The sequence below is a fragment of the Aquimarina sp. RZ0 genome (assembly GCF_008370685.1).
Lineage (GTDB): Bacteria > Bacteroidota > Bacteroidia > Flavobacteriales > Flavobacteriaceae > Aquimarina.
Map to the genome: position 1 here is coordinate 1 of NZ_VTZU01000055.1, position 46,919 is coordinate 46,919.

General features: G+C 33.6%; 37 protein-coding genes and 5 tRNA genes. 11 read left to right on the forward strand and 31 right to left on the reverse strand.

Annotation, left to right across the window (positions count from 1 at the left end; translation table 11 throughout):
* Positions 1-4,097: SdrD B-like domain-containing protein (locus F0000_RS19150; protein WP_304505295.1), on the reverse strand; the 4,097-nt coding region annotated here is incomplete at its 3' end.
* Positions 4,098-4,421: 324 nt separating this feature from the next.
* Here F0000_RS19150 and F0000_RS19155 point away from each other — a divergent pair.
* The gene (locus tag F0000_RS19155; protein WP_149626340.1) at positions 4,422-6,008 is read left to right on the forward strand and encodes a peptide chain release factor 3; all 1,587 of its coding nucleotides are present in this window, start codon (positions 4,422-4,424) and stop codon (positions 6,006-6,008) included.
* A gap of 445 nt (positions 6,009-6,453) precedes the next feature.
* Here F0000_RS19155 and F0000_RS19160 read toward each other — a convergent pair whose 3' ends face one another.
* The 21 genes from F0000_RS19160 to F0000_RS19255 all read right to left on the reverse strand — a co-directional run bounded on the left by F0000_RS19160 (position 6,454) and on the right by F0000_RS19255 (position 24,286).
* Positions 6,454-6,774 (reverse strand): DUF962 domain-containing protein, encoded by a 321-nt coding sequence (locus F0000_RS19160; protein ID WP_149626341.1) that lies wholly within the window; start codon positions 6,772-6,774, stop codon positions 6,454-6,456.
* Positions 6,775-6,839: 65 nt separating this feature from the next.
* Entirely contained in the window at positions 6,840-6,980 is a 141-nt protein-coding gene (locus tag F0000_RS27850) for a hypothetical protein (protein WP_188112187.1), read from the reverse strand.
* Positions 6,981-7,244: 264 nt separating this feature from the next.
* Positions 7,245-7,559 carry a DUF3467 domain-containing protein gene (locus F0000_RS19165; RefSeq protein ID WP_149626342.1) on the reverse strand — a complete coding sequence of 105 codons (315 nt, stop codon included), beginning with the start codon at positions 7,557-7,559 and terminating at the stop codon, positions 7,245-7,247.
* Positions 7,560-7,628: 69 nt separating this feature from the next.
* Entirely contained in the window at positions 7,629-11,927 is a 4,299-nt protein-coding gene (gene rpoC / locus F0000_RS19170; RefSeq protein ID WP_149626343.1) for a DNA-directed RNA polymerase subunit beta', read from the reverse strand.
* A gap of 113 nt (positions 11,928-12,040) precedes the next feature.
* Complete coding sequence (gene rpoB, locus F0000_RS19175; protein WP_149626344.1) at positions 12,041-15,850, reverse strand: DNA-directed RNA polymerase subunit beta; 3,810 nt, start codon at positions 15,848-15,850, stop codon at positions 12,041-12,043.
* A 129-nt stretch (positions 15,851-15,979) separates the two neighbouring features.
* Positions 15,980-16,357 carry a 50S ribosomal protein L7/L12 gene (rplL, locus tag F0000_RS19180; RefSeq protein WP_149626345.1) on the reverse strand — a complete coding sequence of 126 codons (378 nt, stop codon included), beginning with the start codon at positions 16,355-16,357 and terminating at the stop codon, positions 15,980-15,982.
* Positions 16,358-16,423: 66 nt separating this feature from the next.
* Entirely contained in the window at positions 16,424-16,945 is a 522-nt protein-coding gene (gene rplJ / locus F0000_RS19185) for a 50S ribosomal protein L10 (RefSeq protein ID WP_149626346.1), read from the reverse strand.
* 15 nt (positions 16,946-16,960) lie between these two features.
* Complete coding sequence (gene rplA, locus F0000_RS19190; RefSeq protein WP_149626347.1) at positions 16,961-17,656, reverse strand: 50S ribosomal protein L1; 696 nt, start codon at positions 17,654-17,656, stop codon at positions 16,961-16,963.
* Between the two features lie 18 nt (positions 17,657-17,674).
* Positions 17,675-18,112, reverse strand: coding sequence for a 50S ribosomal protein L11 (gene rplK, locus F0000_RS19195; RefSeq protein WP_149626348.1), 438 nt, complete (start codon positions 18,110-18,112; stop codon positions 17,675-17,677).
* A gap of 77 nt (positions 18,113-18,189) precedes the next feature.
* Positions 18,190-18,744, reverse strand: coding sequence for a transcription termination/antitermination protein NusG (nusG, locus tag F0000_RS19200; protein ID WP_149626349.1), 555 nt, complete (start codon positions 18,742-18,744; stop codon positions 18,190-18,192).
* Between the two features lie 4 nt (positions 18,745-18,748).
* Complete coding sequence (gene secE, locus F0000_RS19205) at positions 18,749-18,946, reverse strand: preprotein translocase subunit SecE (protein ID WP_149626350.1); 198 nt, start codon at positions 18,944-18,946, stop codon at positions 18,749-18,751.
* A gap of 98 nt (positions 18,947-19,044) precedes the next feature.
* A tRNA-Trp gene (locus F0000_RS19210) sits at positions 19,045-19,117 on the reverse strand.
* Between the two features lie 56 nt (positions 19,118-19,173).
* Positions 19,174-20,361, reverse strand: coding sequence for an elongation factor Tu (tuf, locus tag F0000_RS19215; protein ID WP_149626351.1), 1,188 nt, complete (start codon positions 20,359-20,361; stop codon positions 19,174-19,176).
* 58 nt (positions 20,362-20,419) lie between these two features.
* A tRNA-Thr gene (locus F0000_RS19220) sits at positions 20,420-20,491 on the reverse strand.
* A gap of 128 nt (positions 20,492-20,619) precedes the next feature.
* Positions 20,620-20,692, reverse strand: a tRNA-Gly gene (locus tag F0000_RS19225).
* A 47-nt stretch (positions 20,693-20,739) separates the two neighbouring features.
* Positions 20,740-20,821: transfer RNA gene (locus F0000_RS19230), tRNA-Tyr, on the reverse strand.
* Positions 20,822-21,064: 243 nt separating this feature from the next.
* Positions 21,065-21,138: transfer RNA gene (locus tag F0000_RS19235), tRNA-Thr, on the reverse strand.
* A gap of 101 nt (positions 21,139-21,239) precedes the next feature.
* A complete protein-coding gene (raiA, locus tag F0000_RS19240) occupies positions 21,240-21,542 on the reverse strand; it encodes a ribosome-associated translation inhibitor RaiA (protein WP_149626352.1) in 303 nt (100 codons plus the stop codon).
* A 62-nt stretch (positions 21,543-21,604) separates the two neighbouring features.
* A complete protein-coding gene (locus tag F0000_RS19245; RefSeq protein ID WP_149626353.1) occupies positions 21,605-22,498 on the reverse strand; it encodes a tyrosine-type recombinase/integrase in 894 nt (297 codons plus the stop codon).
* A 125-nt stretch (positions 22,499-22,623) separates the two neighbouring features.
* A complete protein-coding gene (gene rpsU, locus F0000_RS19250) occupies positions 22,624-22,818 on the reverse strand; it encodes a 30S ribosomal protein S21 (RefSeq protein WP_149626354.1) in 195 nt (64 codons plus the stop codon).
* Between the two features lie 85 nt (positions 22,819-22,903).
* A complete protein-coding gene (locus tag F0000_RS19255; protein WP_149626355.1) occupies positions 22,904-24,286 on the reverse strand; it encodes an alpha-amylase in 1,383 nt (460 codons plus the stop codon).
* A gap of 584 nt (positions 24,287-24,870) precedes the next feature.
* On the opposite strand from F0000_RS19255, the gene F0000_RS19260 reads away from it, so the two are divergent.
* Entirely contained in the window at positions 24,871-25,554 is a 684-nt protein-coding gene (locus F0000_RS19260; RefSeq protein ID WP_149626356.1) for a hypothetical protein, read from the forward strand.
* A gap of 911 nt (positions 25,555-26,465) precedes the next feature.
* On the opposite strand, the gene F0000_RS19265 is transcribed toward F0000_RS19260, so the two are convergent.
* The 9 genes from F0000_RS19265 to F0000_RS19305 form a co-directional block, all read right to left on the reverse strand.
* Positions 26,466-27,623, reverse strand: a complete 1,158-nt coding sequence (locus tag F0000_RS19265) for an acyl-CoA dehydrogenase family protein (RefSeq protein WP_149626357.1) — start codon at positions 27,621-27,623, stop codon at positions 26,466-26,468.
* A 123-nt stretch (positions 27,624-27,746) separates the two neighbouring features.
* On the reverse strand, positions 27,747-28,622 hold the full coding sequence (locus F0000_RS19270) for a helix-hairpin-helix domain-containing protein (RefSeq protein WP_149626358.1): 876 nt from the start codon (positions 28,620-28,622) through the stop codon (positions 27,747-27,749).
* 15 nt (positions 28,623-28,637) lie between these two features.
* Positions 28,638-30,239, reverse strand: a complete 1,602-nt coding sequence (locus F0000_RS19275) for a sodium:alanine symporter family protein (protein WP_149626359.1) — start codon at positions 30,237-30,239, stop codon at positions 28,638-28,640.
* Positions 30,240-30,339: 100 nt separating this feature from the next.
* The gene (locus tag F0000_RS19280; protein ID WP_368668119.1) at positions 30,340-31,407 is read right to left on the reverse strand and encodes a TrkA family potassium uptake protein; all 1,068 of its coding nucleotides are present in this window, start codon (positions 31,405-31,407) and stop codon (positions 30,340-30,342) included.
* Complete coding sequence (locus tag F0000_RS28345; RefSeq protein ID WP_149626361.1) at positions 31,350-31,571, reverse strand: PspC domain-containing protein; 222 nt, start codon at positions 31,569-31,571, stop codon at positions 31,350-31,352. The genes F0000_RS19280 and F0000_RS28345 overlap by 58 nt, the downstream gene beginning before the upstream one ends.
* A 32-nt stretch (positions 31,572-31,603) precedes the next feature.
* Positions 31,604-32,884 (reverse strand): DUF2851 family protein, encoded by a 1,281-nt coding sequence (locus F0000_RS19290; protein WP_149626362.1) that lies wholly within the window; start codon positions 32,882-32,884, stop codon positions 31,604-31,606.
* A gap of 643 nt (positions 32,885-33,527) precedes the next feature.
* Positions 33,528-34,508 carry an AraC family transcriptional regulator gene (locus F0000_RS19295; protein ID WP_188112188.1) on the reverse strand — a complete coding sequence of 327 codons (981 nt, stop codon included), beginning with the start codon at positions 34,506-34,508 and terminating at the stop codon, positions 33,528-33,530.
* Between the two features lie 161 nt (positions 34,509-34,669).
* Complete coding sequence (locus F0000_RS19300) at positions 34,670-36,031, reverse strand: pyridoxal-phosphate dependent enzyme (RefSeq protein ID WP_149626364.1); 1,362 nt, start codon at positions 36,029-36,031, stop codon at positions 34,670-34,672.
* An 88-nt stretch (positions 36,032-36,119) separates the two neighbouring features.
* Positions 36,120-37,361, reverse strand: coding sequence for an ABC transporter permease (locus F0000_RS19305; protein ID WP_149626365.1), 1,242 nt, complete (start codon positions 37,359-37,361; stop codon positions 36,120-36,122).
* An 8-nt stretch (positions 37,362-37,369) separates the two neighbouring features.
* On the opposite strand from F0000_RS19305, the gene F0000_RS19310 reads away from it, so the two are divergent.
* From F0000_RS19310 to F0000_RS19345, 9 genes are all read left to right on the forward strand, one after another.
* Complete coding sequence (locus tag F0000_RS19310) at positions 37,370-38,701, forward strand: exo-beta-N-acetylmuramidase NamZ domain-containing protein (protein ID WP_149626366.1); 1,332 nt, start codon at positions 37,370-37,372, stop codon at positions 38,699-38,701.
* Between the two features lie 50 nt (positions 38,702-38,751).
* Positions 38,752-40,716 carry a histidine kinase gene (locus F0000_RS19315; RefSeq protein ID WP_149626367.1) on the forward strand — a complete coding sequence of 655 codons (1,965 nt, stop codon included), beginning with the start codon at positions 38,752-38,754 and terminating at the stop codon, positions 40,714-40,716.
* Positions 40,717-41,028: 312 nt separating this feature from the next.
* Positions 41,029-43,179 carry a tetratricopeptide repeat-containing sensor histidine kinase gene (locus tag F0000_RS19320; RefSeq protein ID WP_149626368.1) on the forward strand — a complete coding sequence of 717 codons (2,151 nt, stop codon included), beginning with the start codon at positions 41,029-41,031 and terminating at the stop codon, positions 43,177-43,179.
* Positions 43,169-43,813, forward strand: coding sequence for a response regulator transcription factor (locus tag F0000_RS19325; protein WP_149626369.1), 645 nt, complete (start codon positions 43,169-43,171; stop codon positions 43,811-43,813). The genes F0000_RS19320 and F0000_RS19325 overlap by 11 nt, the downstream gene beginning before the upstream one ends.
* A 595-nt stretch (positions 43,814-44,408) precedes the next feature.
* Positions 44,409-44,564 carry a hypothetical protein gene (locus F0000_RS27855; protein ID WP_188112189.1) on the forward strand — a complete coding sequence of 52 codons (156 nt, stop codon included), beginning with the start codon at positions 44,409-44,411 and terminating at the stop codon, positions 44,562-44,564.
* Between the two features lie 178 nt (positions 44,565-44,742).
* A complete protein-coding gene (locus F0000_RS19330; protein WP_149626370.1) occupies positions 44,743-45,096 on the forward strand; it encodes a zinc-ribbon domain-containing protein in 354 nt (117 codons plus the stop codon).
* Between the two features lie 22 nt (positions 45,097-45,118).
* Positions 45,119-45,805, forward strand: a complete 687-nt coding sequence (locus F0000_RS19335) for a LipL32 family surface lipoprotein (RefSeq protein ID WP_149626371.1) — start codon at positions 45,119-45,121, stop codon at positions 45,803-45,805.
* 166 nt (positions 45,806-45,971) lie between these two features.
* Positions 45,972-46,187 (forward strand): hypothetical protein, encoded by a 216-nt coding sequence (locus F0000_RS19340; RefSeq protein WP_149626372.1) that lies wholly within the window; start codon positions 45,972-45,974, stop codon positions 46,185-46,187.
* Between the two features lie 89 nt (positions 46,188-46,276).
* Complete coding sequence (locus F0000_RS19345; protein WP_149626373.1) at positions 46,277-46,684, forward strand: hypothetical protein; 408 nt, start codon at positions 46,277-46,279, stop codon at positions 46,682-46,684.
* Positions 46,685-46,919: the final 235 nt, after the last annotated feature.

The window sequence follows — 46,919 nt, forward strand, 5'->3', positions numbered from 1 at the left end:
GCTGTAACGGTAGCACTTGCGCCTGGTAGTAAACTTACGATTGGACTCCCTGAAATACTACCGGCATCGGCATTGTCATCCGTAATTTCGATAGCACTCAAGGTAACATTACCCGTATTGGTTACTACAATATCATATTCGATAACATCATTTAATACACTGCCTGAAACTCGAACGGTTTTAATAACACTTAGTGAGGGATCTGGAAACTCTGTACAGAAATCAAAACCACCTATAGCAGAACCATGTCTATTGCCAATAGTACAAGTATCACAATCCTGCCACAAAATAGTTATACTTGTAATACCATCAATATCTTCAAAATTAACTCCAATCCGGTCATTATCTCCATCTGTCGAAAGCGCTGTAGCATTAATTATACCTGTAGTATTATCTGAAGCGTATGATGGAGTTCCTGAATTCGTAAAAGTGGGAAATATTGTATTTCCTAGACCATCCGTTGCTGTCACTGTGAATTTATCTCCATTTGCTCCAGCTCCGTTTACGTGTATTAAATCAAAACCAATAGAGAATAGAGAATTACTAAAAGATATCGTTTGGGTAATACCTGTTGCGGTATAGCCTGCAGTAAAAAATTGCAAAGCGTTTTCAAAACCAAAATCGGCATTAGGTCCCACACCAGGCGTCGGTCCATCTCCGGTAGAGCCAAAGCCCGACCACATATCAAAAGTACCTGTATCTCCTGTAAAAACATAATTTATATCAACCCCAGAACCATCTATATCCGTAAATGTATTGGTTAGTGCTCCATCGGGAGTCCAATCAAATTCATTAATCCCATTTGGAGAAGACGTATCCCAATTAAAATTATACGTTGTGCCTGCACAACTTGGAGCTTCATGTAAATCAGGCATAGCCGGAAAGAAGAACCCATCATTTTCTGTAAAAGTATTTATATTAGTAACGGCAGTATGTACAGATGGATCTGTACCTTCTGTTTGAGTAAAGCCCACAGGCAAGTCTGCATCATTGATATCAACAGTAAGACTCCCTACAGGTAAAGAATTAGCAAACCATAATCCATCAGAAAATGTTGTAACCGTTTGGCTAAAACCTCCAGTATTAGTAATCACTACACTTACACCTCCAAGTCCTTCTTCTCCATTATCCTGAATTCCATTATTATTAGTATCTATGTATAACCTTCCTGTCATTGAAGTACAGGTACTAATACTAGCATCAATAACATTACTAGTTGTTCCTTGTGGACTTCCTGTAACAGTAGGAATACCGACTGCATCTACCCCACCGGTAAGTCGACCAAATCCATCTATATCTGCAGCACCAAAAGTTCCAGCTCCTTCACGTGCATCTTCACATCCATCACCATCACTATCAGTATCCAAATTATCTGAATCACCATCGCCATCGGTATCCGGACAAGCAACAATTTCTAATAAATCTATAAAATTACCAATAAACTGACCTCCGTTAGAAGTACTTACACTTTCAAAACCAATTCTTGTTGAAGTCTGCCCTACGGGAACTGTATAAAAACCTTTATAATTAACCCATAGTGTATTATTAGTTCTTAATATTCGCTGTTCTACCAAAACTCCAGTTGAAGGTCCTAACAAGACTCTAGCTTCATCTACTCCACTTCTACCTCTGTGCCATATCGACCATTGGATAATGTCTCCTGGAGTTGTCGCAAAATCCTGAAATAATTGGGCATTCTGGGTCGCATTAATTTCAGCGTGAGCACTTCCATCAATGGAAGTCACTCCTCCGTGACCTGTTTCCCATATTTCAACCAGATTATTTGATGCTGTAGTATCCCATCCACTCACATCAGATTCATTAAAATAAAATGCCCTCGAGGGAGCTGTCCCAAAAGTAGTTTGAGCTGTGGTAGGATCAAAAGTTTCAAAACTATTATTCACCAAAACTATATTTTCACACCCCTCATCCACATCCGTAATACCATCATTATCAGAATCCTGATCACAACCATCAGGTACAGAATCTGAGTCCGTGTCCAGATTATCATCAAAATTAGGGCAGATATCACTACTATCTTCTATACCATCTCCATCAGAATCATTAAGATCATCACAAGCATCCGAAATCCCATCTCCGTCAGCATCAGGTCCTGCCAGGGTAACATCTGATGAATTAGCCTGAGGACTTCCCGTAATCGTCGGAACTCCATCAACACCAACACCTCCCATTAGCTCACCATCAGTATCAATATCTAAAGAAGTAAATATTCCATTACCTTCTATGGCATCAGCACACCCATCGCCATCACTATCATTGTCCAAATGGTCAGGCTCATTATCTCCATCACTATCTATATATCGACAATACAAAAGATTCGAAAACAAAAAAGTTACATCACCATTATTTACAACATCTCCATCTTGTCTTTGCTTATTTGTGATTATATCAAAAGAAGTGACAAGTCCGCTAATAATTATATCTGAATAATTAAGAGTAGCATCTACAGAACCATTTGTATATGAAGTAATTACAGGCAACAAGCTGTTGTTATTTGTTATCACATGGGAGTTCCCGCCAGAAGTGTTTACATAGTCGTTACTGGGAAATGCAGTAGGACTTGTTAATGCGCTCATATTTATAGCTTGTATATCTGGTCCAGAAGCACTAACTGAAACTCTATCTCCCTGATCTATACCTGACCATCTAAATCTAAGATCCGTTACCGGTTCACTAAAAGTAAACGTATAAACAACTGTTTCTCCTATACCATTATCAATTTGCTGACCTTGCACTCTCAAAGATGTTGCATCTTCAACTAACAATTGTGATAATGCTCCACCATCAATTGTATTAGCAACAGCAGTCACATCCACATTAACAACACTAAAGTCATAAATATCATTAATAACGCCAGCTACATTCTGGTTTCCAGGAGGCGCTGTTCCAATATTAATAAAACTTGATGGGCAATCTAAACCTTCATTACTATCTAAAATACCGTCATTATCATCATCCTGATCCGCATCATCTGATACCAGATCACCATCCGTATCTATAGTTATAAAAATACCTAACAAACCTCTTTCAGAACTTACACCAAGAGCATCCGAAACCGAAAACAAAATATCTGCGCCACCAGAATAACCAGAAACTGGAACAAATGTAAGGTTTCCGATAGCATCTACCGTATATGTTCCTACTCCTGCAATAACAAGCGGAGTCCCAACATTCCCTTGATTTGTAACATCATTAGGGTCTATAAGGGTTGTTGTAGAAAGATCAATATTACCATCTACATCATTAGCGCCTGTTAATACGTTTGTCGAAAAATTAGTGTCTTCAACTATTAGGTTATTCAGATTATCAACTACTGTGGGTGGAGTATTTAAAACTACAGGAGTAGTTACATCAAAAGTAACTTCTCCTAGAAAACTGATTGAGTTTTGTCTATCATTACTATCTACAGAACTACCATTCCTAAAAATAGCTATCCCTATATTTTCATAATTTACCCTGACTACATATTCTGTATTAGCAACATCTATTCCCGGAGCAAAATCTGCATCACTTTGAAACTTTGTAAACGCTCCATTAGTAGATACTACAAGTTCTGTAGGAGGAGCGACACCGCTTTCTATGACATAAGAAGATGGAACAATAACCTCAAAATACTCATTACCATCTACATCAATAGCCTCCATGCTAAAAGTATCAAGAATCCCTCTAACTCCTGCATCAGCAGCATTAATTACAGTCCCATCGTATACAAACTCTATTTGCCACTCGACAAAACCATCAGGTGCTGTCGTATTTGTTGTAGGTTCAAATCGATCATCCACTCCAAGAACGGTATCCACAGAAATAACAGATGCATCTACAATATTATTAATTGTTAAAACAGCATCCAAAATAATATTATCTGATGAAACTGCTATATCCTGATAAATATATCTGGCTCCGATGGTTCCATCTGCATTACTTCCTGGTAATAATGTGGGACCTTGTGATAAATTAAATGTGGGTCTTACCTGTCCAAGCAAAGAAGTAGAACAAACAAGAAACACTACAAAAAAAGAGGTCATAAGAGATAGTAATCTCTTTCGACCCAATGAGACTTGGGTAATTTTTTTCATATGACGATGGTTTACAATAGTCTATTTATCATTGGGTACTGACTTTTATAGACTAGTTATAAATAGTACTTAAATATTTATAATTCAAAAACTTAATCTTGTATTACGGGTAAACCGTAAATTCTTATTACACAAATATGGTAATAGATTTCAATAATTAACACACATTTTCCCATAATTTTTTATATTTTTCGATATAAAGCACTTTTTAACGCTATAAAACATACAAAACACACAATATTCAAAAAAAAATGAGATTTTTGGTATTGCGATTCAATTGTTCATTTTAGTAGTATATTTGCAACTTTTAGCAACAGAACTATAATGAAATTCATTGACGAAATAAAAAGAAGAAGAACATTTGGTATCATTTCTCACCCTGATGCGGGTAAAACCACACTGACCGAAAAATTACTACTTTTTGGAGGAGCTATTCAGGAAGCGGGAGCGGTCAAATCCAATAAAATAAAGAAAGGTGCGACAAGTGATTTTATGGAAATTGAGCGTCAAAGAGGAATTTCTGTAGCTACATCTGTATTAGCTTTTGAATACCAAGGTATTAAAATAAACATCCTTGACACTCCAGGTCATAAGGATTTTGCAGAAGATACATTTAGAACACTGACTGCTGTTGATAGTGTAATTGTAGTTGTTGATGTGGCAAAAGGTGTTGAGGAACAGACGGAGAAGTTGGTTTCTGTATGTAGAATGCGTAATATCCCCATGATTGTTTTTATAAACAAACTGGATCGTGAAGGTAAAGATGCCTTTGAATTACTTGATGAAATTGAGCAAAAACTTGGATTAACGGTAACTCCCTTAAGTTTTCCAATCGGAATGGGGTATGATTTTAAAGGAATTTATAATATTTGGGAAAAAAACATCAATTTATTTAGTGGAGATAGCAGGAAAAACATTGAAGAAACTATTAAAATTTCCGATTTATCTTCTTCAGAACTGAATACATTAGTTGGTGATAATTCTGCTGATACCTTAAGAGAAGAATTAGAGCTTATAGAGGGAATTTACCCTTATTTTGATCAAAAATCGTATCAAGACGGAAACTTGCAGCCAGTATTTTTTGGATCCGCTCTTAATAATTTTGGAGTTAGAGAATTGTTGGATTGCTTCATCTCTATAGCTCCGACGCCTAGAGCTAAGGAAAGTGACACAAGACTTATCGAGCCAGAGGAAGAAGCTTTTACCGGATTCGTTTTTAAGATACACGCAAATATGGATCCTAAGCATCGTGATCGTTTAGCTTTTATTAAAATTGTATCAGGAACGTTTAAGCGAAATGTTCCTTATCTGCACACAAGACTCAATAAAAAGTTAAAATTTTCTAGTCCTAATGCATTTTTTGCCGAGAAAAAAGAAATTGTTGACACCTCCTACCCAGGAGATATTGTAGGTTTACACGATACCGGAAATTTTAAAATTGGAGATACACTTACAACTGGAGAAATACTCAACTATAAGGGAATTCCAAGCTTTTCTCCAGAGCATTTTAGGTATATCAATAATGCTGATCCTATGAAATCCAAACAGTTATCCAAGGGCATTGATCAATTAATGGATGAAGGTGTTGCTCAATTATTTACTTTAGAATTAAACGGAAGAAAAATTATTGGTACCGTTGGTGCACTCCAATATGAAGTGATCCAATATAGATTAGAACACGAATACGGGGCTAAATGTACATATGAAAATCTAAATGTTCACAAAGCATGCTGGATAGACGTTGAAGATATTGATAGCGAAGAATTTAAAGATTTCAAACGTGTTAAAAGTAAATTCTTGGCGAAGGACAAGCAAGATCAATTGGTATTTTTAGCAGACTCTTCATTTAGCTTGCAAATGACACAGCAAAAATATCCTTCTATCACTTTTCACTATACCTCAGAGTTTTAATGTCATTTCTTTTTGTTTGACACTTCGAAGTAAAGAGCATAAATGGCATTACTATCTATGAATTTTCTTTCTCGTCTGAATCAAAAAATAATGCGATTCAGTTTACAATGATTTCAGCTAAAAACTGGTATAAAACTTATTTAATACGATTTGTGATTAAAAAATTCGTATAAATTCATTGAATTATTTTTTCTTTATGCAAGGCAAAAAAATCAAGCATAGCTATAGATACGGTTTATTTTTTAAACGAAGTAGAAAGGAAAAAGAAACGATGAATATGCGAAATTTTTAGTTATAAATCGTATAAAGACCTTTTTAAAGCTTTTTGCACGCACTGATATGATTACCCTTAGCATTTTAATAAAACTGATTATAAAAAGCTTACACAGTCTTTTTGTATTACTGAAAATTATTCTAAAACAAGTATTGATAGAAAATAACTATATCAATCTTTTGCGCTATCAAAAGAACGTTTACCAACCAAAATTTCGAAAAACAGTTTAAAATCTGAAATCAAACTCCACAAAGGATATTTAAATGTTGCTGGTTTATTTTTTTCGAAGAAAGCATGACCCACCCATGCAAAACCATATCCAACAACAGGGATAAAAAACCATTTCCATCCCCAATCATAATACACAGCAACACCAATAATAACAAAAACTAAAAAAGTTCCTATAAAATGTAATGCCCTACTGGTTCTGTTCTGATGTTCTGTCAGATAGAACTTATAAAATTCTGAAAATGTTTTGATCCGATCAGCCATGTAGATATATTTTTATAAAATTAGTATCATATATCAATTTGACAACACCTGCCAACAATAAAACTTTAAACTTCCTGAGTAATACCAGTCAATGATTTAAAAATACTCATTGTAATTTGCACTCTTTGTGCAAGTATTCTTAAAATAGAACTGGTATAAAAACGATTATTATACGATTTGTGATTAAAAAATTCGTATAAATTCATTGAATTATTTTTTCTTTATACAAGACAAAAAAATCAAGCATAGCTATAGCTACGGTTTATTTTTTAAACGAAGTAGAAAGGAAAAAGAAACGATGAATATGCGAAATTTTTAGTTATAAATCGTATTACATACTAAATGAAATTTATTAAACCATACTGAAGATAATCAAAATATAGTTTTTGATCAACTATGCGTAAATAAAAATACCTGTTAAGTTTTACAACTCAACAGGTATTTTTAAATAATATCATTTTATAATCTCTCTACGCCTGACCTGTGGGTCCAAAATTTAGAGGTATTGGTGGTTGTTCGTAATCTTTAATTTCTCCGTGTGCAGCTTCAAATCTGGATACATTGTCATTAAGTGCCTTTAATAACCTTTTCGCGTGTTGCGGTGTTAAAATTATCCTACTTTTCACCTTGCTTTTGGGTCTACCCGGCATAATATTCACAAAATCTACCACAAATTCTGAAACAGAGTGATTAATAATTGCAAGATTGCTATAAATACCATCCGCAATTGATTCATCTAATTCGATATTTAATTGATTCTGTTTTTGGTCTTTATTTTCTGCCATTTTCTTTAATGTATTTCTGAACGTTTTACATTATAAAAAAATAGCCTGCCGTCTGGCAGGCTATTTTGATTAATTATAATTTACTTCTTGTCTTTGTTCCATTCGATCTTCGAACTCTTCTTTAGAACCTACAATAATACTTTCATAATTTCTCATTCCGGTACCTGCTGGTATTCTATGTCCTACGATTACATTCTCTTTTAATCCTTCCAGATCATCTACCTTACCACTTACCGCGGCCTCATTCAATACTTTAGTCGTTTCCTGGAACGAAGCTGCAGAGATGAATGACTTAGTCTGTAGCGATGCTCTCGTTATACCCTGAAGTATTGGAGTTGCCGTAGCAGGAGTCACATCTCTTGCAGAAACCAAATTCTTATCTTCTCTACGCAAAATTGAGTTTTCGTCTCTTAAATCACGTGGTGATATAATCTGACCTGCTTTTAAGTTTTCACTATCACCAGCATCTTCAATAACTTTCATCCCAAATACTGCATCATTTTCCTGAATAAAATCAGCCTTATGTACCAATTGGTTTTCTAAGAAAATTGTATCACCCGGATCCTGAATTCTTACCTTACGCATCATCTGACGTACTACAACCTCAAAGTGCTTATCATTAATTTTTACACCTTGTAATCTATATACTTCCTGTACTTCATTAACAAGATATTGCTGTACGGCAGAAGGGCCTTTGATCTTAAGAATATCTTCTGGAGTTACAGAACCATCTGATAATGGCATTCCTGCACGTACAAAATCATTTTCCTGTACAAGAATCTGGTTAGATAGCTTAACAAGATATTTCTTGATTTCACCTATTCTGGACTCTACAATAATCTCTCGATTACCACGCTTGATCTTACCAAAAGATACAACACCATCAATCTCACTTACTACCGCAGGGTTGGACGGGTTACGTGCTTCAAATAATTCTGTCACACGTGGAAGACCTCCTGTAATATCTCCTGCTTTTGCAGATTTACGAGGAATCTTAACCAATACTTTACCAACCTTAATTTTCTCGTTATCATCCACCATAAGGTGAGCACCAACAGGAAGGTTGTAAGAACGAAGTACTTCATCACCACTTCCTAAAACAAGAAGTGTTGGTATTTTTTTCTTATCACGAGATTCAGAGATCACTTTTTCCTGGAATCCAGTTTGTTCATCAATTTCTACCTGATAAGTTATACCTTGCTCAACATTTTCGTATTTAACTTTTCCTGCAAATTCTGTAATAATAACACCATTATATGGATCCCATTGACAGATACTCTGATCTCTTTCCAGCACATCACCATTCTTAATAAATAATTGAGAACCGTATGGGATTAAGTTTGTACTTAAAACAATTTTAGTCTTAGGGTCTACTACTTTAATTTCAGATGTACGCGAAATCACTACATCAATTTCATTTCCTTCAGCATCCTCTCCTTTAACCGTCTTCAATTCTTCTATTTCTGCTTTACCTGCAAATTTAGATCTCAATTGATTTTCTTCAGAAATGTTACTTGCAATACCTCCTACGTGGAATGTACGTAATGTAAGCTGTGTACCTGGTTCTCCAATCGACTGAGCAGCTACTACACCAACAGCTTCACCTCGCTGAACTGTTTTACCAGTAGCAAGATTACGTCCGTAGCATTTTACGCAAATACCCTTTTTAGCCTCACAAGTAAGTGCAGAACGAACTTCTACAGATTCTACAGGAGAATTTTCTATTGTAGTTGCTGTTGCATCATCAATCTCTATCCCTGCTTCTACCAGCACCTCCTGAGTTAATGGGTTTATTACCTCTACCAAAGAAGTTCTACCAACAATCCTTGCTGCCAAACCTTCAATTATTTCTTCATTTTTCTTTAGTGGTCTAACCTCTACTCCTCTCAATGTTCCGCAATCTTCAACATTCACGATTACATCCTGAGCAACATCCACCAAACGACGTGTTAAATACCCTGCATCTGCTGTTTTCAGGGCTGTATCTGCAAGACCTTTACGAGCACCGTGAGTAGATATAAAGTATTCGAGAATCGAAAGCCCTTCTTTAAAGTTAGAAAGAATCGGGTTTTCAATAATTTCACCTCCAGCAGAATTTGATTTTTTAGGTTTTGCCATCAATCCACGCATTCCGGTAAGCTGACGAATCTGTTCTTTAGATCCCCTGGCTCCAGAATCAAGCATCATATATACCGAGTTAAATCCTTGCTGATCTTCTCTAATACGCTTCATAGACAACTCGGTCAATGCCGCATTAGTAGAAGTCCAGATATCAATTACCTGATTATAACGCTCATTATTCGTGATAAGACCCATATTATAGTTTCCTACAATACCGTCTACTTCTTTATTTGCTTTAGCAATCATCGTGTGCTTCTCAGCAGGGATGATTATATCTCCTAAACTAAAAGATAATCCACCTCTAAATGCAAAATTATATCCTAAGGTTTTAATCGCATCCAAAAACTCAGCTGTTTCTGGTACGCTGGTTACCTTAAGAATCCCACCAATAATATCTCTTAGTGATTTCTTAGTTAGTACTTCATTAATATATCCAGCTTTTTCAGGTACTTTTTCATTAAATAAAACTCTTCCTGTAGTAGTTTCAATTATTTTGGTTACTAACTCGCCATCTTCAACATCTTTAGTCCGTACTTTAATATTAGCATTGATATCAAGCTGCTTCTCATTATACGCAATGATAACTTCTTCCGGAGAATAAAATGTCAGATCTTCTCCTTTGACTATAAGTTCTGGAGTAGATCTACGAGATTTAGTCATATAATAAAGTCCCAAAACCATATCCTGCGATGGTACGGTAACTGGTGAACCATTTGCTGGATTTAAGATATTATGCGATGCCAACATTAATAGCTGTGCTTCTAATATTGCTTCTGGTCCTAATGGCAAGTGCACTGCCATCTGATCTCCATCAAAATCCGCATTAAATGCAGTACATACTAATGGGTGTAATTGTATTGCTTTACCTTCAATAAGTTTTGGTTGAAAAGCCTGAATACCCAGACGGTGAAGCGTAGGGGCACGGTTTAGTAATACGGGATGTCCTTTTAGAACATTCTCTAATATATCCCAAACAACCGGCTCTTTTCTATCTATAATTTTCTTTGCAGATTTTACTGTTTTTACAATACCACGTTCTATCAGCTTTCTGATTACAAATGGCTTGTATAATTCTGCAGCCATATTCTTAGGAAGACCACACTCGAATAATTTCAATTCTGGTCCTACAACAATTACGGAACGAGCAGAATAATCCACACGCTTACCAAGTAAGTTCTGACGGAAACGTCCTTGCTTACCTTTTAAGGAATCTGATAATGATTTTAATGGTCTGTTAGAATCTGTTTTAACTGCAGAAGCCTTACGCGTGTTATCAAACAATGAATCTACTGATTCTTGTAACATACGTTTCTCATTACGCAGTATTACCTCTGGAGCCTTGATCTCCATCAAACGTTTCAAACGGTTATTACGAATAATTACACGACGGTACAAATCATTTAAATCCGAAGTTGCAAAACGACCTCCATCTAATGGCACAAGTGGACGTAATTCTGGTGGAATAACCGGTACAACTTTAAGAATCATCCATTCTGGACGGTTTTCTCTGTTTTTATTAGCATCACGTAACGCCTCTACAACCTGAAGACGTTTTAATGCTTCTGTTTTACGTTGTTTTGACGTTTCGTTATTCGCTTTATGTCTTAATTCATATGATAATGCATCAAGATCTATTCTTCTCAAAATCTCGATAAGACATTCTGCTCCCATTTTAGCAATAAACTTATTGGGATCAGTATCTTCTAAGTATAAGTTTTCCTGAGGAAGACTATCTAAAATATTTAAATATTCTTCTTCTGTAAGGAAATCCATTTTCTGAACTGGTTCTCCTTCTTCATTTTTAGCAATACCCGGCTGAATTACTACGTAACGTTCGTAGTATATGATCATATCTAATTTCTTAGACGGTAAGCCTAATAAATATCCTATTTTATTTGGTAAAGAACGGAAATACCAAATATGAGCTACCGGCACAACTAAGTTAATATGCCCTACACGGTCTCTTCGAACTTTCTTTTCTGTTACTTCTACGCCACATCTATCACATACGATTCCTTTGTAACGAATTCTTTTATATTTACCACAAGCACATTCGAAGTCCTTTACAGGTCCAAAAATACGCTCACAGAACAAACCGTCACGTTCCGGTTTGTGAGTACGATAATTAATAGTTTCAGGTTTTAAAACCTCTCCCTGAGATGCTGCTAAAACTGACTCTGGAGATGCTAAACCTATCGAGATTTTATTAAATCTCTTTACTGTATTCTTATCATTATTTCTTGCCATAATCTATGGTTCCTTAAGAATTATTGTAATTTAATTTTGAATAATACTGAGTAATACTGAGTAATAAACTGCCTCCTTTGACAAGCTCAGGAGGACAGCTTAACTATTCTTTATTATTCTTCTAATCTGATATCCAGACCCAGACCTTTTAATTCATGCATTAATACATTGAATGATTCTGGCAATCCTGGTTCTGGCATAGGCTCTCCTTTTACAATACTCTCGTATGTTTTGGCTCTTCCTATTACATCATCAGATTTAACTGTCAATATTTCACGTAATGTCGCTGAAGCACCATATGCTTCTAGTGCCCATACTTCCATTTCTCCAAAACGCTGACCACCAAATTGTGCTTTACCTCCAAGAGGTTGCTGCGTAATTAATGAATATGGACCTATAGAACGTGCGTGCATTTTATCATCTACCATATGCCCTAATTTAAGCATATAGATCACACCCACAGTTGCTGGTTGATCAAAACGATCTCCTGTTCCTCCATCATACAAATAAGTATGTCCAAATCTTGGAATCCCAGCTTCGTCTGTAAATTCGTTAATCTGATCAAGTGAGGCTCCATCAAAAATTGGAGTAGCATATTTTCTCCCCAGTTTCTGACCTGCCCAGCCTAAAACAGTTTCATAAATCTGACCAATATTCATACGAGAAGGTACTCCTAGCGGATTCAATACAATATCCACTGGTGTTCCATCTTCTAAAAACGGCATGTCTTCTTCTCTAACAATACGGGCAACTATACCCTTGTTACCGTGACGCCCTGCCATTTTATCACCTACTTTAAGCTTACGTTTTTTAGCAATATAAACTTTAGCAAGTTTTATAATTCCAGAAGGTAACTCATCTCCTACAGAAATTGTAAATTTCTCTCTACGCAGATTCCCTTGTAAATCATTTTCTTTAATCTTAAAATTATGGATAAGATCTGCAACCATTTTATTAAGTTGATCATCTGTTGTCCAGGTACCTTTGGTAAGATGTGCATAATCATCAACACTATTCAGCATTTTCTGGGTATACTTCTTCCCTTTTGGTAATACTTCTTCTCCAAGATCATTAACAACACCCTGAGAAGTTTTTCCCCCAACAATCAAAAATAATTTATCTATTAATTCTGATTTTAACAACGCAAATTTGGCGTCGTAAGATCTTTCTAAGATAGATATATCTTCCTTATCCTGCGAACGCTTACGCTTATCCTTAATAGCACGTTCAAATAATTTCTTATCAATAACAACTCCATGCAATGATGGCGAAGCTTTTAAAGAAGCATCTTTTACATCTCCAGCCTTATCTCCAAAAATTGCTCTTAATAATTTTTCTTCTGGTGTTGGATCACTTTCTCCTTTTGGTGTAATCTTACCAATAAGAATATCTCCTGGCTTAATTTCTGCACCAACTCGGATCATTCCATTTTCATCAAGATCTTTGGTTGCTTCTTCAGAAACATTAGGAATATCATTTGTTAATTCTTCATTCCCTAGTTTGGTATCTCTTACTTCTAAAGAATATTCATCAATATGGATGGATGTAAAGATATCTTCACGAACTACTTTTTCAGAAATTACAATCGCATCCTCAAAATTATATCCTTTCCAGGGCATGAAAGCTACTTTCATATTTCTACCTAAGGCCAGTTCGCCATTTTCTGTAGCATATCCCTGACATAAGACCTGACCTTTAGAAACTCTATCTCCAACTCTAACAATTGGTTTAAGGTTTATAGAAGTACCTTGATTAGTTTTACGGAATTTAATTAAGTTATACGTTTTAGAATCACTCTCAAAACTTACCATTCTCTGCTCCTCGGTTCTGTCATATTTGATACTAATCTTTTGAGCATCTACATATTCAACTGTTCCATCACCTTCTGCATTAATCAAAACTCGAGAATCCGAAGCTACCTGACGTTCCAATCCTGTTCCTACAATAGGAGCATCAACTCTTAATAATGGTACTGCCTGACGCATCATATTTGATCCCATCAATGCACGGTTTGCATCATCATGCTCTAAGAACGGAATTAAAGAAGCTGATATGGAAGCTATCTGATTAGGTGCAACATCCGCATAATTCACCTGAGCAGGTTCGATGACCGGGAAGTCACCCTCCATACGTGCAATTACCTTTTCACTCTCTATTGTTCCATCATCTTGTAATGGCAGGTTGGCTTGCATTATTAACTTCTCTTCTTCTTCTTCTGCACTTAAGTACCTAAACTCTGCCAAATCGACCTTCCCATCTTCTACCTTACGATATGGTGTTTCCAGAAACCCCATTGAATTCACTTTTGCAAAAACCGCAAGTGAAGAAATCAATCCGATATTAGGTCCTTCTGGTGTCTCAATAGGACACAAACGACCGTAATGCGTATAGTGTACATCTCGAACCTCGAAACCTGCACGTTCTCTGGATAATCCACCAGGTCCTAAAGCCGACAGTCTTCTTTTGTGGGTAATCTCTGCTAACGGATTGGTTTGATCCATAAACTGAGATAACTGATTGGTTCCAAAAAATGAGTTAATTACAGAAGATAATGTCTTGGCATTGATCAAATCTATAGGTGTAAACACCTCATTATCTCTAACATTCATACGCTCACGAATGGTACGAGCCATACGTGCTAAACCAACACCAAATTGTTGTGATAACTGCTCTCCTACTGTTCTTACACGACGGTTAGAAAGGTGATCGATATCATCAATTTCAGCCTTTGAATTAATTAATTCAATTAAATATTTTATAATGGTAATAATATCATCTTTGGTAAGCACCTGCTTATCCATTTCTATATTAAGACCTAGTTTTTTATTCATTCTATAACGACCAACTTCACCCAAATTATAACGCTGATCAGAGAAAAATAATTTATCAATAATACCTCTTGCAGTTTCTTCATCAGGCGGTTCTGCATTACGTAATTGACGATATATGTGTTCTACCGCTTCTTTTTCTGAATTGGTAGGATCTTTTTGTAGTGTATTATGTATGATTGCATAATCACCTTTATCATTATCTTCTTTATGAAGTAAAATTGTTTTAGCTCCAGAATCTACAATTTCATCCAGATGATCTTTATCCAGAATCGTATCACGATCTAAAACTATTTCGTTACGCTCAATAGATACAACTTCTCCAGTATCTTCATCTACAAAATCCTCATGCCAGGTATTTAAAACACGGGCTGCTAACTTTCTTCCAAGAACTTTCTTTAATCCGGACTTAGACACTTTAACCTCTTCTGCAAGATCAAAAATTTCTAAAATATCTTTATCTCTTTCAAAACCAATCGCACGGAAAAGTGTAGTAACTGGTAATTTCTTCTTTCTATCAATGTATGCGTACATAACGCTATTGATATCGGTTGCAAATTCTATCCAAGAACCTTTAAAAGGAATTACTCTGGCAGAATACAACTTTGTTCCATTTGCATGGAATGATTGTCCAAAGAACACACCAGGCGAACGGTGTAACTGTGATACAACAACACGCTCTGCTCCATTGATACAAAATGTACCACTTGGAGTCATATAAGGAATGGTACCTAAATATACATCCTGTACTATGGTTTCGAAATCTTCGTGTTCAGGATCGGTACAGAATAGTTTTAAACGTGCTTTTAGAGGTACACTGTAGGTAAGACCTCTTTCTATACACTCCTGCAAATCATATCTAGGGGGATCTACGAAGTAATCTATAAATTCTAGTACAAATTGATTACGAGTATCCGTAATCGGGAAATTTTCCATGAAGGTATTGTAAAGACCTTCGTTTCCTCTTTCTTCAGACTTTGTTTCTAATTGAAAGAAGTCCTGAAAGGATTTGATCTGGATATCCAAAAAGTCTGGGTAATCAGGTCTATTCTTTACAGAAGAGAAATTCAATCTTTCAGTTTGCGTTGCTAACATCAATGGACGGAATTAAATTAAAGTTTAACAATCAGCGTATTTTAATACTTAATATTTATATACGCAAAATGGTTTAGACCTTAGAGAAAATTCTCCAGGTCTAAACCTATATATCAATCTATGGTAAGCCTACTTAAGCTCAACCTCAGCTCCAGCCTCTTCTAATTGTGCTTTAAGAGCTTCTGCTTCGTCTTTTGCTACACCTTCTTTTATAGCACTTGGAGCACCATCAACTAATCCTTTAGCATCTTTAAGACCTAGACCAGTTAATTCTTTAACAAGTTTTACAACTGCTAATTTAGCACCTCCCGGAGCTTTAAGAATTACATCAAATTCTGTTTTTTCTTCAGCAGCCTCTCCACCAGCAGCACCTCCACCAGCAGCTACAGCTACAGCAGCAGCAGCAGGCTCGATACCATACTCCTCTTTTAATATATCAGCTAATTCGTTAACTTCTTTTACCGTTAAGTTAACTAATTGTTCTGCGAAATCTTTTAAATCTGCCATTTTCTATCGTTTTAAATAATTTTTTAATTGAAATATAATTTATTAATAAGTGCGTACACGCTTTGATTACCCTTCTTTCTCGGATAATGTTTTAAGAATACCAGCTATTGTTCCTCCTCCAGATTTTAATGCAGAAATAACATTCTTAGCAGGTGACTGTAATAAGCCAATAATATCGCCGATAACTTCTTCTTTAGACTTGATATTTACAAGTGCATCAAGATTCTCGTCACCTAGATAAACTGCTTCAGCAATAAATGCTCCTTTTAATAAAGGTTTTTCTGATTTCTTACGAAATTCTTTAATAACCTTTGCCGGTGCATTACCAGTTTCAGCAAACATTATAGAGGTATTACCTTTTAACGTACTTGGCAATTCTCCAAAATCTTTGTCTGAATTCTCCATTGCCTTGGCAAGGAGTGTATTCTTAATTACTTTTAGTGATACGTTAGCTTTAAAACAAGCTCTACGTAAATTAGAAGTCGCTCCTGCATCTAAGCCTGAAATATCAGCTAAATAAATATTAGCATTTTCAGCTAACTGAGCAGTTAAGTCTTCAATTACTTGTGATTTTTCTTCTCTTGTCATAATCGTTTATCTTAATTACCCAGCAAAGTTCTTAGAGTCAATTAGAACACCTGGACTCATTGTAGAAGATATAAAGATAGACTTGATATATATTCCTTTTGCTCCCTGTGGTTTCAACTTCACTAATGTTGTTAATAATTCTTTAGCATTTCCTGCCAATTTTTCAGCATCAAAAGATGATTTTCCTATTGCCGCGTGAACAATACCAGTTTTATCAACTTTAAAGTCGATTTTACCAGACTTCACATCTGAAACTGCTTTAGACACATCCATTGTTACAGTACCAGTCTTAGGGTTAGGCATTAGACCACGAGGTCCTAATATCCTACCCAAAGGTCCTAATTTACCCATAACACTTGGCATAGTGATAATCACATCTACATCAGTCCATCCTCCTTTGATTTTATCGAGATATTCGTCCAATCCTACAAAATCAGCACCTGCCTCTTTGGCTTCAGCTTCTTTATCCGGTGTTACTAATGCTAAAACTTTAACATCTTTTCCTGTCCCATGCGGTAAGGTTACCACACCACGTACCATTTGATTCGCTTTACGAGGATCTACATTCAATCGAACTGCAAGATCCACAGAAGCATCAAAATTTACATTTGTTATTTCTTTTACGAGCGCAGAAGCTTCGTCCAAAGTATAAGCTTTATTCTTATCAACTTTTGCACGAACTTCTTTTTGCTTTTTTGTTACTTTTGCCATTTTGTAAACGTTTTTGGATTAAAAAGGAGCTTGTCCTTTTACAGTTATACCCATTGAACGAGCAGTACCAGCAATCATTTTCATAGAAGATTCAATAGTAAAAGCATTTAAATCTTGCATTTTATCTTCTGCGATTGCACGAACTTGATCCCAAGTAACACTAGCTACTTTCTTACGGTTAGGCTCACCTGAACCTTTTTTCGTTTTTGCTGCTTCCAGTATCTGAACAGCTGCGGGTGGAGTCTTAATTACAAAGTCAAAAGACTTATCCTTGTACACACTAATAACTACTGGTAATACTTTTCCAGCTTTATCTTGTGTTCTACCATTGAATTGCTTACAGAATTCCATGATATTTACTCCGGCAGCACCTAAAGCAGGTCCAACAGGTGGGGATGGATTTGCCGCTCCTCCACGTACTTGCAGTTTTACAACCTTACTTATTTCTTTAGCCATTTTTCTAATTTTAAATTAGAATTGTTCTACAAAGTGGAAGCAATAAGAACAATTCAGGATATATAATGTAACAATTATTATACTTTTTCTACTTGCATATAACTTAATTCTAATGGTGTTTTTCTTCCGAAAATCTTAACCATTACTTCAAGCTTACGTTTTTCTTCATTCACTTTTTCTACAGTACCATTAAAGCCATTAAAAGGTCCGTCAATCACTTTTACGGTTTCTCCTACTGAGTAAGGGATCGCTATATTATCAGTTTTTACTGCTAATTCATCAACCTTACCTAACATTCTATTGATTTCAGATTTCCTTAAAGGAACAGGATCTCCTCCTTTTACTTCTCCCAGAAAACCGATAACTCCATTAATTGATTTAATAATATGCGGGATTTCACCAGATAGATTAGCTTCTATCATCACATAGCCTGGAAAATATACTCTTTCTTTATTTATTTTTTTTCCATTTCTGATTTGAACCACTTTCTCGGTTGGAACCAAGATTTGTGACACATAGTCCTCCATACCCATATGAGCAATTTCTCTCTCTATATAGTCTTTCACCTTATTTTCCTGACCACTAACAGCACGTACTACATACCATTTTTTTGTATTACTTACTTCAGCCATATATCTACGATTTAACTAAAGTGAAATAATACTCTATTAAATTACTAAATACAGTATCTACTCCCCAAATAGCTAAAGAGAAAATAACAGAAAACACAATTGTAACCAATGTAAGTCTCTGTGCTTCTGACCAAGGAGTCCAGGTTACATGATTTTTTAACTCTCCATATGATTCTGTAATGTAATCTATTAATCCAGCCATCTTAACATTATTCTTTTAACAATAAGAATAATTTCTTATTGTTATACATTTTATTTTATAATCCTTATTAATCTTAACAAAGATATTACTTTTTGAAGCACGGGTTGAGAGACTCGAACTCCCGACACCTGGTTTTGGAGACCAGTGCTCTACCAACTGAGCTAAACCCGTATACATAAGTCAAGGTATTCGATATACGAATACCTTATCTTATATATTAATATTTATTAGTCAAGAATTTCAGTTACCTGACCTGCTCCTACTGTTCTACCACCTTCACGGATAGCAAAACGAAGTCCAACATTCATTGCGATTGGTTGGATAAGATCTACGGTAATTGTCAAGTTATCTCCTGGCATTACCATCTCTACTCCATCAGGAAGTGCAATATTACCTGTTACGTCAGTTGTACGAACGTAGAACTGAGGACGGTAGTTATTATGGAATGGAGTATGACGTCCACCTTCTTCTTTTTTAAGGATATAAACCTCAGCTTTAAATTTAGAGTGTGGAGTTACAGATCCTGGCTTGGTAATCACCATACCTCTGGATATTTGAGTTTTCTCAATACCTCTTAATAGAATACCTGCATTATCTCCTGCTTCTCCTCTATCTAATATCTGACGAAACATTTCGATACCTGTGATAGTAGAAGTTAATTTTTCTGCTCCCATACCAATAATCTCTACAGGATCTCCAGTGTTAGCTATACCAGTTTCAATACGACCAGTTGCCACAGTACCACGTCCAGTAATAGAGAATACATCTTCTATTGGCATTAAGAAATCTTTGTCAATTTCACGCAATGGCTCTTCGATCCAAGCATCTACCTCTTTCATTAATTCTAATACGGTATCTACCCATTTTTGTTCTCCATTAAGTGCTCCTAATGCAGATCCAGAAACAACAGGCCCGTTATCACCATCATATTCATAAAAAGAAAGTAAATCTCTCACTTCCATTTCTACTAATTCTAATAACTCTTCATCGTCAACCATATCCACTTTATTAAGGAATACAACGATTCTTGGAATACCAACCTGGCGTCCTAAAAGAATGTGTTCACGAGTTTGTGGCATAGGTCCATCAGTAGCAGCAACTACTAAGATCGCACCATCCATCTGCGCTGCACCAGTAACCATGTTCTTTACATAATCGGCGTGACCTGGACAATCAACGTGTGCATAGTGACGGTTAGCTGTTTGATACTCTACATGAGATGTATTAATTGTAATACCTCTTTCTTTTTCTTCTGGAGCATTATCAATAGTATCGAAATCTCTAGCCTCAGAAAGACCAGCATCTGCCAATACCTTAGTAATAGCAGCCGTTAAAGTTGTTTTACCGTGATCAACGTGTCCAATAGTACCAATATTTAAGTGCGGTTTGGAACGATCAAAAGTTTCCTTTGCCATAATTAATTTATTTAATCTTAGTTATATATTAGTGTTCATTTTATGCTTCTGAACTTAGAGCCAATGACGAGATTTGAACTCGTGACCTCTTCCTTACCAAGGAAACGCTCTACCCCTGAGCTACACCGGCTTTTTAAAGTACAGAATGATAAACCAGAGTTCTTCATTAAAAGTAGAAAGAAAACCGATCCATCATTATTAAATTCTAAAAAAATCCAATGCCTAAAAATGCATCAAGATTAGCTCTTTTATATTTAGAGCGGGAGACCGGGTTCGAACCGGCGACATTCAGCTTGGAAGGCTGACGCTCTACCAACTGAGCTACTCCCGCATTTCACAATTAAAAGTTGAAAATTTCAACTTTTAATTGAAGATAAGTGGGGAGAGCAGGATTCGAACCTGCGAAGTTAAAAACAGCAGATTTACAGTCTGCCCTCGTTGGCCGCTTGAGTATCTCCCCAATTAAAAAAAATCACTATTTTAGAATGAACTTCTAAATTTTGAAAGCGCAAAATTAAACAAATATTTCACATTTCAAAACTTAATTAAAAAAGCTTGTAATTTAATTTAAATCACTTTCTTTTTTAAAGTCGATATAAGGTCTTTTTTCGACTAATCTCAGGATACACTTTTGCCTTAGTAAATACAATTCGAATTAAAATAAAAATTATTTCTACTTCCTGATTCATTTTCAAAATTTCAGAGCCGATGGAGGGACTCGAACCCACGACCTGCTGATTACAAATCAGCTGCTCTAGCCAGCTGAGCTACATCGGCCTTTACCACTTTTTTAGTCATAAAAAAGTCCGTTATTTCTAACGGACTGCAAATGTATAGAATTTATTCATTACACAAAACTTTTTTTCTAAAAAAAATAGTCAAACATGTGTATTTAATTTTTCCTTACGTTTTCGCAACTGCCTTTCCAGCGAACTAACACACTCATCCACACCTCCCTCAAAGCTTTTATTAATCTTCTTTATAATAAATTCATCTCCTGGCACACTCAATAAAATTTCTGTAATTTTATTCTCCTTACCACTTGTATTCATAACTTTCAAAAAAACATCAGCATGAATTATCCTGCTAAAATGATTTTCTAGCTTATCCAATTTAGCCTGAGTAAAATCTATCAACGACTGATCTACATTAAAATTTACGGATTGCAAGTTCACTTTCATAGGTGTTTAGTTTTATGGTTAAACAAAAAAAATGCTTAAAAGATGCAAGAATGAACAAAACATTATTTTCCTTTGTTCCTCGGGTGAGATTGCTTATAAACCTTAGCCAATTGCGCCATACTCTGATGTGTATATACCTGAGTAGCAGCTAGACTAGAATGACCTAGTAATTCTTTTACAGCATTTAAATCAGCTCCTTCATTAAGCAAATGTGTTGCAAAAGAATGCCTTAATATATGCGGACTCTTTTTTACTTTAGAAGATGCTCTACTAAAATAACCATTTATGATTCGATACACAAGTGTTTCATATATTTTAACTCCTTTTTCTGTTAATAACAAAAACGGAATTTCGGTCACACCAACAACTACCGCCCTTAGTTCAATATACTGACCCAAAGTTTCTACTACAGAGGAAATTAAAGGTATGTACCTCTCTTTATTTCGCTTTCCCAGCACCTTAATTTGAGCGTTAGAAATATCCACATCACTTAATGTAAGATTAACTAACTCTATTCTTCTCATACCAGTAGCATAAAAAAGCTCAACAATCAATCTATCTCTTACACTTTTAAAATCTGAATCTCCATGCAAAAATCGCAGCACATCTTCTACTTCATTAGCAGAAAAAGGAATCTGTAACTTCTTAGAAACTTTAAGCGCTTTATGCTTCGCTAATGGATTTTTATCTATCTCTTCTGTCTTTAAAAGAAATTTATAATATGTTTTAAGAGAAGATATTTTCCTATTAATAGTAGCATTAGAAACACCTGAATCTACCAAACACACAATCCAGGATCGAATTTGAGCATAATTTGACATTGAAATATCCCCTTCCCCATACTCAATTTCATAAAACTCAGAGAAAGACAACACATCTTTTTCATATGCAGTAATCGTATGTGCAGAATATTTCTTTTCTAAAAGCAAATACGCTATAAACTCTTTAAAAAACATAAAAAAACCATTAGACTGTAAAAGTATAAAACTTTTAACAGCTAATGGTTTTAATTTATATATACTGAAAAACGAAGTGTAATTTCAAAAGTATGAAATCATCAAAAGCAACGTTTCAACATTTTCTAAATTTCTTCCTGATCTCTTAAGTGCTGAATATATTGCGCTTTTTGAATCTGAGCTCTACGCTCCACAGAAGGCTTTAGAAACGCCTGACGCTTACGCAACTGACGCATTGTTCCTGTTCTGTCGAATTTACGCTTGAAACGCTTTAACGCTCTATCTATATTTTCTCCGTCTTTAACTGGTATAATTAACATAGCTGTACCTCCTTTCTTTAAAAATTAGAATGCAAATATAAGACAAAACTATTACTTGCAAAGCTTTCTTCAATAATATTTAATTTTATTTTAGAGACCAAACCGTATACCCCTTTGGAGGCGCTTCAATCTTTACCCACTTACCTTCTTGTGTACTAGGTTCCCAGCCCGAATTACCCGTATAATCCTTTATTTTTCTGGCAGACCAATTTGTGTAAACCCATCTTTCTTTCCAGAAATTAGAAATATTTATATACACAATAAGACCTGGCCTCCCTTCTACTCCGTTTCTCCTTGCCACATATTCATCGTTATCTGCCCACAACATACTTGTATTGCCACTTGCCAGATTATTATGAATCCAGATAAGATTGTTCATTTTACTTTTATTCAACCAATCTTCATAGTCCCTATAAAATATAGCAGGATACCCTTCATGGGTAAGGATATATGCGTATGCCAAGAGTTTATTCGTATAAATCTCGTTTGTATCATGATTTGTTACAAAAGTGACTGCTCTTAATGCATTTCTTTTCCATAGCATATCTCCGCTAAGAGCATTGAGATCATCACCCATAAAAGCATCTCTCATACTATAGTAGCAAGCAAAATCAAATGCTGACATTTGCGCTCTATCAGTCCAGACTTTTAAAGCATCTACATTCCTATCCCAATACTCACCTACGCCAAAGACACCAGTAGATTCCCGAAATTCTCTTGCCACCCATGGCTCAAAACCTTTTACATAATCAAATCTATACCCATCAAATTTCATTGTATCGATATAATACTTAGCTACAGAGTTATTTCGTTTCCATAACCAATCCTGTACATACGTTTTTTTATGACTCAGATCAGGAAAACCCCCAAAAACACCTATATCAGCATTATAACGGTCATTAGGGTGGAAATCATATTTAGTCCTGGCAAACATATTAGACAAAGGATCAAATTTTGTGTAGGTCTCTTTTCCAGCAAACTCATTAGGCTCAAGATCTCCACCACTATTATGATTAATCACAATATCTGCAATAACATTTATCCCGTTCTCATGAGCAGTACTTATCAAAGATTCTAATTCTGTTCTAGATCCAAACCTGGTTTCTACACTTCCTTTTTGATCATACTCTCCAAAATCATAATAATCATACAGATCATATCCCATAGAATACCTACCATTCTGAGCTTTACTGACTGGTGGTAGCCATATAGCATCTACACCCGCTTTATTCCAGGAATCAATCTTACTACTAACTACATCCCACCAAGTCCCTCCTGCGGGAACATCCCAATAAAACGCTTGCATTAGCACTCCAGAGCCCATAGGTTTACGGTTCGTTTTAACGACAACGTTTTGCTTAATCTTTGAAAACCCTGACTCAATTTCATTTGAAGTATCATCTTTACTACAGGATAGTACAACCCAAAACAGTATAAATAAAAAATATAGATATTTAGTACATTTCATAATATCAGCTTTATCAAAGCCCAAACAAGATAACAATTTAATCATCATACAAATGATCTAAGAATAACTAAAACACCTTTCTATTGATAAAAACTAAGATATCCGCACTCTTGTTTTAAACTGTAGATCGACAACCGCATTTACCGCATCTACAGTTAAATTAATGACTTTTATTATTTTAGATTTTTAAAAATGTACGATAACTTTCTTTTAAAACATTTGTATTCTGTCAAAAAAAATTAACTATTTTTTTACGCTATCTAACTTATTTTATTCAAACCCTCCAGTTGTCAATACTTTCAAGTAAGCTACTATTAATTGTTTAGTATCAAAATTTCCTGAAAACTCAACAAAAACAGTGTTTAAGTTAATTTAAAGGAATTAAATAGTACGTTTTCCACAAATAATTTGTAAAAAAAATGAAATATTCCTAATACAAATATTGATCAGGTACTTACAATCTATCAAATAAGATTAACATTCCCCCCCCTTTTCATATAGGGTATTCTAAAAGTTAACTGTTTATTATTTATGTAGCTACATTACAATTAAAACAAATTTTAATTCTTAAAACCAATATTAAAATGAAAAATCTTTTTAAAAATTCTTTCTCCGCTTTACTGCTTTTTGCAATGGTCTTAACTTCTTGTGAGAAAGAAGAGGCACTAAAAAATGATAATCAAATTATTTCAAGTATAGAATTTGAACACACAAGCCTTATTTACAAAGGAGAGAAATATACTAAAAATGAGGTTGAAAATAGTAAAAAACTGCAAGATTTAGCCGAAAAATCTGAATTCTTTTTTATTAATGAAACCGCAGATGAAAGCAAAAGTCTATCACAGTCAGATCTTTATATTTATGACACTCACAATGAGTATATTGAACACCAGAAAATATTGGAGAAAAAATTTAAGGCCGAAGACAAAGCGTATGAAGAAAAAATAGCTAATGACACAAAAAGAGGTAGAGGCAGCAGGATAGCAATTGAATTCTATGACCGTGTAAGATTACGTAATAGAATATACAGAAGAGTTGAAACCTTAGGTCGAGGAACATACCAGAGATATTATGGTAAACGTTTAAGATACAGAATAGAATCTGTAGCCTTTCGCTCAGGGGGAGCAACAACCCTTCTGAGACTTGCTATAAAAGGTAATAGACATTGGGACAGTTCTACTTGCTGTAGAATACTCAATTCAACACAGTCTCTGGGTAAGCTTAGGAATCAAAATGGTGATCAGTACAAACTTGTTGTTAGGAGATAGCTAATTAATCAATAATCAATTTACATTTTTTAGGATCATTGCCTAATTGTCCTGTTACTCATGTCATAAAGTGATACTTTGTTTACGCATAGTTTTACTTATACGATTTGTGATTAAAAAATTCGTATAAATTCATTGAATTATTTTTTCTTTATGCAAGGCAAAAAAATCAAGCATAGCTATAGCTACGGTTTATTTTTTAAACGAAGTAGAAAGGAAAAAGAAACGATGAATATGCGAAATTTTTAGTTATAAATCGTATTATTACTTACTCACCTTACGCACAAATATTTTTAAAAACAAACTTCCTCGATAAAAGCAAACGAGGTATTGATCTGAATTCTAACCCCTTTCGATGAAAACCTAAAGTTTTCAAACTTTCCTCTTCGTACGAGGCAAGCCGGGAATTAGACCCTAAGAGATTAAATATCATTGTTGATAAGATTCTATTTAGACGATTAGAAATACATTAACATCAAACCTAATTGAGATCTGTTTGATATTATCTAAACCCAATTTGATACTTGAAACCACGATAATTGTTAATTTTTCAAGAAAAAAAAGGCGTATCAACAGGTTTTTTTGTTAAAACGAGGAAAAAACTTATCCAATTGCCTAAGGTGGGTTACTTAATTAATCATCCCCGACAATTTAATAATAAAATTCGCCATTCTTTGATCTTATCAATGTTTTCGAATATTTAAAGTCTGGAAAACCTTTTTAGTCTCGTGAAAAGGAGACAAACACTAAAGCACCTGTAATCAGCGTAATAAAACTCATTCTTCTCCTTAAAATTGATAGGTTTTGAAAAAAAACGGGGGATAACTAATTACTTATTAATCACTTAGTTTTATGGGTAATTCTGCACTATTGATTCAGTTAGAAGCTCTAAAATTTCGATTAGAAATTTTTTAAGTAGCTGCCTTATATTCTTTTTTATCGATTACCATTTTAGCGATTACTTCTCTAAGGATTTCAGAAGTACCCCCTCCAATTGGACCAAGTCTGCTATCTCTAAAAAGTCTGGCCAACGGATATTCTTCCATATACCCATATCCTCCTAAAAGCTGAAGGCATTTATAGATAGCTTCATCTGCAATCTTTGTAGATAATAGCTTAGACATACTAGCTTCTTTTACTACATATTGACCATCATTTAGCTTTTTTGCAACAGAATAATTGAATTCTTTACACATCTCTAATTCACTTACCATATCTGCTACCGTATGTCTTAATGCCTGAAACTTATCTATCGTCCTGCCAAAAGCTTCTCTTTCACCCATATATTTGATAACGTAGTCAATTGCATACTCCGTTCTTGCATGTGCATTCACACCCATAATTAATCTTTCTAATGCAAAATGCTGCATGATATATGAAAATCCTTTGTTTTCTTCACCCATTAAATTCTCTGATGAAATTCTAACATTGTCAAAAGCTATCTCGCCGGTATCAGAAGCTTTCCAGCCTAACTTATCGAGCTTGGTTGCAGAAACACCTGGCATTTCTCTATCTACCATAAAAATACTGATCCCTTTATTTCCTAATTCGGGAGCTGTTTTTGCGGCAACAATCAGATAATCACTGTATACACCATTAGTAATAAACGTTTTGGAACCATTCAAAACATAGAAATCTCCATCCTTGATGGCTGTCGTTCTCATACCAGCTACATCAGAACCTCCAAACGGCTCTGAGATACATAGACATCCTATCATTTCTCCAGAAATACTTGCTCTCAGATACTTATCTTTTATAGCGTGATCTCCTTCTTTATTTACATGAGTCATCGCAAGGTAGACATGTGCCCACATTGCCGCAGCAAAACCTCCAGAATTAATTTTTTGTAATTCTTCCAGAAAAATAATTGTATAAAAAAGATCCAGATCCATACCTCCATATTCTTCTGGATATGCAATCCCAAAATAGCCCATTTCTCCGAACTTTTTCCAGATAAAACGATCAATAGTTCCTGTTTTTTCCCACTTTTCTATATGTGGAACCACTTCTTTTTGTAAAAAATATTTAAGGCTTTCCCTAAACAATTCGTGTTCTTCTGTAAAATACATACTGTTCTTAATGATAACTTTAAGTTTTTATAGCTAACATATCACTATGAGAAAAAACACATTAAAATCTACTTCTTTTCAGATTTCAATATTATTAAAATTTATAGTGATTTTTTTAATTTTTTATTCTAATCCCAAATATAATGCTATTCTATCTATTTTTTCTAAATAAAAACCTTCTATTTCTCCTAATTCTTCAAAATCAGAAATACTTCCATTTTCTTTAATAAAATCTCGAATTTCTAAGGCAGTTTCAAAATCAAAATAAGGAACCTCCATCAATTCTTTTACGGTGGCGGTATTGATATTAATTTTCTGAACATTTTTATTGGTTTTAACCGTGTAAAGTGATAAAATTTTATTTCGCTGACTTTCATAAAGCCCCAAAACATCTTTGAGCTGAAGATCACTAACAAAGCCTCCCAGACTTTCTTTATATCTTACGATCCTATCGGCAATAAAATCTGGCACTCCTATCTTTTCCTGTAATGTTTCTGTGCTGATGGTGTTAAGATCTTCTTTCTCAGCATACGACTTTATTGTAATTTTATTTTTTTGATACGTTTTTTTTGTTTTAGAGTGCTGTATCCAATCAGGAAATGTAAACAAAGGAGAGATTACTACTAACAAAGAATCCGAAACTCCGGTTACTTTTTTAAAGTCTGAAACAGAATTTATCCATTTATTTTGTTCTCTATATTGATGTAATTTATCCAGTTCGTTCGCAGACATACCTAAAAGATACCCTTTATAATCACTTATAAAATTTGGGTTAAACGGTCTAAGTTTATATGCTTTCTCTTTGGTTAATAAGGATACATTTTTTAAAGAATCTACCTGAATTTGAAATTCTGACAGCTCGTTAAAATTATCAGGATCTTTTCCTGTTACCAGATAGATATAAAACGATATCATCACTATAAAAATTAGTATTGCTAAAATAAGAATCCCATTCCTGAAACGTGTGTGCATCTCGAAATGGGATTTTATAGTATTCATAGCTGACAGTATAATCTAATTCTTAGCTGTTTTTATGGCATCAAAATATCGTATCAATTGTTTCTTAACTACTGGAAACAAGAAAAACAAACCAACCATATTAGGAAATACCATCGCAAAAATCATTGCATCAGAAAATGCCCATATAGACCCCATACTTGCAGCAGCACCAATAACAATAAAGGTTAAAAACAGTAGTTTATAAACCAAATCAGCGGTTTTACCTCTCCCAAACAGATATTTCCAGGATTGCAGACCGTAATAAGACCAGGAGATCATGGTGGACACTGCAAATAACACCACAGCAATCGTTAAGAAAACATTAGAATATGGAATAAACTTACCAAAAGCCTGAGCAGTTATACCAGCACCTTCATACGACACTCCGTCTATTAATACAGCTCCGCTTCCGTCTCCTCCATACGTAAAAGCACCTCCCGAATTAAAAATAATAATCACCAGAGCAGTCATTGTACAAATCACAACAGTATCAATAAATGGTTCTAATAAGGCTACTAACCCCTCACTTGCAGAATATTTAGTTTTTACGGCAGCATGCGCAATAGATGCAGAACCCGCTCCTGCTTCATTAGAGAATGCTGCTCTCTTAAATCCTATTAATAATACTCCAATAACACTCCCTACTCCAAAAGCTGTAGGATTAAAAGCTTCTTTAAAAATAAGACCAATTGCATCATCTATCAAGGAAAAATTACTAAAAATAATATAAAGACAGGCTAAAATATACATAACAGCCATCAAAGGAACTACTTTTTCTGTTACAGAAGCAATACGCTTAATACCACCAATAATAATAATCCCAACAAGAACTGCAAGTACAATACCTATAATCGTTCCTGCTCCGGCACTTTCTAATCCGAACATTTCTTTTAGTACAATGGTAGCCTGATTAGATTGAGCTGCATTTCCTCCTCCAAAAGACCCTCCAATACAAAAAATTGCAAATAAAACCGCAGCTACTTTTCCAAGAACTGTGAAACCTTTCTCCTTGAGACCTTTGCTCAAATAGTACATGGGACCTCCATACACAGTTCCATCTTCTCCCACATCTCTATATTGCACTCCTAATGTACATTCTACAAACTTGGTAGACATTCCCAGCAACCCACAAATAATCATCCAGAAGGTTGCACCTGGTCCTCCCAGTGCAATTGCAAGCGCTACTCCTGCTATATTACCATTTCCTACAGTTCCGGAAACTGCCGTTGCCAGTGCCTGGAAATGAGAAACTTCTCCATCTTTACTTTCATCTCGTATGGTATCTGGAATATCTCCGTCTACAGCAGCAGCAGGATCTCCCAAACTATGATCCTCTACATCATCATACTTACCTCTCACTACATTAATGGCTTTTCCAAAATATCTAATATTAGGAAAACCAAAATATAATGTAAAAAACAAAGCGCTCAATACTAACAATATAATAACGAATGGTGCTCCTTTATATACCTCAAAGAAAATCACTTTGGAAAAAAAATCTGAAACCGGTTTAAAAGCTTCATCAATTTTTTGATCCAGACCTTTTTCTATAGTCTCTTGAGCAAATGTTACAAGCGGAGTTATCAGTACTAAAAGCGAAAGAAGAATTCTCTTCATGATATGTGAGTTAATTAAAATTTAGTTGTTTAAGATTCGGGCAAGATCCTAAAAAAAACCATTGTTTACAATTTTTTAATGGTTAAATGTTTGATAATTGCTAAATATCAAATTCTTTATTTAATAGATTTACTTGCTCTGGTCTTCCTAAAACTACGATCTTAGAACCTGGCATTAAAACCGTATCAGCTTCGGGATTCACAATATACTCTCCATCAGGAGATTTATACCCAATTATAGTACAGCCCGTTCTCGATCTCATATCTATAGTAAGAATTGTTCTTTCCTTCTGATCATCAAACAAATCTTCAAATGATATTTCTTCAATATTGATTGATTTTTTTCCTACAATAGAGAGATTATCTAAAAATTCGATCAAATCAGGAACGACTACTAATGATGCCATATGATCTCCACCAATTCGATCCGGCATAATAACATTATCTGCTCCTGCTAATCGTATTTTTTTATAAGAAGCATCCTGAGAAGCTCTACTTATTATTTTCAGATCATTATTAATTTGTCTCGATGACAATACTATAAACAAATTATCAGCATCTTCTGGGAGTGTGCAAATTAAACAAGAGGCTTTCTTGATACCTGCTCCTATCAGCACATCGTCTTCGGTAGCATTTCCTTCCTGAAACAATAGTTTTTCACTTTGATATCGCTCTATAACACTTTTGTCTTTTTCAACAATTATAAAGGACTTATCATATGCCAATAGTTTATCAGCAGCTTGCTTTCCGTTACGCCCATATCCAACGATTATAATATGATTTTCCAATTTAAATATCATCTTTTGTATTTTTCTGTATTGTACTTTCTGAGGATCACTTTTATTTACAATATATTCTGTGATGATTGATATCGAATACGCAAAGATAACCACGTTTGCGGCTATTAAAAATACGGTAAATAATTTTGCAGAATCATCGAGAGGTTCTACTTCGCCAAAACCTACGGTAGACATGGTAATAACAGTCATATACAATGCATCAATCCAGGAATAATCGGAAAAAAAACGAAAGCCAAATACGCCTACAGTAATAACACCTATTAGTAGTACCAAAGCCAGATATATCTTAGAACTAAACCATTTTAACATACTTACAAATCGAATACTGAGGTTCTTTTGGTATACACTAAATCTTTTAATTTTAGCCAAAAAGCAAAGGTGAGATACATAACAAAGCCTAAACCTGCAGTAGCAAAGGTGATATATATAAAAAACAGGCGCACATTTTTTGCCCGCATACCCAATCTATCTGATAATCTACTGGATACATAAAATCCATTTCGTTCTAAAAAATGTCTTAGATTGTAAAGCATAATGCAAAATAAATATATTATTCCAGACTATACTATCTATCCAATAAATAATTCCCTATAGCACATTTCAAACAAGCTTTTTTATCACAATATTTATTTTTTAATTGTATCATAGCTTGTGAATGCACTGAATCTTCAATGGCAACACCCAAGTCAGAAAAACGTTTAATAATAGTATTTTTTTCTGGTGGTAACTGTGACATTAATGTCAAAACTTCATTTTCAGGATTTTTACCTAGGTTTTTTGTGTACAAAAATTTTATTGGGATCACTGTATTTATTAGCAATAAATGAATAAATGACTTTGTTAAACTCTTGCGTTTATATGGCGATTCTTTCTCAAAGGTATAATGATTTTTCCAAAAATCACTCGTTTCAATAGCAAACAAATCATAAAAATCATCTAATTCGCTTCTATTAATGATCTCATTGAATAGTTGTTTCCTTTTAAAATAAAGGTTTGCCAATTGAGACAACCTAATTGTTGGAAAATTAGGTGGGCGAAGTCTAAAAAACTGAAAAGGGATAACGCCCTGATTATCGAATTTGTATTTATTCTTCAGGAAATCAAATTCATTTTTAAGCTGCAAACTATAAGGGTGGTCAATCGTTTCTTCTTTTAGCAAACCCGCTTGTCCAAAAAATAAAGACTCCAGCTGACCCAGGTTATTACTACATTTTCTGACAATTGAAAAATCAAAAGAATTTACCAGACTGAGAAAAGCTCCTTTGTTCACATTTAATCCAAAGTTTTTTGCCAATAATTTAAAAAGCACTGCTTCCCAATCATTAGAAGAATCTACCAACATTTCTTTTATAATGATAGACTTTTCTTCTAAACGTTCTAAATATAATCTTTCTTGCCAATTGGCAATTACAAAACCTGATACTTGTGGCAATTGATTTTTACATTGAATCCAATTCTTAGTATTTGATTGAACTAGCTCTTTATATTGAGTTATAATTGTGTTATCCACATATTCTTTGAGCTGTAATGCAGGTATTGCTGTATTATCTTTTCTAAATATTTCTATATCATCATCCCACACAACATGCAATATCACGTTATCATATAATGGATCAGTTTCATGATGATGCGCATACCAATCACTTGATTTAATATGGATTTCTACATTTCCTGCCCATTTCTGATCATTTATCATTAACTGAGCATTAAAAAAATCGGGGCCAGCATTGGACTGATTATGGTTGCCAATTTTTTTCAGCACTATTTCTTCTTCATTTGTAGTTTTCAGATCTGAAAAATTAAACTTTTTATATTTCCATAAATAATGGAGAAAATCTTCATTCATAACCGATACAGTATAATTAATATAATAGTAGCAACTATTCTGAACTTGAGAAATAAAAGTTGCTTTTTGATTTAATGAAGTAAAGTAATAAAAATATTGTAATCTCAATAAGTTGGATCTCTTTTAATTAACTCTTTCTTTAGTAAACAAGCTATGTTTTATCGTTTACAAGATCTATTACTAAAAAAATATCGAACTATGACAGTGATTTTTTTACACTTTCTAATCTTAATTCATTAAATAAAACTGCATCTTTCACTTGACCCTTGAGGATAACGCCAACCATAAACTGTGCTGAACTGTTATTTTTAGACTAAGAAAAAACTGTTTCTTATAAACAAACGCAACTCAGTATTGGTATGAGTAGAGATCTAAAACCAAAAACACACCAAAAATGCAGTTTTACGTACAAATTCTAAAAAAAAGTTCAAAAAATAACAAAAATGTACTATTGGTAATATTTTATGTATTAATGGAAATATTTACTCTGCGATCATTTCTTTTCTTTGTATCAACAAAAGGGAAATAATACTCTAAAGATATAAAGATTACAAAACCCTATGCTTAGTTGAGTTTGTGTTAGGTTATAAATGGTTATCATATTGATAACCATTTATATTTTATAGTGTTTCCTAATCAAAAACTAGATATTGATATCCGGATATAAGTCAAATCTATTAAAAAATGCTTTTCTAAATTTTGATGAATTAGAATAATTAAGATTATCCATTACTTCTTTTACAGACAATCCTTCGGTAAAAATCATGTTATAAGAGCTCTCCAGCTTTTTATTATTAAAAAATTCTAATGGAGTCTTATTATGAATTTCTTTAAACATATTGAAGAAATTAGTACGACTCATATGCGCCATAGAGGCTAATCTATCCACCCCGACAAATGGTTCGTGAAGATTACTTTCCAGATAACTGCTTACTTTATATATATTGCCAACTTGAGCACTATTAATATTAAATGGATTACTTGCCGTATCCCACATTAAAACGTCTTTCCAAAATGTCTCTAACAGTCGGATACCTCTGGCAATAAAAAATAAATAATTCTCTACTTTATTAAAATTCGGATTCACAATCTGGTCAAAAAGAATCGATTGTTTGTAGGATAAATAAAATTTATTTATATCCTGATGAGAATACCGGATATAGCTATCTACTTTCTCGGCCATATCACTACTCTTTATAAAATAAGGTTTTGTATATTCACTTTTTAGCACAATCATAATTGATTTTACATCTGCCCCTTTTGTAATATATACCCTTTCTCCTTGTTGAGCATCCATACATCTCATATTTCCTGGTGTATAATTCTCAGAATATGAACTTACAATTTCGTTTTCTTTAATCTGATGATCCAGGGCATATTTTCTAAAATGTAAAATAATGTCTTTTTCAGCAATAGGTTTTCTTATATACTCTATATCCACGTGAGCTCTATAGTTATTAATAAAAAGAAAAACCTCTGGAGATATTTTGTAATAGCAAAGAAACCCCTCTCCTATTTCGGGAGGAAAATAAATACGGTCTGAAGTACCATTAGGATCTAATTGAAATTTAAAATAACTTCTTAGTACATCTATATCAGAAAAGTCAAAAGAATATTTTTTCATACGCATTAGGTTTTATTAGACCTATCCCTTTACAGATTGTTTTTCCACACAAAGGTTGTGTAAAAACATCAATAATCAAGATATAAATATAAAAAGAACCCCTTTATTAGTATCAAAAACCAATAGAGGGGGAATATATATCTGTTATAAATATAAATAATTTATTTTATATGGCTAATAACGTCATATTTAGTGATAATATGATATTGCTCATTGTCCAAAGCAACGAGTACAGCAGAATTTCCTTTTTTTATTAGTTTTGAGATTTCATCTAATGATGTATTTGCCTTTACAACAGGAAAAGCAGCATTCATAATCTCGCGAATTGGTGTATTATCCATATTCTTATCATCAAGAAAAGCTGTAAATAAGGCACTTTCATCAATTGACCCTACAAAACCTTCACTATCCACAACAGGTATTTGTGAAATCTGAAACTTTCGCATCCGCTCAATTGCATGAGAAACCAATTCTTCTGTTTTTACAGTAATTAAAGGTTTTTCGATATGATCTTTTATCAAGTCGACTGCGGTAGATACTTCTTCTTCCAGAAAGCCTCTTTCTCTCATCCAATCATCATTAAACATTTTACCTACATATCTACTCCCGTGATCATGAAACAGCACCACCACTACATCATCTTTAGAAAAGTGCTCTTTTAACTGCAGCAATCCCTTAATAGCTGCTCCCGCACTGTTACCCAGAAACATTCCTTCTTCCTTTGCCAGTTTCTGAGTATAGATAGCAGCATCTTTATCCGTTACCTTTGTAAATCCATCTATAATAGAAAAATCTACATTAGCTGGCAGAATATCCTCTCCAATACCTTCTGTAATGTATGAGTACACTTCATTTTCGTCAAAAACTCCTGTCTCGTGATATTTTTTAAAAACCGATCCATAGGTATCAATTCCCCATATTTTGATTTCAGGATTTTTTTCTTTCAAATATTTCCCTACTCCAGAAATAGTCCCTCCGGTTCCTACACCTACTATAAAATGAGTAACTTTTCCTTGCGTCTGTTCCCATATTTCTGGTCCAGTACTTTCATAATGTGCTTTCGCATTTGAAGGGTTATCATACTGATTTACATACCATGAATTTGGAGTCTCTTCTGATAGTCTTTTAGAAACCGAATAGTACGATCTGGGATCATCCGGCTCTACATTAGTAGGACAAACTAGTACTTTGGCACCTACAGCTCTAAGGATATCCATTTTTTCTTTAGACTGCTTGTCTGCCATTACACAAATCAACTTATACCCTTTTACAATCGCAACTAGAGCAAGCCCCATTCCCGTATTACCTGATGTACCTTCGATGATTGTTCCGCCTGGTTTTAACCTGCCATCTGCCTCAGCATCTTCGATCATTTTTAACGCCATACGATCTTTTACAGAATTTCCCGGGTTAAAAGTCTCGTATTTTGCCAACACTAATGCATCCACTTCTTTTACCAGGGTATTCATTTTGACCATAGGTGTATTTCCTATAGTTTCTAATATATTATTTGCGTAGTTCACAGACTTCTATTTTTAATATAATCTCTTTACGAGTGTTTATCCGAAAGGCGTAAAGATACAAATAGAAAATCCATATCTTCATCTTATATTACTGAAATCGGATAGCTTTTGATGGTGAAATTTTAGCAACAACATACGAAGGTATCAGTAGCATTATGAGACACAATAACATTGTTCCTATATTAAGCGTGAAAATATACCCCACATGGATATAGACCGGTGCAGTACTCACATAATACGTTGCGGGGTTTAGTCCAATAATTCCGTAATACTTTTGTGCAAAAAGAAGTCCTATCCCTATAACATTACCAAAAAAAAGACCAACTAGAATTAAGTATCCCGCATTATACAAAAATACTTTCCTAATACTCCAATCGCTAGTCCCCAAAGATTTAAGAATACCAATCATCTGTGTTCTTTCTAATATCAACACCAATAAGGCCGTGATCATGTTAATCCCTGCTACCAATATAATAATTGCTATAATCCCAATGATATTTAAATCAAAAAGTTTTAACCATTCAAATGTGCTGCCATATTTCAGTGTAATGGTCTGTGCTTCCATAGTAGAGGGAATACTGTTATATATTTCTCTTCCTTTGGTATCGATTTCTTTAAAATCATCTATAAAAACTTCAAACCCTCCAACTTCATCATTTTTCCATTTATTCATCTTCTGGATATGCCTGATATCCGCAAATATAATTTTCTCATCAAATTCCTGAAAACCTGAATCATAAATCCCTACAATCTCAAATGGTCTGATATTAGCCGGAGACTTAATGGTAGCACTCTTTTTAAGAAAAAAAGTAATGGCTTTATCTCCCAGACCTAGTCCTAAACGGTTAGCTGTATATGTCGAAATTAATACTTGCTTATTTTTAGGGTCTGTAAAATCCGGTAATTCTCCTTCTACCAAAAAATCTTTAACATATTTCCAATCATAATCTTCTCCAACTCCCTTTACAATAATACCCTCAAAATCTGTTTGGGTTCTGATCACTCCCCATTTTGTAGCGACTCCCTGGATATGTGTTATTCCATCTACATCTTCAAACTTTGGATAGAAGTGCTGTTCTTTCTTTATGGGTATTAAAGATTCTATACTATTGTTGTTATCATAGCTAGAAATTAGCACATGTCCATTAAAGGCTGCAACTTTTTCTCTTATTTTACGTTGTAATCCTACGCCGGTAGCAACTGTAATCAGCATCATGATAACACCAATGGCGATTGCCAAAATCGCAATTTTTATGATAGCCGATGATATGCTACTTTTATGTTCCTTACCTTTGATAAGGCGTTTGGCAATAAAATATTCGAAATTCAACGTTAATTATGGTTTTTATCAGATCTGCATTCAAAAATACGTTTTTATTCTTTTTTATGATGCTTATTTCTTGTGGAAGCGCAACAAAAATATCATCTCAGACTTCTGCTACTGAACAGAACGTTATAATAACTAAAAAACATGTGCCTCCAGAAAGGCAAAAAACTGATTCTCTCGCAGTACCAAAACCTATTATTGTAGGTGCCAATCAAACAGAAATATACCTCCCTATTTTGCAGAACAAAAAGGTAGCTATTGTCGGAAATCAGACTTCAGTTATTTTTAAATACCCAAATATAGGCCCTCTTCTGGGCGAGGTATCTTCATCAAACCTGGAGCAATATATTCACCTTGTAGATTCATTAATATCCAATGGGATTACAATCCAGAAAGTTTTTGCACCAGAACACGGTTTTAGAGGTAAAGCCGATGCCGGAGAATTGGTATCAAACGGAAAAGATATTAAAACAGGATTACCTATAATCTCTTTATATGGCATTAACAAAAAACCATCTGCAGAAAATCTTTCTGATGTAGACATTGTAGTTTTTGATATACAAGATGTAGGAGCTAGATTTTATACATATATTTCTACCTTACATTATGTAATGCAAGCTTGTGCAGAAAATGATATACCTGTTCTTATACTGGACAGACCTAATCCTAATGCTCATTATATTGATGGCCCTATATTAGAGTCTGCTCATGCAAGTTTTGTTGGAGTACACCCAATCCCTCTAGTTCACGGCATGACAATTGGAGAGTATGCAAAAATGGTGAACGGAGAAGGTTGGTTGGGAAATAGCTTGAAATGTAAAATCCAAATTATACCCGTACAAAACTATACGCATCAGACATTCTATAGCCTTCCGATACGCCCCTCTCCTAATTTGCCTAATGACAAATCAATCAACTTATATCCTAGTCTTGGATTTTTTGAAGGAACTACTATTAATGCAGGTCGTGGAACTGAGATGCAATTTCAAATATTTGGCTCTCCTGATTTCCCTCTTGAGTATTATGATTTTGCTTATACTCCACAACCTAATTTTGGAGCAAAATACCCTAAACATAAGGGAGAAGTATGTTATGGTAAGGATTTAAGGAAAACTAAGCATTTAAATCGCATCAATCTTCAATGGCTGTTAGATGCTTATACTAATTCTAAAAACAAAGAACGCTTTTTTAATACAAAATCATTTACTATTCACGCTGGCACAAAAAAACTTCAACAACAGATACAACAAGGATATACTGCCAGAGAAATCCGAAAAACCTGGTTAAAAGATTTAGACAAATTTAAACTGATAAGAGCTCAATATCTACTTTACCCTGAATAGATAAAACTTCTTACGAAGTATTACTTTGACAAAAAACTCTCTAAATCTATATGAAGACCAACCATATAAGAACATTTATTTATTTCATTGTATGTATCCCTTTTTTTAGTCATGCACAGACAAAAGAGAATACACTATATCCTCATGCAGATTCCCTGGAACTGGAATTACATGAAAAAACTACTGTGGATAAAGCTTATGCTTTAATGAATAATTCAAAAACGGAAGAGAGCTATAAAATAACACATCGCCTAATTACTACATTAAAAACCAGCAGGTCAAAATCCAGTTTATGCCTGCTATTGGCAAATTATCATCTCAGACACGGGTTGATTGATTCTACAGCATATTACACCAATAAAGCCCTGAAATATAATGAGCATATAAACAAGTCATTGACCAGAGAGCAACATTTATCATTAGCATACGGGCTATTAGGAGTCATCAATTATAGTAAAGGGCTATTTGATGAAAGTAAAAGATGGTATCTAAAAGGTATTGAATTATCTCAAAACTTTAAAGACACTCGATATTATTATCAAAACTTAGATGGTCTTGCTCATGTTTATGAAAAAAAAGGGGATTATAAAAATGCCATAAAATTATTCAAAGAATTAATCAAAAACTCCGATAACCGTATTTTAATATCTGATTATTATGCAAGTATCAAAAAAGCATATCATCAATTAAATAACCATGATTCACTTAACACAGCAAGCGGTCTTTTTCCAGATGAAAATGAGGCAACAGAATGCCCCGAAACACAAAAAAGATTAGCCAACGAATATCAAAAACTTGGTCATCACGACAAAGCCATCTCCCTTTATCAAAACGCTATTGAGAATGCTAAGAAAAACAAATCAAATGGTGTATTAATTTCTGCATATTTAGGAATGGGCGCAGCGCTCATTAAATTGGGAAAAACAGAAGAAGCTAAACCTTTTTTTTCTTCGAGCTTACAAGAAGCAAAAGACCAAGGTTCTTTTGGTGTACAAATAGAAATTTATGAAGGGCTTGAAGAAATTGCCATACAAGAAAAAAACTATAAAGAAGCTCACTATCTCGCCCTACAACGATACAAAATCAAAGACTCAGTTGCTTCTTTACAAAAAAGCAAAGAAATCAATGAATTAGAAATAAAATATAATACGCTTGAAAAAGAAAAAGAAATAAATAAACAGCAATCAATTACAAAAATCGTGATTATTTCCTTCATTATAATTTTAATTCCAATAATCGGATTGCTTGTCTTATATTATCAAAAACATAAAACGCATAATGAATTAAATAAAAAACAAGAAGAAATAAACCAGGAAAAAATCTCATCCCTGATGAAAGATCAGGAATTAAAAGTTATTAAGGCATCTATAGATAGTCAGGATAGAGAAAGGAAACGTATTGCTCAGGAATTACACGATAGTATTGGTGCAAATCTAGCTGCCGTAAAACTACAGATCAGTGGTATAATTACGAATACGCAACAAGAAAAAATAAAAATGATGAACCTCTTACTAGATGAAACCTATCAACAAGTAAGAAATTTATCTCATAACCTTATACCCAAAAAATTTAGTAAAAATAGATTTTGCGATGTCTTAGATGAATATTGTAATAATATTGGTGCAGCCAGTAATCTTTCTATAGCTTTTAGACCTTTTCCTAGAAAAAAAATCGATACTTTAGAAGCGAATTTACAAGTTGAAACCTTTAAAATCATACAAGAACTCATCACCAATACTATTAAACATGCAAAGGCTTCTTCTATAGAAATTCAGTTCAACCTAATCAAAAACGAACTGAATATTTTATTTGAAGATAATGGCATCGGTTTTAATACACAGAATATTATCAATGGCATTGGTTTTGAGAACATAAAAAGTAGGTTGCAAAAAATATCCGGATCTTTTTTTATAGATTCAAGAATTAACAGAGGCACGATTATAACTGTAGAAATTCCTCTAGTAACTAACAGTGAACTATTGAATGAAGATTTTTTTGATAAAAAAATCTTTTAGTATTTTACTCTGATACTGAAATGGATTAAACTTTTTTGACTCTGGCGAAAAATAGTAAACTATAAAAACGCCGGAGTTTACACCATTTCTGGTTTTAAAATACTTCAAATAAAAAGCAGTCATTTTTTGTTTATATAAAAAAGAAGACATAGCTATAGCCTTAACTACGGCTTCTTTTCCTTTTGAAACATCAACGAAAAAAGAGTGAATTTTAGTAGGCAATTTTAAATCAGAAATAGCATTATAGTTCTGATAAAAAGATCCCCCTGTTTTCAGGGATATCAGAATATACTGAAATTAATACCTTTGGTTATGCTTAAATCATTACAGCCAATCATTTTACACGTTTTACTATTACTACCTTTTGTACTAGTAGCACAAGCTAATGATAATAACATCCCCGCTTTCACAAAAATAAGTGCTTTACAAGCAAAAGAAAAAGAACTGATTTCCAAGGCTTTTAAAGTTCTTAATAGTAATGATGATAAAAAAGTAGCAAAAATTGCTCATAATTTATTGAAAACTGTAAAAACAGAATATGCAAAGTTTAATGCTAATCTATTATTAGCATATTATTACAAAAACAGAACACTTATAGATTCATCTAATTTTTATGTAAGAAAGTCATTACAACACCAAAGACATGGAAATGACTCTTTAAAAACCAGAGGGAAGATCTTAGCATACAACATCTTAGCAATCAATTACAAAAACAAAGGATTACTTGAAGAAAGTAAAAAATGGCATTTAAAAGGGATCGCCGAAACGGATGAATATAAAGAAACAGATCTTTATTATAAACATACCCATGGTCTCGCCAGAACCTACGCTGATTTGGGTGATTATGCTCAAGCTCTCAAGCTTTTTGAAGAATGCTTGACATATAAAGGCGACCCAGAAATTATTTATGGCAGTTATATCAATATATCAAGTATTCATTCACTCCTAAAAGATTATGGAACATCTAATAAATATTTAAAGAAAGCAAGTCAATTACTTAAAGAAGATAGCTATAAAGCTCAGGCATTGGCCGTAATTACTCTCAATTTAGGAATGAATTATCAGGAAATGGGTGAATATGAAAAAGCTATTACACATTATAAACAAGCAGAAAAAATAGCTGACGATCATGAGTTACAGCAAATAGCATTAATTACTCGAAATAATTTAGGAGACATCCTTACTCTTATGGGAAATTACAAAGATGCAGAATTAATACTCTCTTTAGCCCTATATAATGCCATAGAACTTGGATTATTATCTAACCAAATGACTATTTATGAAAACCTTAAAGATATTGCTATAAAGAGAAAAGATTATAAAACTGCACTTTCTTTTGTTACCAAATATTTCAATGTAAAAGATTCTATTAATCTTCTTCAAAAAGATGAAGAAATCAATGAGTTGGAAATAAAATTCCAAACCTTACAAAAAGAAAAAGAAATAAAACTGTTGCAGGCAATAAACTCCAATCGAAAACTTGAACTAAGAAACCAGGAAGAATCTATAAAGAACCTTGTTTTACAGCAAGAAATCGAAAAAAAAGAAAATGAAAACAACCTCCTGGAGATTAAAAACACAACAGAAAAGATACAAAGTGAAAATATCATTCTAAAAAAGGATGGTGAGATTTTACATGCAGAAACCATGAGACAAAAAAGTATTAAAAATATTATGTTGTATTCTTTTTTGATTCTTCTCATTCCTGTAATTGGTTTACTTATTATTTATTACCAAAAATTACAAACACAAAGCGAGCTAAATAAAAAACAAAAGGAAATCAGTCAAGAAAAAATAACATCAATTATAAAAGACCAGGAACTCAAAGTAATCAAAGCATCTATAAAAGGACAAGACAAAGAAAGAAAACGTATTGCTCAGGAATTACACGATAGTATTGGAGGGAATCTGGCTGCCATAAAAATTCAGTTAAATAATCCAATTAACAAAAACGAAAATTATTTAAAAACGATCAATACTCAGATTGATGACACATATGAACAAGTAAGAAACCTATCTCATAATTTAATCCCTAAAAAGTTTAGTAAAAATAATTTTTGTGATGTATTAGAGGAATATATTAGTAATATAGGGGGTGCAAGTAGTTTGACCACATCTTTTATTGTATATCCCAGAAAAGAAATCGATTTTTTGGAAGAGAATCTGCAAATAGAAATTTTTAAAATCATTCAGGAATTGATTACCAATACGATCAAACATGCAAAAGCTACGTCTATAGAACTTCAAATTAATTTGGTTGATGACATAGTGAGTATCTTGTTTGAAGATAATGGAGTAGGATTTGACGCATCCGAAAATTCAGATGGAATAGGATTTAGAAACATAAAAAGTAGACTCCATACTATTTCCGGAATCCTTTATATTGATTCCAGAATAAAAAGAGGAACTATTATCAATATAGAAATACCTAACCTAGTAATTACAAATACACATGAAGTATAATTTAATCATCGCAGATGATCATAAGATGTTTTTGGATGGATTATTAAGCATTCTTAATTCAGAAAAAGACTATAATATTCTATTGACTGCCAAAAACGGAAAGCATATTACTAAATATTTAGAAATAAATCCTAAGGAGAAAATTGACCTCATCATTACCGATATTACCATGCCAGAAATGGATGGCATTACACTCAATAAAATTGTTAAAAAAAGAAATAGTATTATCAAGACTCTTGTAGTAAGTATGCATAATAATCCAGAGATGATTGACAACCTCATTGAACATGATGTAGACGGATATGTGCCAAAAAATGCAGAAAAAGAAGAGTTGCTTAAAGCAATTCAAACCATATTAAAGGGGAAAAAATATTTTTCAAGGGAGATCAAAGATATTTATATTGAAAACAAATTTTCAAAAAAGAAAGAGGAAGAGGTACGATTAACACAAAGAGAGATCGATGTTATAACGCTTATTGCAGAAGAGTTTACTACTCAAGAAATCGCTGATCAATTATTTTTAAGTAAACATACTATAGAGAGTTACAGAAAAAACCTTATCGCAAAACTTAATGTTAGAAACCTTGCCGGATTAACTAAATATGCTTTGAAAATGAAATACATAAAACATTGAATTTGAGTAAAAAACTCTTTATCAGTATTGTTATATCATCTAATTTTGAAAACAATCTTTGGTAATAAATTTTTGTATCCATTATATCATTTCTGGGGTAAACAAAAAAGATGATTAAGGTATTGTATTAGCTACAGCTTCTTTTATTTTGATGAACAAACGAAAAAGAACACGTTTTAATAGTTAGTTTTAAATCAAAAATGGCATTCATTATATAGTAGTAAAGACATATTGAGTTTTTCTCTACCCTATACAAAAAGGTATGTTACTGTGTTGCTATTAAAACATATATTAAATAAATTTATTTTGTTGATTTATGACAAATATTTTATTGTTTGTATACGTCTGTAAGTATACTAATATCTAAACCCCTCAAAACAGTATTCATATTCATAAAATTAAGTAACAGATAACATTTACCACTAAAACCAGTATTTCATGTAATTCGTACCCCCAGTTTTCAGGGTGCTTATTTTCACCAGAAAAGGTGTTTCTTACAGTATAGGTATCTCTCATCTTTGTACTGTATTTTTTTAGACAAACAAGATATTACGATAGCAAACGAACTGCTAGTTTAATACAAAGTATTTACATCATGAGTTGGGGAATATCATTAATCGTAGTAAGCATTTTAGCAGTACCTGGATTTATGATAGGTTTTGGACTGATCAACAAATTTTTCCTGTCCAAAAATGAATCCACAAAGGAAACAACAAATAAAATAAAGGAAAAACTAGGTTCTTTGGATTGATAATAGGTAGTTGAATGATTACAGCATTATTTTTATTTTTTAAATATACAAGACACCCACTATGTTAGTTAGTTGAGTAATGAAGGGAGAGAAGAAAATGTAATTGCCATAAATATACTTCTCTCCCTTCATTATTAAACTACCTAAAATTGACTATAAATTAATGTACTAATTCGCCATGATCATATTTGGAACAAGTTCTTCTGCTATTCCTCCAGAAAAATTAAATGGAGGGTATTGTCCATATTGTAAGGCAGAAAATAAAATGTGGATACAAGGATATAGAAAGTACTTTCATATATTCTGGATTCCTTTCTTGCCACTATGGAAAAAAGTTTATTCTGTATGTAGCCATTGCAAAGGAGTTTTTGAGAAACAAGAATTCCAATGCCAGAAATTGATAATTAGTTTCGAAAATATAGAGCATAATAAAACTAAAGTTTTATGGTATCATTTTACGGGGATAATTATAGTAACGGTGCTACTAATTCTGATTTTTATTACTCCTTTTTTTACAAAATCAAATATTTAAAATAAAGCAAATCAAACATATTATGAAAACAACGTTTTTAACTCTATTGGTCATCATTACTTTGGGGAATACATCCACTACACAGGCTCAGAAATTAAAAAAGTTTAAAAGTACCATCACAAAAAAGATAGGGCCAAAAAAAATCAACATTCCATATTTACATATGACATCCTATCTGGAATATACTGATGATAACAATATAGGTGAACTAGTGGATGATTTAAGAACCTATTCTACTTACATATGGATACCCGTTGCTACCACCGAGATCGGAGTTAGAATGTTGTCTCCTGTTGGAAAAAATAAAATAAAAAATGCTATTATTTCTGAAATTTATACCAAAAACTCCAAATCTATGGGTAGTCTAGATGTGTTTTTAAGATTTGAAAGATCAGATATAAAGAACCCTGAAGATATCTCAGAACTTACTATAAAAAATGCTAACTGGCAAGAAATATATCCAAGCGGAAGTAGTCTGGATGAGGATAATTATAATATAGGAAATATTGAAGTTGCCAGATATTTAACAGACACACAAAAACCTTTAGAGGCTTTGACCAGAGGACTGTACAAAGTGAGCTTTCGGACATACAACCACGAAGGAACAAAGGGAACATTTTTGGGACAAATAGGGTTTCCTGTAAAAATACCAGGAGTTATAATAGCTAGAACAATTGAAGATCTAAAAAGGGGATTAGAATCTAAGTAACTGGTTATTATATTAAGTGACCCAAAAGTAGTCTGAATCCCATAATATATTTAGAGTGTATCCTTGGCGAAATTGGGTCATTTTTATAATTTATTTATCAATATCTAAAAACCTAATTATTATAAATAAAAAAACAAAAGAATCATTACTGTAATCAATATTAACGATGCCAAATAACCTCCTACTAACCATAGTATGTATTCAACTATCTCATAGTCAACACGCAGATCCTGAAAAAGAAGTACAAAAATTGTTGGCATTAGGAAAAGATTATATCGTCACATTGGCCTTAGAAGAAATAACGCAAGAAGGAGCGCCCAAAATAAAAGCTAGTGATTTTCATTATATAAAGGCCTTCTCACTAATCATCAGAAAATCATAATTAATTTTGGATATAATGTCATCTATCTTCCTCAGAAAAGTAATTTTTATACAGAAATCACTATAGAACTACCATCACGATCAATTTCAATGAATAGTACCTCTAACGGAGGAGAAGAAAGTACTTTTTATCAAATCACACCAGAAAATCTCAAGACTATAAAATCTCTTTTGAATAGTAATAATAACAACTGGGATATTCTGAAAAAAGGTTTTGAATCGCCAGTAGTTACGACCATCTATGAAAAAGAAGATCATTATCTGGTAGATACATCATCTAGAGATCCTTATAAAGGAGGAGGGTTTTCTCAAGAAGAAATACACAAAGAAACCAGAGAAATTCTTTCTACCTTAATCCTACTTTGTCATCTTAGAAAAAGAGGGCAAAATATTTTGGTAAATGATAGTAAACGCCTTATTTTAGCAGGGCAAACTCAAGCTTTGTTAATTTTGTTAAATTATGATCTATTTAATTTAGTATCATGTCCTTACATTTAGGACTTTTATCAAATAGTCTTGATCCCAAGCTCAGGGCAAACTCATACTTTTCGAGTTGATTTTTTGGGTATTTTTTTGTATTAAAAGACTTGATTTTAAGTTAGTCAATAGTGATTTTTTAGTCAAATGGAAGATCCTAGAAGCCATATAAACCAACTTCACAATTTTATTGACTCCTTCTTATCGGAATAATTTCAGTAATTTGTGGAGCAGAAACTTGGAAACAAATGGTAGG

What these genes read in the sequence shown, in the direction of transcription:
- F0000_RS19320 (WP_149626368.1), top strand. Translation starts at nt 41,029, where the DNA reads ATGCTTAAATCATTACAGCCAATCATTTTACACGTTTTACTATTACTA.
- raiA (WP_149626352.1), bottom strand. Translation starts at nt 21,542, where the DNA reads ATGAAAGTGAACTTGCAATCCGTAAATTTTAATGTAGATCAGTCGTTG.
- F0000_RS19245 (WP_149626353.1), bottom strand. Translation starts at nt 22,498, where the DNA reads ATGTTTTTTAAAGAGTTTATAGCGTATTTGCTTTTAGAAAAGAAATAT.
- F0000_RS19165 (WP_149626342.1), bottom strand. Translation starts at nt 7,559, where the DNA reads ATGGCAGAAAATAAAGACCAAAAACAGAATCAATTAAATATCGAATTA.
- rplK (WP_149626348.1), bottom strand. Translation starts at nt 18,112, where the DNA reads ATGGCTAAAGAAATAAGTAAGGTTGTAAAACTGCAAGTACGTGGAGGA.
- rpsU (WP_149626354.1), bottom strand. Translation starts at nt 22,818, where the DNA reads ATGTTAATTATACCAGTTAAAGACGGAGAAAATATAGATAGAGCGTTA.
- F0000_RS19335 (WP_149626371.1), top strand. Translation starts at nt 45,119, where the DNA reads ATGAAAACAACGTTTTTAACTCTATTGGTCATCATTACTTTGGGGAAT.
- F0000_RS27855 (WP_188112189.1), top strand. Translation starts at nt 44,409, where the DNA reads ATGAGTTGGGGAATATCATTAATCGTAGTAAGCATTTTAGCAGTACCT.
- F0000_RS19270 (WP_149626358.1), bottom strand. Translation starts at nt 28,622, where the DNA reads ATGAATACTATAAAATCCCATTTCGAGATGCACACACGTTTCAGGAAT.
- F0000_RS19155 (WP_149626340.1), top strand. Translation starts at nt 4,422, where the DNA reads ATGAAATTCATTGACGAAATAAAAAGAAGAAGAACATTTGGTATCATT.
- F0000_RS19160 (WP_149626341.1), bottom strand. Translation starts at nt 6,774, where the DNA reads ATGGCTGATCGGATCAAAACATTTTCAGAATTTTATAAGTTCTATCTG.
- rplJ (WP_149626346.1), bottom strand. Translation starts at nt 16,945, where the DNA reads ATGACAAGAGAAGAAAAATCACAAGTAATTGAAGACTTAACTGCTCAG.
- F0000_RS19255 (WP_149626355.1), bottom strand. Translation starts at nt 24,286, where the DNA reads ATGAAATGTACTAAATATCTATATTTTTTATTTATACTGTTTTGGGTT.
- F0000_RS19315 (WP_149626367.1), top strand. Translation starts at nt 38,752, where the DNA reads ATGAAGACCAACCATATAAGAACATTTATTTATTTCATTGTATGTATC.
- F0000_RS19310 (WP_149626366.1), top strand. Translation starts at nt 37,370, where the DNA reads ATGGTTTTTATCAGATCTGCATTCAAAAATACGTTTTTATTCTTTTTT.
- F0000_RS28345 (WP_149626361.1), bottom strand. Translation starts at nt 31,571, where the DNA reads ATGCTTTACAATCTAAGACATTTTTTAGAACGAAATGGATTTTATGTA.
- F0000_RS27850 (WP_188112187.1), bottom strand. Translation starts at nt 6,980, where the DNA reads ATGAATTTATACGAATTTTTTAATCACAAATCGTATAATAATCGTTTT.
- secE (WP_149626350.1), bottom strand. Translation starts at nt 18,946, where the DNA reads ATGGCTGGATTAATAGATTACATTACAGAATCATATGGAGAGTTAAAA.
- F0000_RS19340 (WP_149626372.1), top strand. Translation starts at nt 45,972, where the DNA reads ATGCCAAATAACCTCCTACTAACCATAGTATGTATTCAACTATCTCAT.
- rplA (WP_149626347.1), bottom strand. Translation starts at nt 17,656, where the DNA reads ATGGCAAAAGTAACAAAAAAGCAAAAAGAAGTTCGTGCAAAAGTTGAT.
- F0000_RS19295 (WP_188112188.1), bottom strand. Translation starts at nt 34,508, where the DNA reads ATGAAAAAATATTCTTTTGACTTTTCTGATATAGATGTACTAAGAAGT.
- F0000_RS19325 (WP_149626369.1), top strand. Translation starts at nt 43,169, where the DNA reads ATGAAGTATAATTTAATCATCGCAGATGATCATAAGATGTTTTTGGAT.
- F0000_RS19290 (WP_149626362.1), bottom strand. Translation starts at nt 32,884, where the DNA reads ATGAATGAAGATTTTCTCCATTATTTATGGAAATATAAAAAGTTTAAT.
- tuf (WP_149626351.1), bottom strand. Translation starts at nt 20,361, where the DNA reads ATGGCAAAGGAAACTTTTGATCGTTCCAAACCGCACTTAAATATTGGT.
- rpoC (WP_149626343.1), bottom strand. Translation starts at nt 11,927, where the DNA reads ATGGCAAGAAATAATGATAAGAATACAGTAAAGAGATTTAATAAAATC.
- nusG (WP_149626349.1), bottom strand. Translation starts at nt 18,744, where the DNA reads ATGGCTGAAGTAAGTAATACAAAAAAATGGTATGTAGTACGTGCTGTT.
- rplL (WP_149626345.1), bottom strand. Translation starts at nt 16,357, where the DNA reads ATGGCAGATTTAAAAGATTTCGCAGAACAATTAGTTAACTTAACGGTA.
- F0000_RS19265 (WP_149626357.1), bottom strand. Translation starts at nt 27,623, where the DNA reads ATGTATTTTACAGAAGAACACGAATTGTTTAGGGAAAGCCTTAAATAT.
- F0000_RS19275 (WP_149626359.1), bottom strand. Translation starts at nt 30,239, where the DNA reads ATGAAGAGAATTCTTCTTTCGCTTTTAGTACTGATAACTCCGCTTGTA.
- F0000_RS19345 (WP_149626373.1), top strand. Translation starts at nt 46,277, where the DNA reads ATGAATAGTACCTCTAACGGAGGAGAAGAAAGTACTTTTTATCAAATC.
- F0000_RS19260 (WP_149626356.1), top strand. Translation starts at nt 24,871, where the DNA reads ATGAAAAATCTTTTTAAAAATTCTTTCTCCGCTTTACTGCTTTTTGCA.
- rpoB (WP_149626344.1), bottom strand. Translation starts at nt 15,850, where the DNA reads ATGTTAGCAACGCAAACTGAAAGATTGAATTTCTCTTCTGTAAAGAAT.
- F0000_RS19330 (WP_149626370.1), top strand. Translation starts at nt 44,743, where the DNA reads ATGATCATATTTGGAACAAGTTCTTCTGCTATTCCTCCAGAAAAATTA.